Genomic DNA, 56778 nt, shown 5'->3' on the forward strand with positions numbered 1-56778 from the left:
ACTCGTCCGGGTACTTCTTCGGTGCTGCCACGAATGACTCCTTCCGGTCCTATCGGACCACAGTCAGAGCCCTCCGAGAAAGCGGGGGAACCTCACCACTGAGTCAGAACAACAAGAAGCTACGGCCAAGCAAGACCAACTGTTCGCCGCGCTTGAGAGCTACCTTGGGCGGCATCCGGCTCTCCGAGCCGGGCGCAAACTGACGGTTCTTCCCAATACTGCAACTATCTTCGCGTCGCCTCCGCCGGCGCCGCTCCGCGACACTGGCGCGGGTTGGAGGGTGTTCCCGGTCCGAGGGTCGGCTTTCAGGAGCGACATGTCGGCGCGGAATCCGGGGTGCTCTACCTTGATCTCCCAGATCGTCCCCCCGCTGTTCGGCCTGAGCGAACTGGCGTGCCTCTCGAGCCGCTCCAACGCGACCACGGATTCGAGGCGGGAAGGAGCTTGCGGGTACTCGTTGAGGCGGACCAGCTCGCTTCTTCTACCGCCTCTTGACCACCGATAGCAGACCCGTGTCCACCCAGCCTGGCGCACTGCACTTCTGACGTGTTCGATGGCCGATGATTCGGCCAGGGCGCAACTGGCACTACTCGTTGTGGCTACTGCCCGGGGGCTGTCGATCCGGCCATGGCCGGATCGACAGCATGGTGGTCCACCGGCCGACGACGCTGATCACACGGTAGGCGTCACGCAGATACGACGGTCTCGTACTTCGTACTTCGTCCGCGCGGCATTGCGCGAGCAGAGGCATCCTGTGCAATCGCTCCGCCAGGCGGCTACCTTTCTGGAAACGGGGCATCGTCATGAAGTGTTGTGCCGACGGTCGCCGAGGCAGCATGGTTGGCGCTGGTTGCGCGGAGGGGGTGCAACTGTCTGCCGTGGAGACCCCGGGCGGCCCGAGCGCGCCCGCGCTACGGCAGGACGGCAACTCCCGACCCTGCGGGATGCTCGATCTCATCCGGCGTCGAGGTTCGGATCAGATGGTCGAAAGCGCCGAGCGCGGCAGTCGCGCCCGCTCCTGCGGCGACGATGATCTGTTTGAACGGGGCGGTGGTGCAGTCACCCGCCGCGAACACGCCGGGAGCCGACGTGCGCCCGTGATCGTCGATGACGATCTCGCCTCGCGGGGTGAGATCGACGGTGCCGGAGAGCCATTCGGTGTTCGGCAGCAGACCGATCTGCACGAAGACGCCGTCCACCGCGACGGAGTGCCACGTCTCGGTCGTACGCTCGGCGTAGGTCAGGCCGGTGACTTTCGCGCCGTCACCGACGACCTCGGTCGTCTGTGCGTTGAGCAGGATCTCGACGTTGGGCAGGCTACGGAGCTTGCGCTGCAGGACCTCGTCGGCGCGCAACTCGGCGTCGAATTCGATCAGGGTCACGTGGGAGACGATCCCGGCGAGGTCGATGGCTGCCTCGACGCCGGAGTTTCCGCCGCCGACCACCGCGACGCGCTTGCCCTTGAACAGGGGGCCGTCGCAGTGCGGGCAGTAGGTCACGCCCTTGTTCCGGTACTCGGTCTCACCGGGAACGTTCATCGACCGCCACCGCGCGCCGGTGGACACGATCACGCTGCGCGAGAGCAGCCGCGCACCGCTCGCGAGCTCCACCTCCACCAGGCCCTGCTCGGTGGCGGCGGGGGTGAGCGTGGTGGCGTTCTGTGTGTTCATGATGTCGACGTCGTACTGGCGAACGTGGTTCTCCAGCTCGGCGGCGAACTTCGGGCCCTCGGTGTAGGGGACCGAGGCGAAGTTCTCGATGCCCATGGTGTCGAGTGTCTGGCCGCCGAAGCGCTCCGACACGACGCCGGTGCGAATTCCCTTCCTGGCCGCGTAGATCGCCGCGGTGGCACCGGCCGGTCCGCCGCCGACGACCAGGACGTCGAAGGGGTCCTTCTGCGAGATCGTGGCGGCGGTGCGCTCGGCCGCCCCGGTGTCGAGCCGGCCGACGATCTGCTCGAGGCTCATCCGTCCGGAGTCGAAGGGTTCGCCGTTGAGGAACACCGTCGGCACCGCCATGACCTGACGGCTCTCGACCTCGTCGGGGAACAGCGCGCCGTCGATCGCGATGTGCTCGATGTTGGGGTTCAGCACGCACATCAGGTTCAGCGCCTGCACGACGTCCGGGCAGTTCTGGCACGACAGCGAGAAGTAGGTTTCGAAGGAGTATCGACCCTCGAGATCGCGCACCTGCGCGAGCAACTCCGCGGCCTCCTTGGAGGGGTGGCCGCCGACCTGGAGCAGCGCGAGGACCAGCGAGGAGAATTCGTGTCCGAGCGGAATTCCGGCGAAGCGCACCTCGATGTCGGTACCAGTGCGACGGATCACGAACGAAGGTCGGCGAGGGTCGGCGCCGGTGCGGGCGTGGGTGACCAGGTCTGACAGGCCGGCGATCTCGTCGAGTAGTTCGGCGAGTTCGGTGGACTTGGGGCGGTCGTCGAGGGTGGATACCAGCTCGATCGGCTGAGTCAGCTTCTCGAGCAGAGTCTTCAATTGGCTAGCGAGCGCGGTCTCGAGCATGCGGGTCTACTCCGGGAGGTTGAGAGCTGGAGCGGGGCACGGGTATTCGCTCCCGTGTCCCGACTGCGGATGTGGGCGAGGAGTCAGATCTTGCCGACGAGCTCGAGCGACGGGGCGAGGGTGTCCTCGCCCTCCTCCCACTTCGCCGGGCAGACCTCACCCGGGTGCGACCGCACGTACTGCGCAGCCTTGACCTTGCGGACCAGCTCGGCGGCATTACGGCCGATGCCCTCGGCAGTGACCTCGGTGAACTGGACGACGCCGTCCGGGTCCACCAGGAAGGTGCCGCGGTCTGCGAGGCCCTCGTCCTCGCGGAGTACCTCGAAGGCGGTGCTGATCCGCAGGGTCGGGTCGCCGATCATCGCGTACTCGATCTTGCCGATGGTGTCAGAGGACGCGTGCCACGCTTTGTGGGTGAAGTGAGTGTCGGTGGAGACGGAGAAGACCTCGACGCCCAGGCGCTGCAGCTCCTGGTAGTGATCGGCAAGATCACCGAGCTCGGTGGGGCAGACGAAGGTGAAGTCGGCGGGGTAGAAGAAGAAGATCGCCCACTTGCCCTTGATGTCCTCGTCGGAAACGGTGACGAAGGCACCGTTCTTGAACGCCTCCGCGGTGAAGGGCTTGATCTTCTTGTTGATCAGCGACATGAACTGGCCTCATTCGGAACTCGTGGTGGGTTGTCGGTTCCCAAGCTAGCGACCACTCATTGGCATGACTAATCAAAACTGTCTCATTGATTGATAGTTCCAGCCAATAAGGGCTGCGTGCGTTTCTGGAATCGATCCAGATTTCGGCCGAATTGTGATGGACGACTCGGGTCGGCACGGCCGTTGGGCACCGGGACTGGACGGCGGCATCTATCCAGCTCGGGCACCTGCCCTCTACGGGGTGGGTCGTTCGATTGCCAAACCCCTGAGCAGGGCTCGTGCCAGCGCGGCGGCCTGGGTGCGTCCGGTCGTGGCGTCTTCGGCCTCGGCTATGGTCAGCGACATTTCGGTCAGTGCGCCGTAGAAGGCGCTGGCCAGGAGTTCGGGTGGATGTGGCTGTACTTGGCCGGATTCGAGCAGACTGCGTGCTGCCTCGACGACGAGGCTGCCGAGGTGGCGCCGGTCGACCTCGCGCCAACGGCGCCAGCCCAGGGCGATCGGGCCTTGCAGTAGCACGATGTGGCGGTATCCGGGCTCGGCGCAGACGTCCAGAAAGGCTTCGAGGCCGGCCTCGACACGGTCGAACGGGCCGGAGTGCGCGTCGATGGCTGACCGGATGCGGCGGGCTGCCCGTTCTTCGAGCTCGTCGAGGACTGCCTCGAACAGGCCCTTCTTGCCGTCGAAGTGGTGGTAGAGCGCGCCGCGGGTCAGTCCGGCGGTGCGTACCAGCTCCTCGGCGGACAGCTCGGTGTACTCCCGCTCGGCGAACAGTCGCGCGCCGGTATCGACGAGCGTTCGCCGGGTGTCCTCGATGTGCTTGTCACGTAGCGACTTCATGCGGTACGTTTACCACATACAGCGTGTATGTCAGATTCAAACCGCATGAACCTGGAGGATCGAGATGGGTAAATCAGTGGACGTCGTCATCGTCGGCGCAGGTATAGCCGGTCTCGTCGCCGCCCGTGACCTGGTGCGAACCGGTCATGATGTGCTGGTTCTGGAGGCACGTGACCGGGTCGGTGGGCGTTTGCTCAACGCAGAGCTCCCCGGCGGGGCGCCCATCGAGGTCGGTGGGCAGTGGGTCGGCCCGACTCAGCATCTGGCGATGGCGTTGATCCGTGACCTGGGCCTGAAAACTCATCCCACGCACCATGCCGGTCGTCATATCGCCGAACTCGGCGACAGTCGTTCGGAATTCACCGGCCGGATCCCCAAGCTGAGTCCGCTGGCTCTTCTCGATATCGCCCAGGCTCAGTTGAGGCTCGACCGGTTGGGGCGTCGGGTGACCCAGACCGATCCGTGGCGCGCGCAGGGGGCCGAGGCGCTGGACGCTCAGACCTTCGAGACCTGGGTGCGGCGAGCCACTCACACCGCGGACGGGCGAGCGTTCTTCAAACTCGTCACCGAGGCCGTGTTCTCCGCCGGGCCGGAGGACATGTCGGCGCTGTGGGCGAGCTTCTACCTGGGCGGGGGCGGGGGAGTCGACTCCATGATCGGAGTGGTCGGCGGAGCCCAGCAGGATCGGGTGGTCGGCGGCACACAGGCCATCGCGCTGGGGCTGGCCGAACAGCTCGGCGACCGGATCGTCCTGAGCAGTCCCGTGACAGAGATCGACTGGGACGACTCGGGCGTGCGCGTGCATGCCGGTGGGACTGTCGTCCGCGCTCGGCGAGCGGTGGTCGCGGTGCCGCCACCGCTGGTTGCGCGTATCCGGTTCAGCCCTGGCCTGCCCGGTGATCGCGACCAGCTGGTGCAGCGTATGCCGATGGGTCGTGCGATCAAGATCAATGTGGTCTACGACGAGCCGTTCTGGCGTTCCGAAGGCTGGAGCGGGCAGGCCGTCAGCGACCGCCGACCACTCGGCGTCGTTTTCGACAACACCCCGCCCGGCGGCTCGCCCGGCGTCCTGGTCGGTTTCCTGGAGGGTCGCCACGCCGACACCGGCTCGCGGCTGACGTTGGCCGACCGGCGCGCGCGGGTCCTCGACGACCTCGCCGGCTACTTCGGCCCCCGCGCCCGCACGCCGATCGACTACATCGAGAAGGACTGGGCCGAGGAGGAATACAGTCGCGGCTGCTACGGGGCCTTCGCCACACCGGGCACTCTCACCCGGTTCGGGCACACGCTGCGACCGGCCATCGGCCCGCTGCACTGGGCCGGAACCGAAACCGCCACGCGCTGGGCGGGTTACATCGATGGCGCCGCCGAATCGGGTCATCGCGTGGCGCAGGAGATCCGGTCGGCCTCCGCCGACGCCGAATCGACCAGCCGTTCGGCGTGACCGGCGTCATGGCAGGCCAGAGTTCCCCCGTTGCGCCCGTGGTCGCGCGAGCACGGTCGTTGTTCGATGCCGGAGCCACCCGCGCGCTGGCCGAACGTGAACGGCGACTGCGCGATCTGCGGGCGATGATCACCGACAACGAGCCCGCGCTCGAGGCCGCACTGTGGTCAGACCTGCACAAATCAGCCGCCGAGGCGCAATTCACCGAGATCGGTGTGGTCGTCGCCGAGATCAACCACGCACTGCGGCAACTGCGCGGCTGGGCCAAGCCCCGACGAGCCTCGATCCCTGTCGGCCTGTGGCCCGCGAGCGCGCGCCTGGTGCCCGAACCCCTGGGCGTGGTCCTGGTGATCGCTCCGTGGAACTATCCGCTGCAATTGCTGCTCGACCCGCTCGTCGGTGTCCTCGCCGCGGGCAACACCGCCGTGCTCAAACCCAGCGAGATGGCCCCGGCCACCTCGGCGTTGATCGCCCGCCTGGTCCCGCAGTACTTCCGCGACGGCGCCGTGGCAGTGGTCGAGGGCGGTGTCGCCGAGACCACTGAACTGCTCGAGCAGCGGTTCGACCACATCGTCTTCACCGGCAGCGGAACAGTCGGCCGGGTGGTCATGCGCGCCGCGGCCGAGCACCTCACCCCGGTGACTCTGGAACTCGGCGGCAAATCGCCGGTCTGGTTCGATGACGACGACAACATCGAAGAGGTCGCGCGCCGCCTGGCGTGGGCCAAGTACACCAACGCGGGCCAGACCTGCGTGGCCCCGGACTACGTGATGACCACACCCGACCGGATCCCGGCGCTCACCGCCGCCCTGCGGGCCGCGATCACCGACCTGTGGGGCGCGGACCCGTCGGCGGGCAAGGACTACGGCCGCATCGTCAGCGACCGCCACTTCGACCGGCTGACCGCCCTTCTCGCCGATGCCGACATCGTCGTCGGAGGACAGCACGACCGCACCGAGCGCTACCTCGCGCCGACCGTCGTCACCTTCGCCCAGACAAGCGAGCACCCGGTGGTCGGTCCCGATGCGCATCACCCGCTGCTGCGAGAGGAGATCTTCGGTCCCATCCTGCCCATCGTCGCGGTGGGCTCGCCCCAGGAAGCCGTCGCGGTGATCAACCGGTGGGAGAAACCGTTGGCGCTCTACGTGTTCAGCGATTCCCCGCAGACCCGACGCCTGTTCGAAGAGCAGACCTCCTCCGGCGCGGTGGTGCACAACGCGGCGATCATCCACGTCGCCGCGACCGAAATCCCGTTCGGCGGTATCGGCGCCAGCGGAATGGGCGCCTACCACGGCGAGTATTCCTGGCGCGCCTTCTCCCACGAGAAACCTGTCGTGACCAAGCCGCTCAGACCGGACACCTTGCGCTTGGTGCAGCCGCCAACGCACCCGTTGCAGCGCCTCGCACGTTGGATCATGCGCCGCTGAGGATCGGTGAAACCTCTGTGCCGACGCCACGACCAGGAATTTGCTGCGGTCGAGTACAGCAGTGACTCCGAATCGACCGGTTCCGGCTGCCCAGCGGCCACCGCCGGGCTGGGCCGTCTGGGGCCGTCTCGATGTGGCGCGGGCGCGGCATGCCAAACAAGTTCGTTCACGAAAGGACCCGCATGGGCCACTACAAGAGCAACATCCGTGACCTGGAATTCAACCTCTTCGAGGCACTACGTCTCGGCGACATCCTGGATTCGGGCGCCTACAGTGACCTCGACTCCGACGCGGTACGCATGATGTTGTCGGAGCTACGCCGGGTCGCGGAGGGCCCGTTCGCCGCCGCCTTCGCCGACATCGACCGCAACCCACCGACCTTCGACCCCGACACCCACAGCGTGCGGCTGCCGGAACCGTTGAAGAAGGCCTACCGCACCGTCGTCGCCGAACCGGGCTGGGACAAGATCGGCATCACCGAGGACCTCGGCGGCACCCCTGCCCCGCGTGCGGTGCTCTGGGCGCTGATGGAGTTGCTGCTGGGCGCCAACCCTGCCGTCTACCTCTACGCCAACGGGCCCTTCTTCGCCGAGATCTTCTATACCAACGCCACCGAGGAGCAAAAGCACTGGGCTCGCCTGTGGGCGCAGCGCGGCTGGGGCTCGACGATGGTGCTCACCGAACCCGACGCGGGCTCCGACGTCGGTGCCGGACGCACCAGGGCCATCCGGCAAGACGATGGCACCTGGCACATCGAGGGCGTCAAACGCTTCATCACCTCCGCCGACTCCGACGACCTGTTCGAAAACATCATGCACCTGGTCCTGGCCCGCCCCGAGGGCGCGGGACCGGGCACTAAAGGCTTGAGCCTGTTCTTGGTCCCGAAGTTCCATTTCGACCCCGAGACCGGCGAGATCGGTGACCGCAACGGCGCTTTCGTCACCGGCCTGGAACACAAAATGGGCTTGAAGGGGTCAGCGACCTGCGAACTCACCCTCGGCGGTCACGGCACACCGGCGGTCGGCTACCTCGTCGGGGACAAGCACGCCGGCATCGCGCAGATGTTCGATGTGATCGAGTTCGCACGAATGATGGTGGGCACCAAAGCCATCGCCACCTTGTCGACCGGTTACCTCAACGCCCTCGACTACGCCAGGACCCGCGTTCAGGGCGCCGACCTGACGCAGATGGCCGACAAGACCGCCCCCCGCGTGCCGATCATCCGCCACGCCGACGTGCGCCGATCACTGATGCTCCAGAAGGCCTACACCGAAGGCCTGCGCGCAGTGTACCTCTACACCGCCGCGCACCAGGATCCCGAGGTCGCGCAGCACGTTTCGGGCGCCGACCCCGAATCGGCCGCGCGAGTGAACGACCTGCTGCTGCCCATCGTCAAGGGAGTGGGCTCCGAACGCGCCTACCAGTACCTCACCGAATCCCTGCAGACCTTCGGCGGCTCCGGCTTCCTCCAGGACTACCCCATCGAGCAGTACATCCGCGACGCCAAGATCGACTCGCTCTACGAGGGCACCACCGCCATCCAGGCCCAGGACTTCTTCTTCCGCAAGATCGCCCGCGACCAAGGCGTCGCCCTGGCACACATCGCCGCACAGATCCAGCAGTTCGTCGACCGTGGCGATGATCGGCTCAAGGCCGAACGCGCCCTGCTCGCGACCGCGCTCGAGGACGTGCAGGCGATCACCGCCACCTTGATCGGGCACCTGCTCGCCGCCCAACAGGATCCCCACGAGCTCCACAAGATCGGTCTGGGATCTGTGCGCTACCTGCTCGCCGTCGGCGACCTGCTGATCGGGTGGCAGTTGCTCGCCCACGCCGAGATCGCTCTCGCCGCGCTCGATCGCTCACCGAATGCCGCTGGTGGCGACTTCTACCGGGGAAAACTCGCCGCTGCCGGATTCTTCGCCCGCAACGTCTTGCCGCAGCTCACAGCCACCCGCACGATCCTGTCCACCCTCGACCTAGACATCATGCGAGCCGACGAGTCGAGCTTCTGAACCAGGGACCGCAGCATCGGTACGCGCCCGCCTCCGTCGGCCTGGCCCCAACACGCTCACACTCCAGGAGAGCACCGCGGCATGCCATGCAAGTTCGTTCACGAAAGGACCCGCATGGCCCTGGAGAACGCGTTCCCAGATCTGGAACGGTTACATGGCAGGTGCGATCCGGTCCGGCGTCCGCGCGGTCGAGGAATTCCTCGCTGAAGTCGCCTGAGCCGCGTCCACCGAACGGCCCCGGCCGGTGCTCCCCACCGGCCGGGGCCGCTGCCTTACCTGTACTCGGTCAGCCCGCAAGCGCGGACCGCAGCAGATCGTGGTCCAGAGCGTGGGCGGTGATGCCGTCGCGCCCCACCACGGTCGTGGCCGCGACCATCGAATTGACGATGGCCTCCTCGGTCGCATCGATCGCGGCATCGAAGAGCAGATCGACCAACTCGTCGTTGGCGGTCCGCACGGCCAGCTCCCCGGCCGGGCGGGGATGCAGGGTCACGCTCGGTAGTGTCGTGTTTCCGGTGGAGAAGGCCAGGACCATGTCGCCGCTGAGGGTCTCACCGGCGCCACCGGTGCGGCCGATACCGAGAGCGGCCCGCTGGGCGATCCGCGTGCACTGGTGTGGCAGCAGCGGCGCGTCGGTAGCGACGATCACGATGATCGAGCCGCTGCCCGCGACGACGCGGGCGGCGTCTTCTTGCGGGCTCGACACGACATCGGTGCCGATGCGTTCGCCGACCGGAATGCCGTCGATCCGCAGTCGCGTCCTTCGCCCATGATTGGACTGCAGCAACACCCCGAGCGTGTAGGTCTGCTCGGGAGTGGCGACGGTCCGCGACGCGGTGCCGATTCCCCCCTTGAACTCGTGGCAGATCATACCGGTGCCGCCGCCGACCGTCCCCTCGGCGACCGGGCCGTCGTCCAAAGCCGCGAGTGCTCGCTCGACATGCTCGGCCCGCACGTGCTGACCATTGATGTCGCTGAGGAGGCCGTCGTAGGTCTCGCCGACAACCGGCAGGCAGAAATAGAATTCGTCGTCTCCGCGCTGCCGGTGGATCTCGGCCACCAGTGCGTCCCGCACGACGCCGACCGAATGGGTGTTGGTCAATCCGATCGGCGTGGTGAGCTGTCCGTTGTCGCGGATCCAATCCGTTCCGGTGATCTCGCCGTTGCCGTTGAGGGTGTGCATTCCGGCGTAGACGGGCGACTCCCAGACGCGGGGCCGTGGCTCGATGATCGTCACACCGGTCCGTACCGGGCCAACTCCCGGGCGCAGCGGTCCGTCACCGTCGACGAGGGTGCACTGACCCACGCGGACTCCGGGCACATCGGTGATCGAGTTCATGCCGCCGGTGGGGATCGGCCCGAAACCGATGCCGAGGTCACGTGCGCGTACGGGCTGTTTCACCTGGTCTCCTAGTTTTTTGTATGCTGTGAAAATAACTGTGCCACGGCTTGACGGATCACCGGGGCAGAATCGGTGAGTCATCGAATTTCCGTCATGTAAACCCTTAGGATGCGAAGATGGGGCGACCGGTCACCCGGGACACACGGCGAGCCGACATCCTCCGTGTGGCACGCGATCTCATGTCCGAGCAGGATGCGGGGGCTCCCCGAATCGCCGACGTTGCTCGAGCTATGGCCCTGACGCCCAATGCGATTCGGTACTACTTCCGCAACAACGCCGTGCTGCTCCACGCAGTGCACACCCACTGCGTGGAGCGATTCATCGTCGCCCGCGCGGCCGAACTGGCCACGATCGACGACCCGCGCCGCCGACTGGTGCGGGCCATGGAGCTGGGATTACCGACCTCACCACTTGACGCCGAGTGGTGGACCACACTCAGGCCCCTGCTCAACAGCGAGCCGACCCCCGAACTGGGCGCCATCGCCGGCGCCCTCTTCGAACAGCAACGCAAAATCTATGAAGAGGTCCTCGCTAGCGGGGTCGAACAAGGAGTGTTCCGACCGAGGCATTCCGTGGATGACATCGCCCGAATGCTGCTCATAATGGAGGACTATCTCGGCTTCCGCATCGTTTCATTGGACCCGAACTTCAACCGTTCCGAAGCACTGCGGCTGATGCGGGAGTATGCGGAAGCGTCCATCGGCACCGATCTCACATTCGCGCCTTGATACGCCAGCGAAGTGTTCCGCAACCGAGCCAGTCCGCCCACCGAGCGCTGGCCAAAAGCGACGCTGAGTGGTTACCGGTAAGGAAGATCCGTCTGTCCACACCCGTGCCCGATGGCATGCCGAACCTGCGCCCTTCTACGCAGATCGCCGCCCTGCGCCGAGACATCGTGGAAGCCGGAACCATCACCGGCGGGCCGATGATCATGCCGACCGCGAAGGCGGTGATCAGCAGCCCGGCTCGCCCGAGGTCGATGCCGAGGTCGCCGGCGACCTCGGGCAACAGGCCCGCGAGCATGAACACGGTGGTGCCCATGAGGAAGATGCCGGAAAGAAAGTCGCCTGACCTGCGTAGATGCTTTTGCCCTCGGCAGGACACGCAAAACATGGGCAACCGGAAAACGCCTGGTCATCGTGGATTCTTACACGATCTAGCGATCCAGGTTTACCGGTGTCGATCCTATCGTTCCCATCCCCGATGTGCACACGGCGGCGGGGCATCGGTGAAGGGAACGCGGGTGACCTGCGATTCTCGAGTGGTCGTTGACGATCTCGGTCGACGTTGGTGATTCCTTCCTGGCCGACAGCAGGCACCTCGAGGTACTACGTATCTGTGACCAGCGAGTCGCTCGAAACAGCCGGGGCTGTTCGCAGCTGCTCGTGATCGTCGTAGAGCTGTTCGATTTCATGGCGGTAGCGTGTCAGAACCACAGGACGTCGCACTGTCATTTTCGGGGTGAGTTCACCGCTGTCTGGTGACCACTGGCGGGTGAGGACGTGGTACTTCCTGATGCGTTCGGCGGGGGAGAACTCGGTGTTGGCGGCGGTCACCGTGGTCTCGATCTCGGCGAGTAGACGATGGTCTTCGATCAGTTGCGCCGGTGATCTGCCGTGGTCGAGGTTGTGGCGGGTCAGCCAGTCGGTGAGGCCGTCGGGATCGAGGGTGATCAGTGCCGCGATGTAGGGTTTGCCGTCGCCGACGAGCATGCAGTGGCCGATGAGGGGGTGTCGCTGAACCGCTTCTTCCAGCGGTGCGGGCGCGATGTTCTTCCCGCCCGCGGTGATGATGATTTCCTTCTTGTGGCCGGTGATGGTGATGTATCCGTCCTCGTCGATCGAGGCGAGATCGCCGGTGTGGAACCAGTCGGCGGTGAAGGCTTCCGCGGTCGCGGTGTCGTTGTTCCAGTATCCGGTGAAGACGACCGGTCCGCGGACCAATAGCTCATCGTCGTCGGCGAGGGCTGCGTCGTGGCCGGGTATCGGTCGCCCGACTGTGCCGATGCGCTGGGATCCTGGTTCGGTGCCGTTGAGGGTGATCGCTGCGGTGGTTTCGGTCAGTCCGTAGCCCTCGGCGATCGGGATTCCGGCACCGCGGAAGAAATGCGCGAGCCGGGGTGCCAACGGTGCGCCTCCACAGAGTGCGTGGCTGCAGCCGGCGCCGAACAGGCTGCGGACGTGCCGGTAGACGGCCTGGTCGAAGCCTTCGTGCTCCATACGTAGGAGGTGGTCGGGGCCGCTGGTGTCGAGGGCGCGGCTGTAGTCGACGGCGATGTCGGCTGCCCGGGCGAACAGTGCGCCGGTGCCGTTGTCGCGGGCCATCCGCTCGGCGGTGGCGTAGAGCTCCTCGAAGACGCGGGGGAGGGCTAACACGCTGCTGGGTCGGAGCTCGGTGAACAGCTCGGTCAGGCGGGTCCAGTCGCTGGTGAAGCTCAGTACCGCGCGCTGATGGACGGCGACCAGTGCGATCGCGTGCGCAAGGATGTGGGCTAGTGGCAGGAACAGCATGGTGCGGGTACCTGGCAGGCACATCGTCGGTAGTCGCTGCACGCTGGAGTCGACCATCGCGGCGAGATTGCCGTGTGTGAGCGGAACGCCCTTGGGTTTGCCGGTGGTACCGGAGGTGTAGACGAGGACCGCGTCGGCCCCGGCGCCCAGGAGGTGGCGGCGCGCCAGCAGCTCGGCCTCACCGATGTCGGCACCGCGAGCGATGAGCTGGTCGATCGCGCCGGCGTCGATCTGCAGGATCTCTTGGAGCTCGGGTGAGTCCCGGGCGGCGTCGGCCACCGTACGATCGCGATCGGTCTCCACGATGAGTGTGGTCGCGCCCGAATCCTGCAGAATCCAAGCGAGTTGCTCAGCGGCGGACCCGGCGTAGACGGTGACGGTGATCGCGGCGGTGAACCAGATCGCGTGGTCGAGCACGATCCACTCGTATCGGGTGCCGCACATGAGCGCTACCCGATCTCCGGGCCTGACGCCGCTGGCGATGAGACCTTTGGCCACCGCCCTGACCTGGGTGGCGAACTGCTCGGCGGACACCTCGCGCCAGCCGTCGTCGTGAGTCGGGGTGAGGAAGCAGACGGCGTCGGGGTAGACGATCGCGTTGCGGGTGACTGCGTCGGTCATGCAGGCGTCGGGGTCGGGATTCGATACCGCGGGGGTTCGTGATTCGCGCATGAAGCTCGTTTCCTCGAGAGGGATCGCTCGCGAGCTCGTCGCGGCGCCGAAGAGCACGCGGCGAGACCTCGGGGTACATGAGGTGATCGCTGAGCGGAAGGATTTCGGTGGTACGGCCGACGGAGTACTGCGCTCGGTGCGACCGGGCAGCGGCGGCTACTGGTGCAGCGGTGCGCGCACGATTTCGTAGTACCTGGTCAGGTCGGCGACGAGTTCATCGCGAATCGCACCGTCGATCCGATGGTCGGGTGCGCGGTCGGCGATGATTTCGAAGATGGCGCCCACGAGCCCTACCGCGAGTAGGTGCAGCGGACCCTGTAATCGGAGGTGGCTCCAGATGGATTCGATGAGTTCGCTGCTGCGGCGACGGTTGCGTCGGCGCGCGTCGTCGACGGCCAGCGAGATCGAGTTGGACAGGCCCAGCGTCAGCTGGGCGCGCGCCGGGCTCGCGGCGATCGCGTCGACGAGTGCGATGAACAGCTGCTGTGCGATTTCCCGGTCGTCCTCGCGTGGGCCCAGTTCGTCGAGCCGGGCGAGCACCGCGTTGTGGATCTCATCGGCGCTGCGAAGGTAGAGCGCCAAGAAGCATTCTTCCCGATTGGCATAGAGCTGGTAGAAGCTCTTGGTACTGACCGCACTGCTCTGGCAGATCTGTTCGACGCTGGTGGCGAGATAGCCACGGGAGGTGAACAACTCGAGGGCGGCGTCGAGCACCTGGGCTTCCCGCTGGGCGCGGCGTTCGCCGGGGTCGAGGCCGTTGATCCGGCGGGTCGTCCGCGCGCCTGCGGCCGAAGCTGTGGTGCTCATCAGCTCGATTGTATGACTGGCCGCTACATAGGGCCGCACGCGCAGGGCCCTCCTCGGCGCCGCGAACGCGCCGGGTCTCTGTGTTGTCACCGAACTGCGGTCGGCCACGCATTCCGGTGAGCGGGTGTGCGATGGGTGGCGCCGCCCTGGACGCAGTTCCTCGTCCTCTTGCGACTGCTGGCGATAGCTAAACGGTAGCTGCGCGTCGTCGGTTGTTCTACTCACGGTGCTGGTCCTCCGTTGTCGGATGCCTGAGCTGGGCGGTGTCGGGTGTCTGTCGCGGGCGTGGCGGTGATGGGTTGTGGTGTCGCGGCGGACGGCGTCTCCGCAAGTTATAGCCCAATCTCGCAAACAAGGACAAGGAAACGTTTCCATGTTTATAGTTGGTGCGGGGCCGCCCGCCCCGTTCGATCGACATCGCTTTCGCCGGGTGCCGATCGTGGGTTCGGCACCCGGTTGAGCCGGACCCCCATTTGGTCGAGATCTTCGGAGAGACATCATGAGAACCCGAGTGCTGTGGTGTGTGCTGTTCACCGCGTGCTGGCTCGCGCTGGTCATCAGCGCACCCACCCGCCAATTCGCCATCGTCAACCTGCTGGTACAGCTGGCAATCTTCGTTCCCTCGGCGAACGTGCCCGGCTGGCGTCGCAACCTGCTGTCGTATGTGGACTTCGCCTGGCCCGCGGGCCTGGCGGCCATCGGCGTGCAGTTGTTCTTCTTCGCCGAGACACCGAGTGTCCTCACTGTCACCGCCGCGGTCTTCTACACCATCGTCGGCCTGCGGATGGCGGTGTGGGGAGCGCGCATGTACAAGCCGGGCTGGCTGGGAGCCGAACTTCCGCGCTACCAGTATCAGCGCCGCCGGTGGGAACGAGCCGGATTCGCCAGCGAGCGGCTCTCGGTGCAGTACGAGATCGGGGTTCAGGCCATGGCCAACAGCTCATTCCTGGCCGTACCCGCCATGGTCATCGCGACCGACACCAGCTCATCGCTGCGGTGGTGGACCGTCGCCGCGATCACGGTGTGGATCGCTGCCTATCTGTTCGAGAGCGTCGCCGACCTGCAGAAGAAGCGATACCTGGGTGGCTACTCAGACACCGGCGCCGGGGTCTGCGAAGTCGGTTTGTGGCGCTACAGCCGTCACCCGAACTACTTCGGACAGTGGGTGCAATGGGTGGCCATGGTGGCCTTGGCGGTGCCCTCGATGCTGGCGCTCCACGGTCGGATCCCGATCGCGGTGTGGGCGATCGTGGCCGCCGCACTGCTGTGGGTGGTGCAGATGATGTACAGCACGATGGTCCACTACACCGGCGCGGTGCCCGCCGAGTACTACAGCAAACTCAAGCGGCCCGCCTACGCCGACTATCAGGCCCGGGTGAACCGATTCTTCCCCGGACCCCGGCATCGCCGCCCGGCACCGACGACGGTCGACGCATGATCGCCACCCGCCGCCGACCCGAATCACGGCGCACGCCAGGAGCTCTGCGCGCACCAGCGCGACGCGGCAACCGGCAGCAGGTGCCCGGCCCGCAAGGACCGAGATGAACTCGCCGCTGGTATCGCTGGCCCTGCCCGTCGCGCTGGCGATCATCATGTTCGGACTCGGGCTCACCTTGACCGTGCAGGACTTCACCCGGATTCTGCGCCATCCCGCACCGGTGGCCGTTGCACTGGCCTGCCAACTGTTGCTGCTGCCACTGCTGGCCTTCGCCGTTGTTCTCGCCTTCGATCTGCCACCGGTGCTGGCGGTCGGCATGATGCTGCTGGCCGCCTCGCCCGGTGGCACCACCGCCAACGTTTTCAGCCACCTCTTCCGCGGCGACATCGCGCTCAATATCTCACTGACAGCGTTGAATTCGGTGCTCGCCGTAGTCACCATCCCCGTCGTCACCAACCTCGCACTTGCCCACTTCCTGCCCGAGCACACCGGCGACACTGTCGGGCTCCAGTTCGGCAAGGTCGCCCAGGTCTTCGCCATCGTGCTGATCCCGATCGCGATGGGAATGCTCCAGCGGCATCTCTGGCCGGACTTCGCGGCCCGCCTCGACCGCCCGGTGCGGGTCGCCTCGGTGGTGATTCTCGGCGCGGTCGTTCTCGGCACGATCACCGCTGAGCGTGACCACCTCACCGCCTACCTCCTCGACGTGGGAGCGGCCGCCGCAGTGTTCTGTCTGGCGAGCCTGATCATCGGCTATGTCGTGCCCCGAGCGTTCGGTGTCGAGGACCGTCAGGCCATCGCGTGCTCGATGGAGATCGGCATCCACAACAGCACCGTCGCCATCACCATTGCCGCAGGCGTGCTCGGCAGCGTGGAACTCGCCGTGCCCGCCGCCGTGTACGGCGTCCTGATGTTCCCGCTGGCCGCCTGCACCGGCTGGCTGATCACCCGCCGGATAGGTCGTCGTGCGCGACCTTCTCCGGTCGACGCCGAGCAGGTGCGGCAATGACGTCGGGCAGGTCTGATCACCCGTCGCTGCCCAGATCGGTACGCGAAGCGCTCGCAGGTGGACATGCGAACCTGTTCGCGCCGCCGACCCGCCACCGTGGTCTCATCGCGAGCCTGCTGATCAGTGCCGAACACATCCTGCGCGGGTGTAGCCTGCCGCCGGCACTGCGTGATCTCGCGGTACTGCGCGTCGGCTACACCCATGGCGCGGCCTCGCGGATCCATCATCAATTCCTGGTAGCCACAGCAGGGCTGTCGCTGGCGGCGGTCGTCGCCGCGCAGACAGGGGACCTGGTCCTGCTGAGCGAGGACGAGGCCGATGTCGTGCGCTGGACCGATCTGCTGCTGCGCCAGCACACATTCACCGATCCCGACCGAAGTGAAGCGCTCGAGCTCTTCACCCTTTCCCAGCTCGCCGACTTCGAACTGCTGGTCGGCTTCTACCAGATCGTCTACAGCTTCCTCGCGGTCGCATCCGAGACCGATGACGACGACCAGCCCTAGGTCGGCCTTCACCGGGCACCCGCGAGCGCCACCACTGCGAGATGACCGCCAGGCGCGCTGCCCTCGCCGTCGTCGCCATCATCTGTGCCGACGCCATATCTCACACCGTCATTCCGGAAACCCTGATCCGATCGAAAGGTTCTCAACGATGAGAACATCCGTGCTCACAGCCGCGGCGAAAGTCGCGATTTGGACAACAGCCGTCACGATCCTTGCCGGTGCCCTCGTCGCCGGTCCGGCCTGGGCGCAACCCGCTCCGACCGTCAACGGCGACATCTTCGCCACCGCCGGTCCCCACCCGGTTGCCACGTCCGTGCGAACGAACCCGTGTTCGGCATCGATCTACGGCATGATCAAACACATCGGCGCGAAACTACTCGGCAACCACGACGACCCGACCTGCACCCAAGCCTTCCCCTACGGGCTGGCCTCACCAATCGGGATCAATACGTATCACCCCGCCGACGTCGCCGAGATGACCACAGCCCCGCTGGTTGTTCTCATTCCCGGATACGCCGCCGACCCCGGCATGTACGACGCGCTGGCCCGTCACTGGGCCAGCCACGGGTTCATCGTCACGATCCCCTACGACTACTTCAACTCCATGCCCCACGTCGCCGCCGCCGGCCTGGCCATGGCCATCGTCGCCGATCGTGACCCGAGTTCCCCGCTCTTCGGCAAGGTCGATCTCGACCACACCATCTTGGCCGGCCACTCCGCTGGCGGCCAGGCCGCTCTGCAGGGCGCCGCGCTGCTGCCGCCGATCGCCCGTGCCATCGACCCGACCCTCACAATTCGCGGGGTGCTGGCCATCGAACCAGGTCCCCTGGCGCTGGGCTCCTTGCTCACCGTGCCCTCCCTGTTTCTCACGGGCAGTAACGACTTCGTCGTCCCGGACTTCGCGTGGGTGCGCTGGTGGCAGTACAACCTGACCTCCCGCGCACCCGCCTGGATCGCCAACGCGCGGGCGACCTCGCACGCCAGCCCGATCGACGGCATCGAGCACTTCGCCGCCGCACCCACGGCCACGGCGTGGCTGGCCTACCTCGCATACGACGACGCCGCCGCCAGGCATCGATTCCTAGGCGCCGACTGGACGCTCCGACACGACCCTGCTTTCCTCACCGCCGAACGCAACGCCCTCGCCGACCAACTCAACTGACCCCGCACCTCGACGGAGTCGGCGGCCAGACAGAACCATCGGATCGCCGACGCCGTCGAGAACACACGATCGGAGGACCTCATGGTCGCTCGTCCAGTCACTGTGCTCACCGCTGCCACCGCGCTACTGCTCGGCGCGGCAGGATCACTCGCACCCGCTGCATCCGCCGCACCCACGAGTCCGGCAGCGTCGTGCGCGGAACCCGAACCGGGCCGCACTCCCGAGCTCCGCGCCGCCGAAACCGTGGGCATGGATCCAGCTGCGGTCTCCGCGGCGGTGTCCTTCGGCGCTCAGCACCTCGCGCACGCGGTACAGATCTACCGCCACGGCTGTCTGGTCGGCCAGCACCTGGCAACGTCGGAGATCGCCATGCCGTTGGCCAGTGGCAGCAAAGGAGTCGCCGCGGTCGCCATCGGGCGCGCGGTCACCCTCGGCTACCTCGGCATCGACGATCCCCTCGCGACCTACTTCCCGGAAGCCGACCCCGCCCATGGCCGAATCACTGTGCGCCAGATCCTGAACCAGACCAGCGGTATGGCGTTCACCTGGCCGACCGATATCGCTTCCACGGCCGCCGGAACCTCCGTCCACGACGCACTCACCGCCCCCATCGCCGCCGAGCCGGGCACCACTTTCCTCTACGCGCAGAACGTGCTGGTCCTGCTCGCCGAGATCATTTCCCGCACCACGGGCACCGACTTCCTGGACTTTCTCCAGCGGGAAGTGATGGGCCCCATCGGTATCGAGCGCAGCTCGTGGCGGTGGACCGAGGACCCCTCGGGCCATGCCATGGTCAGCGGCGGACTGTCGATGCGTCCCAGTGATCTCGCCCGGATCGGTCGGTTGCTGCTGCAGAACGGACGATGGGAGAACCGCAACCTCATCGATCCGGCATACATCGAAGCCGCCACGACACCAAGCAGTGCCAATGGCGGCTACGGATTCCTGTGGTGGCTCAACGCAGGCGAGAGCTACCGAAGCGTCGATGTCCCGGCCCGGTTGCGGACTCGGCGCGTCTTTCCCGGGCTGCCGGAGGACACCTACGCGTTTTCGGGCGCGCTGGGCCAGTTCGCGGTGATGATCCCCAGCCTCGACATGGTCATCGTCCGGCTCGGCGTCCCCGACACCTTCGACCCGGCGGATCCGTTCAGCTTCCTGACCGGCACGAGCAATCCGAACAACACCGAACTGTTCGGCAAGGCCGTGGCGGCTGTCACCGACCGATAGCGCACACGACGGTGCCCGCAACGTCGCGGTCGGTGCCCCACCGGCCAGCCCGGTTCGCTGGGGCTGTGGGTCTTGTTCGCCCGCGATCTGGTCCGGGCGGTGTTCATGCCGTTCTCTCGGTGAAGGTGTCCGCGTGGACGAGGTGGACGAGTTCAGCGCGGATGGCATCGTCGACGCGACAGGTGAGGCGGCCACGCACGGTGGAGTCGGTGAAGTCCATGAGCGTGCTGACCGTGGTCTGGAGGGGGTGTCTTCCTGCCGCGACATCCAGATCTGGCTTTCGCCCAGGGTTACGACATGGATGGGGTTGGTGCTCTTCTCGCTGACGAGGCTGCCACCGGGTCGCTGACGGTCTCGAAGCTCATGGCGTCGGCCGTGTCGTAGCGGACTTCGAAGACTGAGCCGGAATCGTGGGTGAAGCGGTTGATCTTCTGGCACCGGTAGTCGCACCCGCCGCCGAGTTCCACGAAGCCGACGACGCCCAACGGACATATAGTAGTCCTCGCCGACGGGCGAAACGCACCCCCAGACACGGACACGAATCGTCCTCGGTGAAGGACATCTGAGTTCCCGCCCGGTCTTGGGAGGTCGTGCACCTACTTGGCGGAGTTTGCCGCTGGCGAAGAAGGATGAGGAGGTGAACTGTTGAGCTGTAGGTACTTTCGGCGGTGAACCGCCTTGCTGCAACAGATGTTGCAGTCTGTTCGGCGGCATGAGCACTGCCGGTAGCGAGGGCATTTCCGCTATCAGCTACGGAGCGGCTCCTTCTGAGGGGGTGTCGTCGATAATCTTCTGACCAGGGAAAACGCCGGTCGCAGGTTTGTGACCCCAGGAATCGAACCTGCCCCCACTCCACCTGGGGTTTTGCAGATGTCGCCAGCCCGGCGTGTGGGCGCGTCGACCCAGAAAGCGCGCTGACCTGCGGAATCTGGTGTCGCAGGTTGGTGCCCTCGGCGGGGCACATCGAAAAAGGGAACGCGGGTGACCTGGTCAGCTGCTCTGGTCGGCTGGTGGTGGAAGCGGATTTCGCCCTGGCTTGAGAAATGACGCAGTCGGTTACAGATCATGCGGTTGACGATCGAGATGGTCGCGGCACCGACCACGATGTCGGCGCCAACACTGAGAGCTGGGTCGAGAGTGTTCGCCCCAACCTCACCAGCATCAATCCCATGAACAGCCCGAGCCCGACGGATCGCAGCGCTGAGGATCATTGTCTCGAGGTGGATCCGGCGCGGAATTCACGAGGTCCGACGCCTTTCCATCGGCGGAAGGCTTGGGAGAAGCTGGTGGCTTCGAGATAGCCGAGACGGTGCGCGATCTGTTCGACGGGGAGTCGTGCGGACACCAGTAGTTCCTCGGCCAAGTGCTCGCGGACTTCGTCGAGCAGTTGGCGGTAGGAGGTTCGTTCGGCGGCGAGGCGTTTGCGTAGCGTGCGGCCACTCATATGCAAGGTGTCGGCGACAGCATCGAGCGCGGGTGGGTTCGCTATTTCGGCGAGGAGCCTGTTTCGCACTTGACCGGCGACACCGGTGCGGGCGCGGCGGGATTCGAGCAGGCGGCGACACTGCTCGATCGCGTGTGCCGCGGTGTGTGGATTGGCGCCCGGCAGCGGTTGGTCGAGCTGGGCGCCGTCGATGACGAGCACAGATTCGGGTGCGTCGAAAGTCGGTGTGTCCCCGAAGGTTTCCGCATAGTGCGTGACGCCCTCGTCCGGCGGTGGGAACGCGAACTGGACTCGCTTGATCACGTCGAGTTTCGGGGACAATCCGCGCGCGATCGTGCGGATCGAAGCGGCGTCGCGTTCGATGTAGAACCGGCGCATCGACGGTGGAATATCGGAAGCCTCCAGCACGAGGAGCAGATCGCCGTTGTCGGAGGTCCTGGAGTGGACCGAGCCCATCGCGAAGGCCAGCTCGACAAAGGTCACACCAATGTCGATTGCTTGGCGCAGGGTGGAGCTGCTGAGCAAGGCGAATCCGTAGATGCCCTGTTCGCTGAGCTGGAATCGAGACCCCATCTCGAGGCCGGGTTGGCCGGTCGGCACGAGATCGAGCAGGTTGCGGGCTACCGCGAGGTCATGGCGAGGAGTCACCTCGACCGCCGGGTCGAGCAGCTGCTGCGGGGTCAGTCCGGTGCCGGCCAGACACTGTTCGGCACTTGCGCCGTGGTCGACAGCGATCTGCGTCATGAGCAGAAGGCTGACGGGCGGCCGGGGCTGATCCCAATCCATGGGCCTAATCTAGTAACTCTGGTTCCGTTGGGCATCTGTCTGCCACGTCGCTCGGTTCGTAGCGTTTCACCCATCGGCATGGTGCCGAGTCGAGCGCGTTGACCGCGCCGTCCTGATGGGAATTCGTCCGATGCCAGTGGACCTCGCTTCACCCTTGACGCTGCCCAGTGGGGTCAGTCTGCCCAACCGGATCGCCAAGTCCGCGCTCAGTGAGGGCCTCGGCGACCGCGCCAACGCCCCGATGAAAAATCTCGTCCGGCTCCATCGGCGCTGGGCGTACTCCGGTGCTGATCAGTCAGTTCCTTTCCCTACTCACCATCCGGCGCACGACGAGCGGAGTGGTGATCCGGTCAATCGCGCAATCTTCCTCAGTACCTCATCAATTCGGGAATGGTCGGCCGCCCGCGGAAACGCGGATTCGGCACCCGATCTCCTCGTGGATAGAAAGGCTGAAAACAATGACCATCTGCTTCACTCCGACCGCTGAACAGGTCGAGCTCAAGAATCAAGCCCGCGCGTTCGCGCAGACGTATCTGGCACCCCTGGTCGAGGAGGTGCGGCGCACCGCCGACCCGTATGAGGCGGCCCTGCTGGTGCGGTCCGCGCACGAGGCCGCCCTCAAAGAAGGCATCATCAAGGGAATGATCCCGGAGGTTTTCGGCGGGACCATGGGCAGTGGTCTCGACCTCGCCTTGGTCACCGAGGAGCTCGCCGCGGTGATGCCTGATTTCGTCGCCAGTCTCGGCGGAATCCTACTCGCGCTGACCCCGGTGTATCTCGGCGGCGACCTGGAACAGATCCAGCGATTCCTGACCCCGTTCCTGGCCGACCATGGGACAGCACAAGCGGTGATGGCACTGAGTGAGCCCGCCGGCACCGCGAACTTCGCGGCTCCCGAACCGGCCGAGGGTCTACAGACGGTTGCCGTGCTCGACGGTGACGACTGGGTGATCACAGGGGAGAAGCAGTGGTCGGCCAACTTGGCGGGCTGGGACGGCACCGGCCCGGATCTGATGATCGTGGCCTGCGGAACCCCCGGCGGCGTCTCGTTGATCGGCATCGAACGGCAGCACTTCACCTCCGACAACCTAACTCTGCTCGAAACGCTCGACATGCCCGGCCTCCGCGGACATCTGACCCAGCGGGTCCGGCTCAACGGAGTCCGCGTGCCGAAGGCCAATCTCGTCGGAGCCGAAGGCGCGGGACCGGAACTCATCTTTGCCGCATTCACCGGTAGCGCCGCAGCGGTGGGCCTGATGGCGGTAGGAACGATGCGCGCGGCGTTCGACATCGCCTACCGCTTCGCCACCGAACAGACACGCGGAGGTGGGGTGCCGATCATCGAACACCGGCCGGTCGCCGATGTGCTCACCGACGCCAAAGGACGAATCGAAGCCGTCCGGCTGCTGTCGTGGAAGGCGCTCGACGCGGTCACCAGTGGCGATCCAGCGGGTCTCGAACTGGCGTTGCATGCCAAGGTATTTGGCTCCGAAACCGCGGTCGATGTCGTTCACAAGCTTTTCCAGGTCGTCGGAGTGCAGGCGTACAACCGCGGTTTTCCGATTGTCCATCACCTGCTCGACGCGCTTGCCTACCCCGTTTTCGAAGGCGGCAATATCGGTGTTCGTCGCAGGCAGTTGCAGGACATATTCACGACAGCGGGATGGGACCCGCTGGCGGCCTCGGGATTGTCCTGAACTGCTGAAAATGTCGCGGACGGTATGAAAGGCTGGCGCAATGGCACATCTGGCCACAGCGCGATTCGATCGGCTCACGACGGAAATCGTCGGTGCGGTCGCGATCGTACGGATGAACGGCGGACCGCTGGCGATGCTGGACCGGGCGCTGGTCGGTGACCTAGCGGCCCTGGTCGATATCGCCGATCACGACCCGACCATTCGCGCAGTCGTGCTCACCGGCGACCACCCCGATCGATTCGCCGGTCACGCCGACATTCGATGGCTGCAGGAAGGAGCGGACAACAGTCCGTCCCTCAACCGCACAAGTGCATCGCTGGTGATGCGATTCGTTGGCGCCGTCGCCGGATTCGCCACCTTCCGCAAAGCCTCGGCGCGGACACCGCTGGAAGGCGTCGTCGAACTGGACCGGTTCCACGACACCTTCACGCGCATGAACACCAGCGGCGTCGTCTACGTCGCGGCGATCAACGGCTCCGCGCTCGGTGGTGGTGCCGAGCTCGCGTGGGCCTGTGATGTCCGAGTTATGGCCGATGATGAGAGCATCTTTCTCGGCCAGATGGAGATACTGCTCGGATTCAATCCGGGCGGCGGCGCAACTCAGCGACTCACCCACCTCGTCGGAGCGCACCGCGCGCTGACCGCGATCCTGGAAGGCCGCCCGTTCGGCCCGCAGGAAGCGCTGCGGATCGGGGCGGTCGACGCGGTGGTATCCCGCGATGCCCTGGTGGAGGAGGCGGTTCGTTGCGGCCGACAGCTCGGCGCACGCTCGTCCGCGGCGATCGCAGCCGTCAAAAGGGCGGTTTATTTCGGTGCGTCCCAGCCGCTGCACCGAGGACTGCTGCACGAGCGCGCGGAATTCCTGCAGACCCTCAGCACCCCCGAAGCACAAACCATCATGCGTGACTACGTCCGCGACTACGAAGGGGCCGGACGCCTGCTGCTCTACGACGCCGACGAGTATTCCCGAGCACGTCTCGAAGGGCGCTGGACCGGACCAGCCGAGAGCTCGCCTCGATCAGACCGATGACCCGTCCGCTGGTGCTCCCGATCGCAGTTGACCTTCCGGGCGCTCGGTGAAGGGCAGCGAATCGAGCAGCTCGGTGAGCTGGGTGCGGGCATTGCCGAGAATCGCCGGGTCCAGTCGACCCTCGGCGTCACGGATTGTCCGTCCGGCGAGGCCTTCGACCAGGATCAGGGTGCCCTGCACAACGGTGGACAGGAGTTCGGTGGTGTCCAGGCGCAGCCTGTCTGGCCGCACGGCCAGGCCGAAGACGCCGTTCATCGCACCCCACAGGTAGCGAGCGGTGGCTACCGGGTCGACCTCGCGGACGCTGCCATCGGCGACTCCTTCGGCGATGACCTCGGCGAGCTGATCGATCAGTTCCTCGACCTGATCGGCCAGCAGCAACGCCACTGGGCTCTCGGGGGCGCCGATGCCGAGTCCGGCTTGGCGCATGTTGATCATCCGGAAAAGCCGCGGTGAGTGCAGGTGGAAGCGCAGATATGCCGTGGCCGTGCCGATCAGCCGATCCATCGGCGGACCCTCGGCGCGGTAGGCGGCCAGCAGATGGTGCTGGGCGGCGGCGACCGCGCGTTCAACCACGGCCAGGTGGACATCGTCGCGACCGGCGAAGTGTTGATACACCGTCGCCACCGAAACATCGGCCGCCTCGGCGATCTGGCCGACGGTCACTGCCTCGGAATCGACAGCGAAGAGCTCTTCGGCGGCGTCGACGATGCGCTTGCGCGTGGCCGCCTTGCGCCTGGCTTGGCGTGGTGACGACGTCGGACTCTCGGGTTGCGGTGCGGCCATGACCACACAATATCACCCTTGATTCTAAAAGTAGAAGACCTCTATAGTTTTAGAACAACCATCTAGAAAGGTGTTCTTCATGGCCATCGACCTCACCACCTCCCTGACATTGCCCAGCAGCGTGAGCCTGCCGAACCGGCTCGCGAAGTCCGCGCTGAGCGAAGGCCTCGGCGACCGGGACCAGGCACCGACCCCGAACCTGATCCGCCTCTACGAACGGTGGTCGCAATCCGGCGCAGGCCTGCTGATCACCGGCAACGTCATGGTCGATCGCCGCGCCCTCGGCGAAGTCGGCAACGTCGCGGTAGAGGACGACCGCCACCTCGAGGCACTGTCGAAGTGGGCCGCTGCCGCGACCGCAGGTAACGCGCAGGCGTGGGTCCAGCTCAATCACCCCGGCCGCCAGGCCCCGCGCGCACTCAATCGGGAAGCCGTAGCGCCCTCCAAGGTCGCCGTCACCGGCGCGCCAGGAGTGTTCGGCACCCCGCGCGAACTCACCTCGCCCGAAATCGAAGAAGTAGTCGCCCGATTCGCTGCCTCCGCCAGGCTGGTGGTCGACGCCGGTTTCACCGGCGTGCAGATCCACGCCGCACACGGGTACCTGCTGAGCCAGTTCCTGTCACCGTTGACCAACAAGCGCACCGACGCCTGGGGCGGAACCCCGCAGAAGCGGCGGCGGCTATTGCTCGAGATCGTGCGCGCGACGCGAGCCGAACTCGGCGTCCACACCCCGATCTCGGTCAAACTCAACTCTGCGGACTTCCAACGCGGCGGAATGACCGAGGACGAGTCGGTCGAGGTGGTTCTCGACCTCGCCGCGGCCGGGGTCGACCTGCTCGAGATCTCCGGCGGCAACTACGAATCCACCGCTTTCATGGGCGCCGCCGACCAGGTCCGTGAATCCACCCGCGCCCGCGAGGCCTACTTCCTCGACTACGCCGAGCGAGTGGGCGCCGCGATCACCGCCGCGCACGCGAACCTGCCACTGATGGTCACAGGTGGGTTCCGCTCGACAGCGGGAATGTCCGAAGCGCTACACGGTGGCGCGGTCGATGTCATCGGTCTGGGCCGTCCGCTGATCATGGAGCCGGACCTTCCGCATCGCCTGCTCACCGGCACGGCCGATCGAGCACTGGCGGTGGCACCGCGGCCGCTGCGGATCAAGCACCTCGAGGGCATGGGGGAGCTGCTCTGGTACGGGGTGCAGCTGCGACGGCTCGGCGAGGGCAAGAACCCCGACCCCAAGCGGCATCCACTCCGGAATCTGCCGCACTACCTGAAGAACGCGGGCATGCTCGGCCGCTCCCAACAGCGCGGATTCGCGGCCTGACCGGCCGCTGGATCGACCCGAGGTTCCGGAGGCCGTCATGCCCATCACCACCGCACCGATTCCCGAGACCGTCGCCGTCGCACGCGCCCGCTTCGACACCGGATGGACCCGCCCGCTGCGTGCCCGCGCCCATCACCTGCGAGCTTTGCGGCGCCTGCTGGTCGACAACGACGAGGCACTCACCGCAGCCCTCCACGACGACCTGCACAAGAACCCGACCGAAGCGCATCTGACCGAGATCGACGTCGTCGTCGCCGACATCGACCACACCCTGCGGCACCTGCGCCGCTGGGCACGCCCGCGCCGCCTCCCGGTACCGCTGGCCTTCGCCCCCGCCAGGGCCCGGATCCTGCCCGAACCCCTCGGTGTCGTGCTGATCATCTCCGCCTGGAACTACCCGGTCCAACTGCTGCTCGCGCCACTGGTCGGGGTGCTTGCGGCAGGGAACACCGCGGTCCTCAAACCCAGCGACCTGGCCCCGGCCACCTCCGCGCTGATCGCACGGCTGGTCCCGCGCTACTTCCCCGAACACACCGTGTCCGTCGTCGAAGGCAACTCCCGCCAGACCACCGAGCTGCTGACCCAACACTTCGATCACATCGTGTTCACCGGCGGCGGCACCGTGGGCCGGGTGGTCATGCGCGCGGCCGCCGAGCACCTCACCCCGGTCACACTCGAGCTCGGCGGCAAATCCCCGGCCTGGGTCGACGACATCGCCCACCTGCCGACAGTGGCACGCCGACTCGTCTGGGCGAAGTTCACCAACGCCGGACAATCCTGTGTCGCACCGGATTACGTCCTGACCACCCCGGACCGGATCCCGGTGATCATCGATGCCCTACGCACCGCGATCGCCGAGATCTTCGGACCCGACCCGCGCCACAGCAACGACTACGGGCGCATCGTCAACGACCGCCACTTCGACCGGCTCACCGGCTACCTCGACGGCACCGAGATAGCCATCGGCGGCGACCACGATCGCGCCGACCGCTACCTCGCGCCGACCGTGGTCACCTTCGCTCCCGACATCCCCACCGAGATCGGGCCCCAGGCGCGACATCCGCTGCTGGCCGAGGAGATCTTCGGCCCGATCCTGCCCATCATCGCCGTCGCCTCGCCCGAAGAAGCCATCCGCGTCATCAACGGCTGGGACAAACCCTTGGCGCTGTACGTGTTCAGCGACGTGCCGCGAGTGCGACGCCTGTTCGAGCAGCGCACGTCCTCGGGCTCGATCGTGCACAACGCGGCCCTGCTCCAAGTCGCCGGCCACACGCTGCCCTTCGGTGGAATCGGCGCCAGCGGCATGGGCGCCTACCACGGTCACTACTCGTGGCAGACCTTCACCCACGACAAACCGGTCCTTGCCAAACCTCGAACACCCGACACCCTGCGCTGGATCACCCCGCCCTACCACCCCCGCCGTGTGTGGTTGACCCGCCGACTCACGCGGCGCAGGTGAGCCACCAGCGGCTCTGGCTGCCGCGGCCACCGCCACGACACCGACCCGAACCACATGGAAGCCATCGCATACAGAAAGGAATCGACAATGACTCACACCATCACCCCACAAACCGCCCCGCCCCGCCGCAGATGGGACAGCCCGGTTCGTGCTCAGCGCGCGATTCAAGCCATCGGAGCGGCCGAACTGACCTATGGTCTGTCATTCTTCGCCCTACTGCTCACGGGATTCGTCGACGCGACCACAGGTGCCGTCGTTGCGCTCGGTGTCGTGGTCGGCTCGCTGGTCGGTATCGGCGGCGCAGCCATCGCGCGTGCGCGTCGGGTGGCCCAGTCGGTAGTCGCCGGGACCACCGCAGTTACCGCCAACGCGATATTGACAGTCACGGGAGTGGCGCTGCCTGTCGGCGGATGCCAATCGTTTTCGGCGGCCACAGGCATGCTCGTCCTCGGCGTAGTAGCCGCCGGTGCCCTGTCAGCGGTGACGATCGCGGTGGCCCGAGAGATTGTGTAGGCCGTGCTCCGGACGAATCGCAGCTTCCGTCTGACTGTCGCGCGAGGAACTCGGTTACGCATATGCCCCCGTACACTTCAGCACGGATCTGCACCTCCGCGGTGGTGGTGTTCCCATGTTCGCGGTGCCCTACCAGTCCTCCGGGGTGAACGCGACTGGCCTGGGCTTTCGTGATGAAACGTCCCCGGAATCATGAGGCAAATGGCGTTGAACTGCGGAAATAGCGTCGCAGGTTCGTGCCCTCGGCAGGGCACACAAAACATGGGCAACCGGAAAAAGCCTGGCCGTCGTGGATTCCTACACGGTCTAGCGACTTCGGTTCGCCGGTACCGATCCTATCGTGTTCCCATCTTGGACGTGCCCACGGCGGGGCGCATCCAAGGTGGGAACACGGGTGGCCTGGGAAGTCGAGTGGCCGACTGGTGATTAGGGCCGGTCCTGTAAGTCGTCGAGCCAGACAATAATCGCGGCGATGGTGAGTTCTGCCTGGTAGTAGACAGCACGTTTGGCGTAGCGAGTGGCCAGGTCACGGAACTGCTTGAGCCGGTTGAAGCATCGTTCGAACACTTTGCACGCAGGGTGTCGTGATGCGCAATGATGCTCGTGTGACGCACCGGCTGCCGCAGACTTTGCGCCGCCTCTTAACATAAGGTGAACGGAACCTGAACGGCAAGCGATGTCGATCTTGGTCGCGTCTTCCGGTAGTTGCGGAATCGTTATGTATTCATTTCGAGACTCGCGCTGACCGAGCGCGCCGAGCTGGTCCCGTGCATACAGCGATGCCGCCGGCGCGGGAGACACGTCGGCGGCATCTATCGTTCACGGCGCCCTTTCCGCGCGCCGGAGCGCCGGGAACGAAACCTCAGCTGTGCTGCGCGCGGATGGCTTGCAGCATGTCCTCGACCTCCGGGCTGGTCGCCGCGGCGGTCACTACGGCGTCGAGCTGATCGGCGTCCTTGGCGATGGTCGCGGCGACGCGCGACCGCGTGGTCGCGGGAGTGCCCGACAGTGCGGTCAGCAGTTCGCCGAGTGCGTGCTGCTCCGCGGCGACGCCGGTCAGCCGACGCAGTGCCGCGTCGTCGAGCGAATCGATCAACGCGGCCGTCGCGCGAGCCCGGTTCTCCGCACCCAACCGGGCCAGCACCGACAGCACGGCCAGGACCGCCGCGTCGGTATCGGTGGCGGCGGCGCGAAAGAGGGCGTCCCGGCGAGCGGGCGACAGTCGGCTCACCACCTGGTCGAGCTTGTCTGCGTCAGGAACCACAGCTACGGCGCACAGCAGCCCGACGTCGTCGGAGAGCCCCTGCGCGAAATCGTCGATCAGGGCGTCGGTCGCGTGCTCGACGAACTTGCCCGCGGTGGTGTAGTCGCGGCGAGCGAGCAATTCGGTGGCTGTGGGGATGAGCATTCCGCCGGAGAGCAGGGGGGCCAGCGCGGCGACCGTTCGCGGATCCAGATGCGGCGCGGCGTCGGCCAGATAGGTCGGAGGAAGCGTGGACAGGACGTGGGCCACTCGCTCGGGATGGGCCAGTCCGAGCGATCCGCCCGCGCGGCCACCCACCTCCGGCGGTACCGCGGCCACGGTGATCTTCGTCAGCAGCGTGTCGGGGACCAACGGTGAGAGTTTGGACAGTCGCGCGAACACTGGCTCATCGGCGTCGAAGAGCAGGCCGGAGAGGCGTTCACGCAGGACTCGCAGGTTCTGCGCGCCGAGCCGGGCCATGCTCTCGAGGTTGGCGGGGTCGGTCCGCAGGGTCCGTGCGAGCATGAGCAGCTGGTGGCGGGTGAGCAGGTCGGTCATGGCGCTACTTTCCGAACATGATCTTGCGAGCGGGAATTCGGACCAGCCGCGGCAGGAAGCCGAGGGTGTCGTCGATGGCGGTCTCCAGCTCCGCGCGACGCGACTGCCGCACCTTCAGATAGAGGGTCAGCACCGTGACCGCTTCTTCTGGGGTGAGCGCAGCGATGACATCGGCCGGTTCGCCGCCGAGTTCGGTGAGCAGGACCGTGGTGGCGTCGGACAAGTGGGGATCTCCTTCGGGTGGTGCGGATCAGGCGGTGCGGTCGATCGCCTTCGCGCCGACGGTGCGGTCGAGGAACCGGCCGATCTCGGCGACGGCGGATGCCGCTTCGGGTGTCACCGAGGCGGCGGCTTGGAAAACGTGGACCTCGTCGGCCCACAGCTGCAGCTCGCAGCTGACTCCGTGGTCGGCGAGGCGCTCGGCCATCAATTCGGCGTCTGGACAGACGGTTTCGGTCGTGCTTGCCTGGATCAGCACGGGTGGGAGGCCGGTGAGATCGCAGCGCGCGGGTGATTCCGGCACGGTGCCCTGCCCGGCATTCACCGCGAAGTCGCGGAACGCGCTTCGCATCTCACGGGGGAACACCGCGCAGGCCGAGGTGGGGCGGGGTGGCAGATCCCAGTCGGTGAGCGGCGACATCGCGACGACGGCGGCGGGCTGGGGCAGTCCCTGGCGGCGTAGCTCGATCGCCGTCATCAGGGCCAGGTAGCCGCCCGCCGAATCGCCCATGATCGTGATGTTCTCGGGGCGTGCGCCCTGGTCGAGCGCGTACCGATACCCCTCGATGCTGTCGGCGATCGAGACAGCGACGCTGTGCGCGGGCATTTTGCGGTAGGTCACGGCGAGAACCTCGGCGCCGAAGTCAGCGGCGATTCGGGCGGTCAGCTGCCGGTGCAGGTGGTTACCGCCGACCAGGAACGCGCCCCCGTGAAGGTAGACGATGTACCGCTCGTCCCTGATCTCGACGGGCTTGGTGAGGATCGCGGCGCAGTTCGGCAGGGCGACCGCCGCCCGGGTGACGCCGCGCGCCGAGGTCAATGGCCTGCCGAGCCAATCGACGAGGTGAAAGGGCCAGCGCCGGTCCGGCATGCGCATGACGAGCGCGATGATCGGTTTCACCGTGCACCGCAGTGTTCGCGACACGGCACGCGAGCGCAGACTGCCGCCAGGGAAGTCGGTGCGCAGGAGAAAGGGACGGTCGACGGGGTCGCGGTCGGACGACGAGATCATGTCAGCGCCTTTGCTGTTCGGGCACCGTCACCGTCGCTGGATGGGTCGGCCGCAATGCCCCTTGCTCGATGGGTCGAATGACAAGTATCGAGTCGGAAAATCCGTCTTGTCACTGCACGATGAGAAGAAAGGCGACACCACGATTTTGTGCCTGGAAACGAAAAACTCAGGTGGTCATTCGTTTTCCGCGCCACGCTGCGGTGGAAATAATTCGTACACCGTCAGGGCAGCCGCGAGCATCCGCGAATCATTGGGCTCGGACGGGTCGAAACCGGTCAGCTCGGCGACCCGGCGGAGCCGGTAGCTGAAGCTGTTCGGATGCAGGTGTACCGCGGCGGCTGCGCGCTTGCGGTCCCAGCCGAAGCGGATGTGCGCCTGCAGCGCCTCGAACAGATGCGGGTGTTCGAGCAGCGGCACGATGCGGGTTGCCAGCCGGTCGCGGGCCGGTCCCGGCCGGGTGAGCTGATATTCGAGCATCAAGTCGTCGAGGGTGTAGGTGCCTGCGGGCTTGCCGAGACTCATGGCCAGCTCGGACAGTTCGGCGATCTCGCGCACGGCCTCGGGTAATCGGGTCCTGGTCACGGCGTGGAACTCGATCACCACGACCGGCGCGTCCAGTTGCTGGGAGAGCTCGGTCGCCACATTGCCGTAGCGCACCGCGTCGGAACCGTCCGCCGGTGGGGGGAGCAGGACGTAGCCCGTGGTGCCGTCGAAGGTGTGCAGCGGGCTCAACCCGGACAGGTCGTTGAGCATTTCGCGCGCGAGCCGGACGCGGCGGCGCGCGAGCGCGTCCTCGGCGAGCAGGACGCGCCGGTCGCCGGCCGGAACCCGCACCGCGAGCAGGTCGTACTCGTCGGCGAGGGCGATATCGGCGCGAACGGCCAGTTCCTCGGCCGATCCGCCGTGCAGCAGCGCCGAGGACAATTCGCGCCGGGCTTCCCGTTCGGTGCCGAAGATGGACTGGACGACGTCGGAATGCGTTTCGGCCATGATGATGTTGAGGTGCTCCAGCAGGTCGAGCAGCAGGCTGGACAGGCTGATCAGATCGGGGAGATCCGCCGGCTGAGCCTGCGCCGCGATCTCCTGCCAGAAGCGGTGCACGCCGCCGAAGAACGCCTTGATCGCGATGCGCAGGGGAATGCGTTCCTCGGCCTGCCGCTCGACCACGGGGACCACCAGTGCCGCGATTTCGTCGGCGTCGATCTCGCGTTGCTCGTCGATCGCCCGCAGGACCGTGGCCACGACCGCAACGATCGACGGAACGACGTCCTCGGTGAAGTGTCCGGGCGGCAGCTGCTCGGTGCCCGGGATTTGCGCCAGGCCCGCGTCGAGCAGCTCGGTCGCCAGCTCGGTCAGCCGTGGCACGGCGCGGCTGATGAGTGGCGAGTCGAGATCGAGTGGACGAGCGGGCGACATGGGCAAATTGTGACGGTAAACGAGGACGACGCAAAATTCCCGTGAACTGGTCGGTTGACCGTTTGGCTTGTTGATACCACGAACGAGCTTGTGACCGGCCGATTAGTTTCGAGAGACTAATCGGGTACCGCCACGTTCTCGGCATCGTGCAGTGACAACACGTCGGAAACTTCCTTAGATTCGAACACCGTTCACGGTTATGGCCCGGGTCACCATTCGGGTGAGTTCGACGGAAGGCGCCGAAGCATTGGAGGAAGACCTCCGCAGCCGTATACCAGCGGTGGGGCCGACCCGGATGCCGACCTCGGCCCCCGGTCTGCCCGGACTGATCGGCAAGAACGTCACCGACACCATCGGCTCGTCGATCCGTACCCTCGGCCGCGCCATTGTGCTGGCCGTCTCGTCGGTGGCCGGCGCGGGCACCGATGTCCTCGGCCGTACCCTGCAGTGGCGCGAGATCCTCACGCAGGCATGGCGACTGGTGACGGTGACAGCGATCCCCGCGATCCTGATGGCGGTGCCCTTCGGCGTGATCGTCTCGGTGCAGGTGGGCAATCTGATCCACACTCTCGGCGCCGACTCGCTGCTCGGCGCCACCGGCGGCCTCGGCGTGATCAAACAGGGCGCGCCCATGGCGACCGGATTCCTGCTCGGCGGGGCAGGCGCCTCGGCCATCGCGGCCGACCTGGGCGCCCGCACGATCCGCGAGGAGATCGACGCGCTGCACACCATGGGCATCAGCCCCGTGCACCGCCTGGTCATCCCGCGCATGATCGCCATGGTTCTGGTGGCACCCCTGCTCAACATCCTGATCATCTTCGTCGGCGTGCTCGCCGGGTATCTGGTGGCGATCGGCGGGCAGAACGTGACGCCCGGCAGCTACTGGGCCACCTTCGGCTCCTTCACCACGGTCGCCGACGTTGCTGTTTCACTGGTGAAGGCGGTGATCTTCGGCTTCCTCGTCGTGGTGATCGCCTGTCAACGCGGGCTCGAGGCCAAGGGTGGACCGCGCGGCGTCGCCGACGCGGTGAACGCCTCGGTGGTGCTCTCGGTCGTCGCCATCGTCGTGGTCAACCTCGCGATCACGCAGGTGACCGCCATGTTCCTGCCGACGAGGCTGGCATGAGTTCCACCTACGCCCCGTGGGGGCTCGGCCGATTCGAGCGGTGGCGGCGCAACGGCGGGATGACCCGGCCGCTCGAAAACCTGGGCTTCGCACTGAGTTTCGTGTGGCAAGCGCTCTCGGCCGTCCCACTGACGCTGCGCCGCTACCGCGCCGAGACCATGCGCTCGATCTCCGGGATGACCTGGGGCAGTGGATCGGTGATCGTCGGCGGCGGCACCGTGCCGATGATGATCGTGCTCGGCCTGGCCATGGGCGGATCGGTCGCGGTCGAATCGTTCGCGACCCTGAACATGCTCGGCATGGGACCGGTGACCGGCCTCATCTCGGCCTACGCCACCACCCGTGAGCTCGCCCCGATCGCCGCCGCGATCGGGTTCGCCGCCCAGGCCGGCTGCCGGATGACCGCCGAGATCGGCTCGATGCGCATCTCCGAGGAGATCGACGCGATCGAGGCGCTCGGCCTGCGTTCGATCCCGTTCGTGGTGACCACCCGGGTGATCGCCGGCGCGATCGCGATCATCCCGACCTTCCTGATCGGCCTGATCCTGTCGTACCTGTCGTGCCGGGCGGTGATCACGATGGTGCACGGGCAGTCGGCCGGGGTCTACGACCATTATTTCTTCCAGTTCGTCACCGGATTCGACGTGGTCGCGGCGGTGGTGAAGGTCGCGATCTTCGCGACCGTGGTGATCCTGATCCAGTGCTATTACGGCTTCTTCGCGGCCGGTGGCCCACAGGGGGTCGGCATCGCCTCCGGCCGCGCGGTGCGCGCCAGCTTCGTCGCGATCATCGCCATCGACATGTTGTTGTCCATCGCGTTGTGGGGATTCAACGCCGCCATCGATTTCACGGGGTAGGGATGCCGAATTATGGATTGCCCGGGGTTTCCATCGGGCAGCGGGGGGCACTCGTGGTGAGCGCGGTGGCCGTGGTGGCCGCCGCGGCCGGCCTGCTCGGCTGGCAGGTCGCGACGCACGGGGAAGACGTGCAGGGCACCGAGATCGTGCTGCGCACACAGCGACTCGGCGACGGGATCGTCGTCGGAACCCGGGTGCGGGCCGACGGCGTCGTCGTGGGAAAGGTGACCGACATCGCGCCGCTGAGCCTGGGCACCCAGGCGATCACGCTGGACGTGGACCGATCGCAGCTCGACGGCATCGACGACAGCATGAAAGTCGACTACGGAACCTCGAACCTGTTCGGGATCAGCGAGATCCAGCTGCGTCCCGGCCGCGGCGGAGCGCCGCTGCGCACCGGGTCGGTGGTCGATCTGACCGGCCCGCGCGCCGCCGACGCCGTCGACGCGACGATGGGCAACCTGCTGCGCGGCCTGGCCACCGTCGGCGACCAGGCACTGGCCGCCCGGCTCGCTGTCGTGCTGGACCAACTCGCCACCGACACCAGGGCTTTCACCCCGCTGCTGCAAGCCATGGTGGTGACCGCGCGCACCGTCGCCGACAACCAGACGCTGCCACCGTCGTTCCAGCTCGAGCAGCTGGGCACGACCCTCGTGGGTGCGGGGCAGTTCGCGGGCGCGACCATCGACGTGATCGACCGGGTGACCCGAATCGAAGTTCTGCGAACCGGGCGGGCCCGCTTCGACGCCACGATCGACATGGTTACGCAGCAGTTGTTCCCCGGGCTGCAGACCATGCTGTATCACGCGAAGGAGCAGTTCCCAGCGTATGCCGCCATGGCGGTCCCGGTGCTGGACGCGGTGGGACGTGCCGTCCCCGACCCGCAGCGCAGCAGCGCGGAGCTGACCGCGCTGCTGGCGAATCTGCGCTCGGCGTTCACCGATACCGAGTCCGGCCCGGCGCTGAACGTCGATGTCGACCTGCGGATCGCGCCGGTGCCGATGATCCCGCTACTCGGCGGGCAGGTGGTTCCGCAATGACCTCGGTCAGCGGATCCGCCTGGCGGCTGGCACTTTTCGGCGCGGCGATGATCGCCGTGCTCGCCCTGGTCGTGACGGCCATCCAGCGGCCGGTCGCGGGCGACACCGTGGACTATCGGGCCGTGTTCACCGATGTCAACGGGTTGAAGACCGGTGACGACATCCGGCTCTACGGCGTGCAGGTCGGCAAGGTGAACGACATCTCACTGCGCGGCAGGGAGGCGGTCGTCGGCTTCTCGGTGCGCACCGGCACCTCCGTCCACGACAACTCGCGCCTGGCGATCCGATACCAGAACCTCACCGGCCAGCGCTATGTCGACCTGCAACAACCGGCGGCCCCGGCGGGACGGACCCCGGCCGGTGCCCTCATCGGCGTCGACCGCACCGTGCCCTCGTTCGACGTGACGACGCTGTTCAACGGACTGAAGCCGGTACTCGCGACGCTCTCGCCGGAAGCGCTGAACCAGTTCACCAGCAGCCTGCTCGCCGTGATCGAAGGCGACGGCAACGGCATCGGTCCCGCGCTCGCGGCCATCGGCACCCTCAGCGGCTACGTCGCCGACCGGCAGCAGCTGATCACCACGCTGATCAGCAACCTCGCCGGAATCTCCGACGCCCTCGGCGGTCGGTCACAGCACCTGGTGACGCTGCTGTCGAAGCTGGCCGACGTGTTCACCTCCCTTCAGATCAAGGTCAACGGATTGATCGACTTCGCGATGACCGCGCCGCCCGTGCTCGGCCCGGTGGACTCCCTACTGGCCACATTCGGCCTGACCGAGGACGAGAACCCCGACCTTGCGAATGCCCTGCGACAAGCCGTGCCCGATCCGGCTGCGGTGGCCGAGATCATCGGCAAACTGCCGTCGTTGCTGACCGGGCTGCGGATGGCGCTGCCCGCTACCGGCAGCGGTGTCGACAAGACCTGTACGAAGGGGGCGGCCGAGGTACCCGCGCCTGTCGCGATCCTGTTCGCCGGACAGCAGGTGTCGGTATGTCGCGGCTGAGCCGGACGATCGCCGGGATGCGGTCCGTCGTGACGAGCCGCGACGAGGCCGCCGTGCGGCGCACCGAACTGTGGGCAGGCCTGGCAGGCATCGTCGTGCTGATCGGCGCGCTGCTCGCGGTGGCCGCTCTGTACGCGGTGCCATTCGGCAAGCGGACCTATACCGCGCTGCTCCCCGAGGCACAGGCTGTCCGCGTCGGCGACGACGTGCGGCTGGCCGGCGTTCCGGTCGGCGCGGTGACCGGACTCGAACTCACCGACACGTCCGTGGAGATGACTTTCACCGTCGACGGTGACGTCTTCGTGGGCGCCCAGACCAGCCTGGACATCCGGATGCTCACCATCGTCGGCGGTCATTACGTCGCCCTCGTTCCCGCTGGCACCGATCCGCTGGGACAGACGCCGATTCCCACGGACCGGGTACGCCTGCCCTACAACCTGTCCCAGACCTTCCAGGACGCCGTCGAGCCGCTGCGGGCGATCGACGGCGATCAGCTGCGGGCGAATCTCGAGGCGCTGAGCGGTTCGATCACCGCGAGCCCGGAGGGGATCCGCGAAACCGTCGCCGGGATCGGGCAATTCGTCGCCGCGCTGGACAGTCAGCGCGTGGAGGTGAGCAAGGCGATCGCCATCGCCGACGAGCAGCTCGGCGCGGTCGAGCAGGCCAGGGGCGAGCTGGGCCGGCTGGTCGAGAAGATCTCGCTGCTCGAAACCATGTTGGCCGACAAGCAGAGTGAGGTCAGGGTCGCGGTGGAGCAGCTCGATCGGGTGGTCAGCAGGCTGGCCGGGGTCCAGCCCAGCTGGGAGTCGACGCTGCGGCCGATGGCCGTCAAGCTCGCCGACGCCGTGCCCGAGCTCATCGCGCTCGGCGACCGGCTGCAGCCGGTCATCGACGGGGTGCACGAGCTGGCTCAGCGGTTGAGCGCGCTGGTCCCGCCTTCGGGCGGGGTGAGCGTCGACCAGTCGGGGACCACGCTCGGCCCGGACAGCGCGGTGTGCGTTCCGGTGGCGGGACGGGTGTGCTGATGCTGCGCCGCATGCTCATCTCCCGCGGGTTCGTCTCCGTGCTGGCCGCGGTGGTGGTGGCGGTGGTGGCCGTCGCCGCCTACCTGCTGGTGCTGCGGCCACCAGTGGCGACCAAGTCGTACTGCGCCATGTTCCCCGACACGATCGGGCTCTACGTGGGCAACCACGTCACATTGCGCGGTATGGCGGTCGGCGAGATCACCGCGATCGACCCGCGCGGCGAGACGGTCCGGGTCGACTTCACCGTCGACGAACGTCACCCGGTCCCCGAGGACGCGGCGGCGGTCACCGTGTCCGACACGATCGTCGCGGATCGGCAACTGGCGGTCCTGCCCGGCCGTGATCCCGGGCGTACCCGTGACGAGAACGGCTGCATCACCAGAACTCTCACGCCCAAGAGCATGACCCAGACCCTCGATGCCGTGGCCGGGCTTGCCGCGCAGACCCTCGGTCCCGAATCCGGCACCAGGGACGCGCTGCGGCGCGGGCTGGCCGCCCTGGACAGCGCCACGGCGGGCACCGGGCCCGAGATCAATGCCGGGATCACCGATCTCGCCGCCCTGCTGGACAGTCCCGACGCCGCGATCGGCCGCCTGGGCGGCCTCATCGACTCGCTCGCCGCGATCTCGGGCAGCGTGGCGCAACGGTGGGGTGACATCCGGCTGATGCTGACCCGGCTGGCCACCGTGCTCGACCAGGTGAACAACCAATTGTTCAGCCGCACGGTGGAAATCATCGACGGGTTCCAGCGGGTGCTGCCGATGCTGAACGAGATCACCTCGATGTTCGGCGATCCGATCTTCCGGGTGCTCGACGCGTCGATCCCACTCGTGCGGCTGATCCGGGTGAACGTGGACACGCTGCGTGACATCGTCGTCCGGGTGCCCGTGCTGGCCGCCGCCGCCCAGTCGGTCGCCGATCCGGCACGCGGGCTGGACTACGCGCCGCCTGCGGTCGCGGTGCCGCCGGAGGTCGCGGCCCAACTGTGCGCCCTCGGTGGGGCGCCGGACTGCGCGTCGGATCCCGGACGTATTCCGTTGTCTCGATTGGTATTCGGATTGGTGGGAGCACGATGAGGGACACGATCGGGACCCGGCGGCGACGCGCGCTCGCGGCGGTGGCCGCGGCGGTCGCGCTCGTGGCGACGGGGTGTGCGTTCGACCCCGCGACCGTGCCGGTGCCGGGCACCGGCGTCGACGGCGCCACCTATCCGGTGCGCATCGAGTTCGCCAACGCGCTCAATCTGCCTGCCCGTGCCAAGGTGATGGCCGACGGCGTGCGCGTGGGCACGGTAGCCGACGTCGCCGTGGTCGACGGTGCGAGCGGCGGCTATGTCGTCGTCACGACCGAGATCACCGAATCCGTGGAGCTGCGTACCGACACCGTCGCGCAGCTGCGCCAGAACACCGTGCTCGGCGACATCCACATCGAGCTGACATCCACTCCGGGCGGGCAGGCGCCCCGGGTGCAGCCCGGCGGCGTGATTCCCCGGGCGCAGACCAGACCGGCCAGCCAGATCGAGGACACCCTCGCGGGGATGTCGACGCTGGTCCAGGGTGGCGCGATCACCCGCTTCCAGGACATCGTCGATCAGCTCAACACCGTCTTCCCCGAAGACCCCGCCGAGACCCGCCGCATCGCCCAGGTGATCGGGGCCGACTTCCAGGACCTGGCGGCCAACCTGCACGCGGCCGACACGTTGCTCGACGGCATGAGCCAGACGGTCGGCGCGGTCGACGCCAGGAAGGACCGGCTCGCCGAGTTGCTCACCGAACCCGGGGTGGCGCAGGCCTCGGCGTCGGTCGCCTCGATCGTGAACGTCGTCGGGGTACTCGGCGCGCTCGGCGGGGTAGCGCACTCGCTGGCCTGGCTGGCCCCCCTGGCCGCGTCGGGCGACGCCGCCGCCAAGGCGTTCGTGCCGCTGGCACTCACCGGGCGCCCCCTCGATCTGTCGGCGCCGTCGAACCTCAACGCGCTGGTCGCGCTGATCCGGGATCGGATCATTCCCTTCTTCGAGCGCGGACCGAAGCTGAACGTCACCGGCGCGCGGGTCACCAGCGGCCAGGACGGACCGGTGAGCACCGACGATCAGGTGGCCTCGATCGTGGCGGCGCTGCGGATGATCGGCGCGGTGCGATGAAGGCGGGACCGCTGCTGTCGCTGCTCGGCATCGCGGTGATCACCGTGGTCGGCGTCGGCTACCTGACCTTCGGCGTGGTGCGGTTCGAACCGACGCGGGAGGCGATCGGCGCCACCATCGAGCTGCCGGACGCGGCGGGGCTGCAACCGGGTTCGCCGATCCTGCTGCGTGGCGTCGAGGTCGGTTCGGTCGATGCCGTGCGGCGGGTGCGGGGGCTGGTCGAGGTCGGTTTCCGCGTCGACACGCGCTACCGGATCCCGCTCGACAGCACGGTGTTCATCGAATCGCTGTCCGGCCTCGGCGAGCCCTACGTCGTCTTCGCACCCGAGTCCGCCGATGGCCCGTTCCTGCGGGACGGCCAGCGGCTGGCAGGGGAGAAGATCCGCGCGCCACTGTCCATCGCGGCGGTGGCCCGGCTGATCACCGAGGCGATGGAACAGCTCGACCCGGCCGTCCTGGATCGGCTGGTCGCCACCGCGGAGGCGGCGCTGCGCGACACCGGGCAGCTGGTGCCGGGGATGGCGCGGTCGAGCGATCTCATCGCGGCCATGCTGATGAGCCGTTCGGCCACCTACGGCCGCCTGCTCACCGATCTCCAGCAGGTCGTCCCCGATATGGCGTGGACCGGCCCCGCGTTCTCGGCCGCCGCGCCGAAGTTCGTCGAGTTCGGGCAGCGGGTCGACGAGATCGCCCAGGCCGTTCAGCGCCTGGTCCGCACGGGAGAGACGCCGGAGATGTATGTCGAGGGCAACGGCTTGGTGCCGTTCCTCGACAAGCTGACCGACTGGATCGATCGGGCCGGCCCGGAGATCGCACCGCTCGCCCCCGCCCTGCAACCACTGGCCGACGCCGCGACCGCCTCGCTGGGCGGACTGGATCTGAGCGCGCTGATCGGATCGGCGGCCGCGGCGAGTGAACCCGCGGGTGCGCTGCACCTGCGCATCAATGTCAAATAGCCGCAAACGATTGAGGATCGAGATGACCGCGCAGACCCTGCCCGCACCCAGCCCGACCGACGAGGAGCCCGCCGAGCGTCGCCCTGCCAGAAGGCAGCTGACCCTTCCGGTGTCGACGCTGCTGACCGGGGCGCTGGCGGTGTTCGGCATCCTGGCCGGCGTGTGTTTCGCGGTGCTGTGGGTCAACGCGCGCGCCGACCTGAATTCGCTCCAGCGGGACGCGGCGGACGACCTGCGGGCCGAGCGGGTGGCCACCGACTACGCCGTCGGTGCGTCCCAGGTCGACTATCGCGACGTCGACTCGTGGGTGGGCAGGCTCAAAGCGGGTACGTCCACCACGCTCGCCGCCAAGTTCGACGCCACCGCACCGAAACTGAAGGACATCCTGGTCCCGATGCAGTGGACCTCCACTGGATCCGCGTCCAGCGCGAAGGTGGCCTCGAGATCGGCGGAGGTGTTCCTGGTCGACGTCTACGTCGAGGTGGACTCGACGAGCGCGCAGACCACCGAAAAGACCCGCACCACCGTCCACTACGCGGTCACCGTCGACGCGGGTAGCGGCTGGCAGGTCGTCGACGTGGGTGGCGCCGGCGGCGCGCTTCCGCTGAAGTAGCCGTGCGCGTCCATCATCTCGACTGCGGCCCGATGATCGGCGGCCTGGTCGATCACTGTCTGCTGATCGAGACCGCGCGCGGGTTGGTCTTGGTCGACACCGGCTTCGGCAGCGCGGATGTCGCCGATCCCGCCCGGCTCGGGTGGTCCCGGCGCCTGTTCCGTCCCCGTCTCGATCCCCGTGTCACCGCCCGCAGCCAGATCGAGAGCTTCGGCTATCGGGACACTGATGTGACCGACATCGTGCTGACCCATCTCGACTACGACCACGCGGGCGGACTCGCCGACTTCCCTGCGGCGCGAATCCATGTGCACGGGCCGGAATTGCGGGCCGCGCAGTCGCCGCGCTGGGCGGAGCGACCGCGCTATCGTCCGGCGCAGTGGGAGCACGGTCCCCGCTGGGTCGTGAACGAAGCGGAGGGATCGGACACGTGGTTCGGGCTCGACGCGGTTCGCGCGCTGCCGGGCCTCGGCACCGACATCCTCGTCGTGCCGCTCTACGGGCACACCCGCGGCCATGTCGGCGTCGCGGTGAACACGCCGGCTGGTTGGTTGCTGCACGCGGGCGACGCCTTGCTCACCACGCGTGATCTCGATGATCCGGTGCGCCGGATGATGGTGGCCTGCTACGGCGGTCCCGGCCTCCGGGCGGCCGCCGCGCGCTGGAACAACACCCGCGCGCTTGCGGACCTCACGCGGCGGGAACCCGCGGTGACGGTGTTCACCGCACACGATCGACAGATGTTCACCACGTTGCGGACGAGGGCGACCGGTGCCGGAGATCGCGCATCGTGAGAACTCAGGGGTGCGGGATTCTCCTCATCGTGCAGTGACAGGAACCGTTGCGTTCCAGAACAATTGCATCGAGGCCGGGACCAATGGGGGTTGCGGTCGGGAAGGATCCGAGATGACCGTCGACGTCGATATCCACGAGGAATTCGTCCCCGTCGAACCGCTGCGCTTTCCGCATCCAGGGCGGACGCTGCGCCCCGAGGACGATCCGTTCCACACTCCGCCGCGGGGGTGGGAGATGACGGCGCCCGGCTCGGTCCTGCACAGCAGGCCCGTCACGATCTCCGCGTTCGGGTTGATCCGCCAGTCCATCACGGCCTGGCAGCTGCTCTACCGCACCGCGGATCTCGACGGCAGGCCCGATACCGCGGTGGTGACCGTGCTGGTGCCGGCGCACGAGACGGGCAGGTCGCCGCGGGTGCTGAGCTTCCAATGCGCGATCGACGCCGTGTCGTCACGGTGTTTTCCGTCCTACGCGCTGCGGCACGGGAGTCGCGCGCTAGGTGCGGTGCCGCAGTTCGAGCTGTTCCTCATCGGTGGCGCGCTCGCGCGCGGCTGGGTCGTCGCGGTACCCGACCACGAAGGCATGCTCGGCGTGTTCGGCGCGCCCCGGGAGCCGGGATATCGATCCCTCGACGGCGTCCGCGCCACCCTGGATTTCGCCGAACTCGGTCTGAGCCCGGAGACGCCCGTCGGGTTGTTCGGGTACTCCGGCGGCGGCATGGCCACGTCCTGGGCGGCCGAGATGGCCGACTCCTACGCACCCGAACTGGCCATCGTCGGCGCGGCCGCCGGATCACCGGTCGGTGATCCCGCCTCGACCTTCCTGCGGTTGAACGGCTCGGTGTTCTCGGGCCTGCCCGGCTTGGTGGTGCACGGATTGCGCCGCGTCTCACCGGCTCTCGACGCCGTCCTCGACCGCTCCGCCTCCACCGCCGCGCAACGTCGGCTGGCCGGATTGGCCGACCGGACCACCATCGGCGCGGTGTTCAGCGCTCCGCTGACGGACTGGGACGACCTGACCACCGAGCCGCTGGCCGATGTGCTGGCGCAGCCGGAGATCGTGGCACTGATGCAGAGCCTGCAACTGGGTACCCACAAGCCTTCGATGCCGATGTTCGTCGTGCAGAGCGTGCGCGATCCGCTCATCTCGGTGGACGACGTCGACGGCCAGGTTCAGCGCTATCGCGCCGCCGACGTCCACGTCACCTACCTGCGCGACCGCCTCAGCGAGCACCTGTCACTCGCCGTGTTCGCCACGCCGTTGATGTTCGACTGGCTCGATGACCGCTTCGCCGGGCGTCCGCTCCCGGAACCGAGCACCGAGACGGTCACCACCGTGCTCGCACGGCCCGGCGTTCTGACCGGTCTGTGGCGTCTGCTCTGCCAGAGCCTGCGGATCCTCGGCGGCCGCCGTCCTCGTTGACACAGGACGCTCAGTCGCTGTGCCGTGCGCTGCCCAGGGCCCGTGCTCTCCCGGCAGCCACGGGCGGCGGCGCGGTCCGGTGCCGATCGCCACCGGTCACGCTGCGGAGCTGAAGCGCAGCTACGCACCGGAGCTCGATATCGTCGGTGCGTCTGTTCTCCCGGACCTGGGTGGCCACCTCGTACCTGTGCGCGAGGGGATCGAGCGCGCGGAGTCGGTGAGAGCTCCGAGATAGTGATCGCGTTCCTCGCGGGTCACCGCGGAACGCAGTGGGCCGATCAGCAGTTCGGCGGTGGGTTCGCCGTGTTCGTGCAGCACGGCGGCGGAGATATAGCTGATCGGTAGGGCAGTGTCGTCGTCGAGGTCTGCGGGCCGATAGGGGTGGCCGCTGATGCCGCCGAGCAGGGCCAGAACTCGTTCGCGCAGGATGTGGCTGTTCGGAGTGTGATCGAGGTGTTCGACCACGTCGGCCAGTACGTCGAGGGTGGTCAGGCTGTGTGCGTCCACACCCCACACCGCCGCGCCCATCACCCGGATGTCGGCCAGCAAGGTCTCGTACTCGGTCCGGTGCTCGAGATCTGCCGCGGCGAGCCATCTTTCGCGGGAACTCTGATCGGAGTGGGCGATGATGGTCGCGGCCGCCGGTGGGATCAGGGGCAGGTGGGTGCCGATCGATATGCCCGCGGGAATTCGGCCGCGGTTCTCCACGACGATGGCGAATCGGACCTCGGCGCCGTGGACCTCGAGCAGCGCCGCGCCGCAGTCGACTTCGCGAGCGAGTCGGCGCAGTGCGGAATGGCGTGGGTCGGGGTCGTCGCGGTGGTGTGTGCCGCGATCGGCGGTGCGCCACAAGGCCGGCCCCAGCTCGTAGGACAGGTCCGCCCGCCGGGTAACCCACTCGTGGCCTTGGAGTTCGGTGAGCACATTGCCGACGGTGGAACGTGAGAGCCCGAGGCGGTCCGCGATCTGCGCGGAGGTGCGCGGTGTTTCCTCGGCCAGGAGTTCGAGCACCGCGATGACTCGCCGGGTCGGCGGCGAGGTCTCCGCTGCCGGTGTCTTGTCAGATGGCACAACGCCCCCTACAGTGTCCGAGCCCAATATTTGGGTCACATGATACGAGTATCTGTATTGGAGGCTCAATGACTGCGCCGAACCTGCTCGATGTCACTGATATCGACGGCATCGATTTCGCTTTCGGGGAAATCCCGGACCTGCACACCACGCTCGCCGACCTGCGCTCGCGTCGCCCCTACGCGATCGTGCCTTTCGCGGGAGTGCGGGCGGTGCTCCTGCTGACCAACGAACTGGTCAGCGCCGCGTTCAAGGACGAGCCGACCTTCCCCGCGGCGGCGATCTACCGCATGACCACGGGGCCGGTTCTCGGTCGCACCCTGCAATGCATGGAGGGCACCGAACATCGCATCGCCCGCGGAGTGGCGACTCCGCCGTTCCGGCGCAACAAGGTCTCGGCGTTCATCGAGCCGATCCTGGAACCGCTCGCGCACGAGCTGATCGACCGCTTCGCTGGACGTGGTCACGCGGAGCTGGTCGCCGAATTCACCACCAAATACCCGGTGCTGGTGATCAGCCGTCTGCTCGGGTTGCCGGTGCAGGACGAAGCGACCGTGCACCGGTGGGCCCACGATCTGTTCTATTTCCCGATGGACCCGGAGGCGGCGATGCGCGCTTCGCGGGAATTCACCGATTATGTGACCCCGATCCTGGCCGAGCGCCGCCGCGAACCCGGAGACGACCTGATCTCGATGCTGGTCACCGAGTCCGCGGAAGGGGAGTACCTCGACGACGAGCAGGTGTTGTCGTTCCTGCGGCTGCTGTTCCCCGCCGGCGCGGACACCACGATGCTGGCCTTGGGCAACACCCTCTCGGCGCTGCTGACCCACCCGGATCAAATGGCGCTGCTCGAATCCGATATCGACGAGCACACCGCCTGGGCGATCTGGGAGGGCTTGCGCTGGGAGCCGCCGGTCGGTTTGCTGCCGCGGGCCTGCCCGGAGGCGGTGGACTGGCACGGAATCCCGATTCCGCCGCTGACCCCGATGATCTTCTCGATCAACGCCGCGCTGCGCGACCCCGCGGTGTTCGAGCGTCCCGACGAATTCGACATCACCCGGCGCCAGATGACGATGCTGGCCTTCGGTCAGGGACCGCACAGCTGTGCGGGCAACTGGCTGGCCATCGCGGAGTTGACCGTCGCGCTGCAGGTACTGCTGCGGCGCCTGCCCGGACTCCGGCTCGACGAAGGCGCGAGCGAGGACGCGCGGGTGGTCAGCCAGGTCGGTACCGCACTGCGCGGTCCCAACGCCTTGCGTGTGTCGTGGAACCGGTGCGTGTGAGAGTCTCGGGCGCCCGATGATCGCCGATCTGGCCGCGAACTTCACCGAGAACTGGTTGCTGTACGCCTCGATCCCGTTGGTGGCGGCCTTCATCGGGTGGGTCACCAAACTGGCGGCCGTCGAGATGTTGTTGCGGCCGCTGGAGTTTCGCGGTATCCCGCCGTGGCTCGGCTGGCAAGGCGTCGTCCCGCGCGCCGCGCCGCGTATGGCATCGATCGCCATCGATCTGATGTTCTCGCGGCTGATCGACCCGCAGGAGATCCTGCGGCGCATCGACGTCGAAGAAATGACCACGAATCTGCGGGAACCCCTGGACGCCATGGTCGACCATCTGGTCGAAGAAGTGATGCGCAGCCAACAGCCGCAGATGTGGGCCGCCGCCCCCGACTTCGCCAAACAGGCTCTCGTGCATCGCATCAAACGAGACCTGCCTGCCATGATCGAGGGCCTCGTCGATGATCTGCGCACCTATCTGGACGACATCGTGGATTTGCGCGCCATGGCCACCGACGCGCTCACCCGGGACAAGGCGCTGCTGGTGCGCATGGTGCGCCGCGTAGGCGATCATGAACTGCGGTTCATCGTCCGTTCCGGGTTGTTGTTCGGCTTCGTGCTCGGTCTGGTGCAGATGATCACGTGGGCGTTCACCGAGTCCACCTGGCTCATGCCCGCCTTCGGCGCGCTCACCGGGCTGACCACCGACTGGCTGGCCTTGCAGATGATCTTCCGGCCGATACGGCCCCTGCGTGTGGGCCCACTCACGATCTGGCAGGGCATGTTCCATCGCCGCAGAGCGCAGGTGAGCGAGGACTACATCACCCTGGTGACCACCGAGATTCTCTCACCCGCAGTCATTCTCGACGGGGTATTGACCGGCCCGCGCAGTGACCGCGTGACCGAACTGCTGGCCCGCCACATCGGCGCCTTCATGGACTCCCAAGCCAGGCCAGTGCGGCGATGGACGACCGCGGTCTGCCTCGATGATGGCTACGCTGCCCTCAAAACCGAACTCAACGACCGCATCCTGACAATCCTGCGGCAATCCACCCACGCGTTGGACCCGCATGCCCTCGACGCCCTGGGGCTACGAGAAACGCTCGACGGCAAGCTCGCCCAGCTCACAGACCAGGAATACGAAGGGCTGCTGCGCCCCGCGTTCAAACAGGACGAATGGAAGCTGGTCGCCATCGGTGCGGTCCTTGGCTTCCTCGTCGGCGAACTCCAGGTCCAGTTGCTGCTCACCTGATCTGCCCGAACAATCGAAAGAGACTCTGCCGTGACCCTCGAGAACAACCCCGATCCCGGAAGCCTCGTCGCCGCGTTCTGCGCCCTGTGGGCGCATGGCAGTGCCGATGAGCTCGCCGAGTACTTCACCGACGACGCGATCTACCACAACATCCCCATGTCCGCTGTCACCGGAAGAAGCGCGATCCGCGACTTCCTGGCCGGGTTCATCGGAGCCTTCGGCGGCATCGAATTTCACATCCGACACCAGGTCGCCGAAGGCAACCTGGTCTTCAATGAACGTGTCGACACCTTCCGGCTCGCTGAGCAGACCATCGAACTGCCGGTGACGGGCGTCTTCGAGATCGCCGACGGGCGAATCCGTGCCTGGCGCGACTACTTCGACATGGCACCACTGACCGCGGCCATGAGTAGCTGACCGCACCGCGTTCTACCGCGGGACTGTTCGAACTGGCGACGAAAGGCCCATCAATTGCACGTTCCTTCCACCATCCGCGTACGGCCGTGTGGGTGATGGTGTTGAATCGATCTGCCACTACGCCGAAGCGGGCGTGGTACGCGAGTGCCTTTCTCTGCCGGTCTCGAGCCGATATAGCGGACAGTATTCCGCGCTGTCTCCAGGAGAATTCATGCACAATCCGCAGTATTTGACTGATGTCCACGACAACGGAGTGATCACCGGTTTGCGCAATCCTCACCTACGAGCGCTGTGTGTCCACGCGAACGGCCTGTCGCAGGCCTCGCTCCTGAGACTCACGGCAGAAGCCGAAATTCTGCGCCGAGCAGAAGGGTTCGAAACCGGCGACCGTATCCCCGAGCTGTGACAGTGCACAATCGGTGCGAGGTGGCGGCAATGCCTCGAGCCGTCGACACTGCGGCCCTACAGATTCCGCTTCCGCGGTGAGGCCGCAGCAAGCCATCGGCGGGCACAGGCGATGGTCCATGCCATCGCCGCCCGGCGGGTCGAGGCACGCCGACACGATCTCGGTGGCGGGGGGCTCAATGGCCCGGCCGCTGGAACACGAAGTGCGCGACGGATCGCAGATCATGCTGTCGGTGTAGCGGGACCGCGCCGGGTGTCAGATCAGCACAGTGATCCGGAGTTGACCGTGGAGCAGTTCGTTGTTGATCATCGCGGCCCTGCGATCGCTGCGGCCACGCCACCGACGAAGTCTTCGCCGAGCGCGGTCAGCGCCTCCGGCGTGGCGATGGTGGGGCCGGTCTGGGTGTCGCAGCCGGCCGGGCGGTCTTGTCGCGCAACTCGTTCTGTGAGCCAGGCGAAGGCCGCTGGGGCACCGGTGCCCCACCCGAAGGTGTGGGCGGAAACCGTCGACGGCGTCGTATCGCGCCGATAGGTGACAGCGGTGCCGGATCGGCAGTACCGGTCGACGAGGGCATCCAGGGAGCCGATCGTGCTCAGCTCGTCGTCGACACTGTTGTAGATGTAGAGCGGCGCTGTCGGTGCCGCCGTGCCCAGAGCACGTTCTGCCAGCAGTGCAGCGACCAAGGGGTCGGCGAGCAGATCGTCGACCGAGCGTCCGAGGTCGCCACCGAAATCGCGGAAGCCGAAGCTCAGCAGATTCTGTGGGGTGCAGTTGAGCGCGGCCTGGGTCATCATCGCCCGTCCGCTGTCGGTGAGCCAGCCATCCAGCTTGGCCGCGAGTTCGGGTGAATCCTGGCGCAGTCCGGCCAATCCCACCGCGACGAGACCACTCACCGGTGAGTTGTTGCCATTACGAAGTGCTGCGGCGAAGTCCGCCACCGGTGCGCCGATCGCCATTCCGGCGATCGGGATTTCCGGGGCGTACCACGGCTGCACCTCGGCGGCCCATGCGGTGGCGATGCCGCCGCCGGAGTATCCCCACAGCGTGGCGGGCACGTTCGCGTCGATAGGACCGAGTTCGGTGAAGTTGCGGACCGCGCGAATACCATCCAGCGCCGCGAATCCGGGCTCGCGTGGGCTGAGGAAGTTGTTGCGCAGACCGCCCAGGTCGGGTACTGACACCGCCCAGCCCTGCCGGAGCCCCGCCGCGATCATCGCAGATTCGGATGCCGTCGTGGACAACGCGACAGGGCCTCCCTGGCCGTCGAAGCTCAACCATGGCGCGCCACCGCGCAGCACCGTCGAGGGCATGCATTCCGGAGCGATCGCGTCGATCATGCTGTCGTAGGACAGAACGGCCCGCGGCGGCGCCTCACCAGCCGCGAGGACGGTCGTGACCGCCGCGTACGGTGAGCCGTCGGCGGCAGTCGTGCGATACAGCAGCTGCCAGGCATGCACTCGCATGGGGACCAGCTGCAGCGCGACAGCCTCGATCGGCCGCCACCGCAGGATCGCCCCGGGCTCGACGGATTCCAGATCCCACGGCACATCGAAGAACGCGTCGGTGGTGTTCGGTGTCGCCGAGGCGGGCATCGGTGCCGAGGTCGACCAGGCGACCCCGACGCCGACCACTGTCGCCATCGTCGCGACGCAGCCGACCACTCGGCACCCCACTGAACGGGCCCGGTCCCACGAAATGTTCCCCATGCCCGACAGGCTAGAACGCGTTCCTGTTCTGTGAAGCGGATTCGCAAACGCGAATATCGGTCGCCGCATTTCTTATCCGCAGGAACAAATTCCGCTGCCGCAAATCTTCGAATCGAAGATCGTCGGCGCCCTTGGTGCGATCTATGTCGCACCAAGGGCAGTGCGCGAGCTGCGCCGGTGCCGAGGAGTTCCGATCTCGCGTGTCGTCCGATCTCGCCGGTGACGGCGATCGGTCTCGGTCAGTCGGCTTGTCGCGGGGCGGTGGTGTTCATCAGCACGGCGATACCCGCCGGCGCCGACCCGCGAAGTTGCACGCGGACAAGGCATACGACATCGCCGAGCTGCGCCGCTGGGGCGCTGACCGAGGTATCGGAGTCCGTATCGCCCGCAGGAGTATCGAACGCAGCGACCGTCTCGGTCGGCATCGGTGGGTAGTGGAACGCAGCTTCTCGTGGCTGACCGGCTACCACCGGCTCAACCTGCGCTACGACCGCAAGGCCGAACACTCCCTCGGGTTCTTGACTCTCGCTCCCACGCTCGCCTGCTTCAAGATGCTCGCCAAGGCACGAACCGCGACATGAGACACAGTCTCAGCCACGACGGCAGCGCCAACCCAGCGGCAAATCAGCACCACGCTGGATCGGCGAGCTCGTCTATTCGTTGGACACAACCCTCAGTCGATCGACCTCCGGCCCCCGAGGTCACGTGCCCTATTCGACGTCGCGACCGGCGACGCGATCGCCGTCGATTCCCCAGGAAATGATGCGCCGCGGGCGAATGTGGATGATGTCGCCGCTGAGTCCGCCTTCGGTCGTTCCGGCGCCGGGAAACGCGCGCGCGGTGCCCCGGATCTCGAGACCGCGCGCTCGCGGAGGTTCGAGGGAAGTCACGGTGTCGACGATGAAGGCGACCTCGGGATTGCCGAGGACATTGCGCCACTTCTGCGTGCCGGCCAGCGCGTGCCCGACGATCTCGATGCCATCGCCGTCCGCGGCGAGATGCACACCGACCGGGCGGATCTGCGGCCGACCGGCCGCAGATATCGTGCACAGCCGCCCGATCTGCGCCTCATGGAGGAATTCGAGCTCCGCGGGTGTGAAGGGCATCGCCATCTCCTCGGTAGTCAGGACGTTCGACATTACGCTACGATACAGTATCGTTTCGTATTGAAACCGGGGGCGACCACCCCCTCCTCGACGCCCACCGGGAGGATGCAGGCGTGACCCAGAGTTCGCCCCCGGCAACCGGGCGCCCCCGCAGCACGGATCGCGACCACGACTTGCTGGTCGCCACGCAGGATCTCCTGGCCGAGGTCGGCTACGACCGGTTGACCATAGATGCCGTCGCTGCCCGCTGCGGGGCGGCCAAGACGACGGTGTATCGACGCTGGGCAGGCAAACCCGAACTGGTCACCGCCGCGATCGGGCACCTACAGAATCCCGGACGGATACCGGACACCGGTTCCCTACGCGGCGATCTCATCGAGATGGCCGCCACGTGGCACGACGGCGACGCGCGACGCGACACGATCATCGCCGGGCTGCTGACCGCGATGACCGGTGACAGCCGGCTACGCGATACGGTCACCACCACGATCACCGCACCCCGGCGCGGTGTGTTCGCTGCGATCGTGGACCGCGCGCGGCGCCGCGGCGAGATCACCGGTTCCCCCGACATCGAACTCCTCGGTGCAGTCATCCCGGCGTTGACTTTCCACCACGTCACCGTTCTCGCCGCACCGATCGATCGCGCGTTCATCGAGCGCGTCGTCGATCAGATCGTGATGCCCGCCTTCACGGCGGGTTGAACAGCCGAATCCATCTGCCAGGTGTGTCGGCGGGGTTCAGCGCCGGGTCGGCGTTCCGGTCTCGAGTTCGTCGAGCGACCGATCCAGATCAGTGAGTAGCCGTTGCAGATGTGGCACGGTGCGACGGCAGCCGACGATACCGAAGTGCATCGACCCGCCCGAGCTGATCGTGGTGATGTTGACCGCCTGCCCGTCGAGGGGAATTGATGCCGGATACATCGCCTCGAGCCGCAGTCCGTTCCAGTACCGCGGTTCCGCGGCCCCGGGAACATTCGAGATGACAATGTTGAACGGCGGCGCCGAGCTCGGCAACGGGACAGGCAGAGCCGGTAGAGCCAGCCCGGCGACATTGACCGCCGAGACTCCGAGCATCTGCAGGGGTGTCAGCTTCGCCATCGCCGACTTGGCATGGTTCATCGAATTGTGGATTCGGGCCAACCTGCGGCGAGGATCGGCGGAATCGGTGGCCAGATCACACAGCGCGGCACCCACCGCGTTTCCTTCCGAGCCGCGGTCCCCGTCGTCCTCGCGGCCGCGCAACGAGATCGGCACCATCGCGATCAACGGCTGGGCAGGGAGTGCGTCTTCGGCACGCAGATAGCCACGTAACGCTCCCGCGCACATCGCCAGCACCACGTCGTTGAGCGTGACCTGTTCGCGAACCGCTATGCCCCGCAGCCGGTCCAGCGGCCACGACTGTGCGGCGAATCGACGCGCACCGGTGATCGGTACGTTGAACATCGTCGCCGGTGCCTGGAAAGGACGCGGATGTGGGTAGTCGCGCGCCAGCCCATAGGCACCCGAGACCGTGGCCGGGATCGCCGCACCGAGGCGCCCCAATGCGCGCACCGCACCAGTCGAGCGCGATACAGGACCGGACCCGACATCGGCGACAGGCCGCGGTCTGGCACGCCACGGCGGCAGGCACTCGCGCGACGCGGGGTCCGGCGACAGCGCTCGGTGCCAGGTCCGCACAGCGCTCACTCCGTCCATCAGCGCGTGATGAGTCTTGGCGTACAACGCGATCCGGCCATCGGCCAGTCCATCGATCACGTAGACCTCCCACAGTGGCCGATGTCGATCGAGCAGCGAACCGTGCAGCATCGAGACCAATTCGAGCAGCTCGCGAACCCGACCTGGCGCGGGCAAAGATAGCAACTGCACGTGGTATTCGATCTCGACCTCGTCATCGATCGCCCACTGCAAAACTGAGAACCCCTGCAGCAACCGCCCCGGACGCCGCCGAAACATCGCACCGACCTGACTGTCGGCAGTCAGGTCGTCATACAGCGACCGTGCCGTGTGCCCGCCGCCCCGGCGCGGCGCGAACAACGACAATCCGCCGACATGCATCGGATGCTCGCGCGATTCCATCAGCAGAAACATCGAATCCAGTGGTGACATCACCACCATGGGTCGCCTCCTCGCCTGCAATTCACCCCGCTGTACCGCACAGCCTGGGGCACACAGTCTGGACCGAGCTGTCACCGCGATTGCTATGACACGGCCGACCCGCCGAAAGCATGCGCCGCGCAAATCACGCCACGGTGCCATTTCCGCGAGATCCGTACAACATTTCCCCGCGGCACGAATTCCCGGCCCGGAATTCTCCTCACTGAAGAAGATTCCGCAGCCGCCGAGCGCTCCGGAATCGCCAGGTGTATTCGAGGAGCTCGGCGAGCATCAACCTGGGAGCCTGTGGCCGGGTGCCGAATTCGATGTGGTGGTCCCGATGGGTTCGGTGACCGGTAGCGGTGAGCCAGAGCAGGTGGCGGTCGCCGCTCACCGGACCCTGCCACGGGTCGACGCCGCGGCGGGCGATCGTCGCGGTCGCGTGCCGGTGTGTAGCGGCGGGAAGCTGCGCGCGGGCCACCAGTGGCTGCTGCACCAGGCGGCCCGGGACAAGGCGGGGATTCAGCCGGGCAAGCCGGTGCGGTTGCGCAGGACGCTGACCGCGTGATGACCGTTGAGACTGCCGGAGTTGGCCGTGACCAGGTCGGGGCGGTCGTCGTTGTCGAGATCGCCCACGGCCACCGCGTTGGTGCCGGTTCCCGCGGGGAGCAGCAGCGGTGGGGCGAATCGGGCGTCGGGCGCGTGGGGCGCGGTGAGATTGCGGGCCACCGCCAGGCCACCGGGCAGGCCCTCGATCGACACCGCCGCCGCCGTCACCACATCGATCCGCCCGTCGTCGTCGAAGTCGGCGGTGGCCAGCGATTCCGGGACGAATCCCGTTCCGGCGCTGCCTGTTCCGGGTCCGATCGGACGGAACTCGGGTGGACCCGTTGTGGCGTCGTCGATCGAGACCAGCACGCCGGCCAGTGGCGTGCCCGGCGCGACGGAGGTGAGCAGATCGAGTCGGCCGTCGTTGTTCACATCGACCGGGCCGACACCGTTGGGCAGGATCGACAGCATCCGGACCGTCTCGAACAGCGGGGTCGCGCCGGGGCCCGGCGTCCGGTTCATCAGGACCGACACTGTGCTGGAACCGGTTTCACCGACGACGATATCGGTGCGGCCGTCCTGGTCGAGGTCGGCCACTGCCAGCCCCTCGGCGACGAAACCGGCGGCGAAGGGGTGCGGCGGACCGAAGGTGATGCGATCCGAACCGGGCTCGGTGGTGTTGATCAGCACGTCCACCGCGCCGAGCACCACGTTGAGCAGGTTGCCGACCACGAGGTCGGGCTTGGCATCGCCGTCGACGTCGGCGATCGCCAGCTGGCCAGGGCTCAGCCCGGCCGCGAACTTCTGCGGCTGCCCGAACTCGACGTGGCCGGACCTGTCGGCGGTGTGGTTCACCACGACCGATACGCCACCCTCGGCGAGGTCGCCCGAATTGGCCGCGACGATATCGGGCCTGCTATCGGCATTCAGATCGGCGACGGCGGCCGCTGTGGTGAATGGTCCGGTGGCAGCCTGCACCGGCCGGTCGAACGCCGCCGCGCCGCCCTGGTTACGCAGCACAGACACCCCGCCCCACCCGGCCTGCAGGGCGTCGGCGGTGACGATGTCGGCATGGCCGTCCTGGTCGATGTCGGCCACCGTCACGTTCCACGGCACCCCGGCGACGGTATCGAGCTGCATCGGCGCGGTGAAGGCGAGCGCCGCTGGTTCGGGCATCGCGCCGACCGGTGACGACGTCGTCACTGCGACGATCGCCAGCCCGATCATGCTTGTCGCGACGGTACGAATGCGCGGCATGGAACTCCCCACCACCCGAAGCTGCGACTCGGATTACACAGCCGACTACGCCGAGTATCCCCGCACGTCGCCGCACAGTCTTTACACGAGAGCGAGAAGCGAGCGACGGATGTTCTCCGATTCGTGCATTGTGGGCGATCGCCTTCCTGGCCGACGATGCGGGAACTCGCCTCGTCGATTCAGGGAGATCCATGCTCACTCCATCCTCAGCCGGTCGCCCGCGCAGGTTGTCGCGGCCCCAAACGATGAACCGGTGGGCCGGACCTTGGTCGGGTACGGCGAACCCGGTCGTGCTCGTGCACGGGTTCGGCGCGAGCGCGAACCTCAACTGGCGATTGCTCGCCGGACACCTGGCCCGGCACGGCTTCGACACCTTCGCGCTGGACTACGGCGATGCGGGCCGCGGCAGGCTCACCGCGCTGGGGCCGGCGCGGCGCTCGTTCGGGTACGGCGACGCGGCGAGCTGCGGGCACGAGCTCGCCGCGTTCGTCGACCGGGTGCGCGCCGCCACCGGCGCCACGAAGGTGGACCTCGTCGGACACTCCTACGGTGCGTTGATCTGCCAGTACTACCTCAAACGCCTCGACGGCAACGAGCGGGTCGAGCGGATGGTCGGGATCGCGCCGACGTTTCACGGAACCACGTTCAACGGGCTGCTCGCGTACCCACGGATCGTGTCGCTGGCCTCGGCCGCCCTCGGTGCGTCCTTGATCGATCAGGCGGTCGGCTCGGCGTTCCTGGCCGAACTGTACGCCGACGGCGATCTCGCGCCCGGGGTCGACTACACCACGATCAGTCCCCGCTGGGATCACATCTCGACCCCGATCACCGCCCAGCGCCTCGACGGACCGGGGGTGCGCAATATCCGGCTACGTCGCGGTGTATCCGATCACATCTCCATCGCCGCGAGCCGTCATGCGCGCGCGGAGGTCATCGCCGCGCTGGGGCGGCCCCACAGTTTCAGTACAGCGCACTGATCCACGCTGCGGGAGATCCAGGAGTAGAACATGCACAGTGTCGGGAATGCGGGCGGTCAGCGCACCGCCGTGGTGACCGGAGCCTCATCCGGGATCGGGCGCGAGGTCGCGCGGGCACTGGTCGCTCGCGGCTATCGGGTCGTCGGCACCAGCCGTTCGCCGGAGTCGGTCCCCGACAGCGCCCGGATCGACGGCGTCGAACTGCGGGCGCTGGATCTGACCGATCCCAGGTCGATCGCCCGGTTCGCGGAGAGCCTCGACGTGGTCGATGTCGTCGTCAACAACGCGGGTGAGAGCCAGTCGGGTCCGTTCGAGGAGCTGCCTGCCGATGCCGTGCGGCGGCTGTTCGAGCTCAATGTGTTCGGGCCGGTCGCGCTCACGCAGGCGCTGCTGCCGGGGATGCGGTCGCGTGGCTATGGCCGGGTGGTGATGATCGGATCGATGCTGGCAAGTTTTCCGCTGCCGTTCCGGTCGTCCTACGTGGCGAGCAAAACGGCGATCAAGGCGTTCGCCGACGCCGCCCGGTTCGAACTGTCCCCGCACGGGGTGTGGCTGAGCACTGTCGAACCCGGTTCGA

55 protein-coding genes (1 of these 55 only partly in view) are annotated in these 56778 nt (G+C 67.0%); 35 read left to right on the plus strand and 20 right to left on the minus strand.

Features of this window, described 5'->3' with window-relative positions; translation table 11 throughout:
• Positions 1-911 precede the first annotated feature (911 nt).
• The 3 genes from ahpF to DFR69_RS25195 form a co-directional block, all read right to left on the minus strand.
• Positions 912-2519 carry an alkyl hydroperoxide reductase subunit F gene (gene ahpF / locus DFR69_RS25185; protein WP_110040121.1) on the minus strand — a complete coding sequence of 536 codons (1608 nt, stop codon included), beginning with the start codon at positions 2517-2519 and terminating at the stop codon, positions 912-914.
• Between the two features lie 83 nt (positions 2520-2602).
• On the minus strand, positions 2603-3166 hold the full coding sequence (gene ahpC / locus DFR69_RS25190) for an alkyl hydroperoxide reductase subunit C (protein WP_110040122.1): 564 nt from the start codon (positions 3164-3166) through the stop codon (positions 2603-2605).
• 234 nt (positions 3167-3400) lie between these two features.
• Positions 3401-4003: a TetR/AcrR family transcriptional regulator gene (locus DFR69_RS25195; protein WP_110040123.1), complete on the minus strand. Its 603-nt coding sequence runs from the start codon at positions 4001-4003 to the stop codon at positions 3401-3403.
• Positions 4004-4067: 64 nt separating this feature from the next.
• Between DFR69_RS25195 and DFR69_RS25200 the strand changes: the two genes are divergently transcribed.
• From DFR69_RS25200 to DFR69_RS25210, 3 genes are all read left to right on the plus strand, one after another.
• Complete coding sequence (locus DFR69_RS25200; protein ID WP_110040124.1) at positions 4068-5447, plus strand: flavin monoamine oxidase family protein; 1380 nt, start codon at positions 4068-4070, stop codon at positions 5445-5447.
• 8 nt (positions 5448-5455) lie between these two features.
• Positions 5456-6874, plus strand: a complete 1419-nt coding sequence (locus DFR69_RS25205; RefSeq protein ID WP_110040310.1) for an aldehyde dehydrogenase family protein — start codon at positions 5456-5458, stop codon at positions 6872-6874.
• 182 nt (positions 6875-7056) lie between these two features.
• Positions 7057-8889 (plus strand): acyl-CoA dehydrogenase, encoded by a 1833-nt coding sequence (locus tag DFR69_RS25210; RefSeq protein ID WP_110040125.1) that lies wholly within the window; start codon positions 7057-7059, stop codon positions 8887-8889.
• Between the two features lie 286 nt (positions 8890-9175).
• Here DFR69_RS25210 and DFR69_RS25215 read toward each other — a convergent pair whose 3' ends face one another.
• Positions 9176-10228, minus strand: a complete 1053-nt coding sequence (locus DFR69_RS25215) for a DmpA family aminopeptidase (RefSeq protein ID WP_373867007.1) — start codon at positions 10226-10228, stop codon at positions 9176-9178.
• A 242-nt stretch (positions 10229-10470) separates the two neighbouring features.
• Here DFR69_RS25215 and DFR69_RS25220 point away from each other — a divergent pair, with 242 nt between their 5' ends.
• The gene (locus DFR69_RS25220) at positions 10471-11019 is read left to right on the plus strand and encodes a TetR/AcrR family transcriptional regulator (protein WP_167456409.1); all 549 of its coding nucleotides are present in this window, start codon (positions 10471-10473) and stop codon (positions 11017-11019) included.
• Here the strand turns inward: DFR69_RS25220 and DFR69_RS35805 are convergent.
• The 3 genes from DFR69_RS35805 to DFR69_RS34605 all read right to left on the minus strand — a co-directional run bounded on the left by DFR69_RS35805 (position 11003) and on the right by DFR69_RS34605 (position 14280).
• The gene (locus DFR69_RS35805; RefSeq protein WP_373867005.1) at positions 11003-11332 is read right to left on the minus strand and encodes a hypothetical protein; all 330 of its coding nucleotides are present in this window, start codon (positions 11330-11332) and stop codon (positions 11003-11005) included. The two genes, DFR69_RS25220 and DFR69_RS35805, sit on opposite strands and share 17 nt — an antisense overlap.
• A 287-nt stretch (positions 11333-11619) precedes the next feature.
• Positions 11620-13473, minus strand: coding sequence for an AMP-dependent synthetase/ligase (locus tag DFR69_RS25230; RefSeq protein WP_110040311.1), 1854 nt, complete (start codon positions 13471-13473; stop codon positions 11620-11622).
• A gap of 156 nt (positions 13474-13629) precedes the next feature.
• Positions 13630-14280, minus strand: coding sequence for a TetR/AcrR family transcriptional regulator (locus DFR69_RS34605; RefSeq protein ID WP_167456397.1), 651 nt, complete (start codon positions 14278-14280; stop codon positions 13630-13632).
• 499 nt (positions 14281-14779) lie between these two features.
• Between DFR69_RS34605 and DFR69_RS25240 the strand changes: the two genes are divergently transcribed.
• The 6 genes from DFR69_RS25240 (at position 14780) to DFR69_RS34180 (ending at position 19968) form a co-directional block, all read left to right on the plus strand.
• Positions 14780-15718, plus strand: coding sequence for a DUF1295 domain-containing protein (locus DFR69_RS25240; protein ID WP_110040128.1), 939 nt, complete (start codon positions 14780-14782; stop codon positions 15716-15718).
• A 103-nt stretch (positions 15719-15821) separates the two neighbouring features.
• Positions 15822-16727, plus strand: coding sequence for a bile acid:sodium symporter family protein (locus DFR69_RS25245; protein ID WP_110040129.1), 906 nt, complete (start codon positions 15822-15824; stop codon positions 16725-16727).
• Positions 16724-17230: a carboxymuconolactone decarboxylase family protein gene (locus tag DFR69_RS34610; RefSeq protein ID WP_167456398.1), complete on the plus strand. Its 507-nt coding sequence runs from the start codon at positions 16724-16726 to the stop codon at positions 17228-17230. Before DFR69_RS25245 ends, DFR69_RS34610 begins: the two co-directional genes overlap by 4 nt.
• Before the next feature lie 148 nt (positions 17231-17378).
• Positions 17379-18392 carry a poly(ethylene terephthalate) hydrolase family protein gene (locus tag DFR69_RS25250; RefSeq protein WP_167456399.1) on the plus strand — a complete coding sequence of 338 codons (1014 nt, stop codon included), beginning with the start codon at positions 17379-17381 and terminating at the stop codon, positions 18390-18392.
• A gap of 81 nt (positions 18393-18473) precedes the next feature.
• On the plus strand, positions 18474-19619 hold the full coding sequence (locus DFR69_RS25255; RefSeq protein WP_110040131.1) for a serine hydrolase domain-containing protein: 1146 nt from the start codon (positions 18474-18476) through the stop codon (positions 19617-19619).
• A gap of 133 nt (positions 19620-19752) precedes the next feature.
• Positions 19753-19968: a hypothetical protein gene (locus tag DFR69_RS34180; RefSeq protein ID WP_146229418.1), complete on the plus strand. Its 216-nt coding sequence runs from the start codon at positions 19753-19755 to the stop codon at positions 19966-19968.
• Between the two features lie 858 nt (positions 19969-20826).
• On the opposite strand, the gene DFR69_RS25265 is transcribed toward DFR69_RS34180, so the two are convergent.
• A complete protein-coding gene (locus tag DFR69_RS25265; RefSeq protein WP_110040133.1) occupies positions 20827-21849 on the minus strand; it encodes an AraC family transcriptional regulator in 1023 nt (340 codons plus the stop codon).
• A gap of 284 nt (positions 21850-22133) precedes the next feature.
• Between DFR69_RS25265 and DFR69_RS25275 the strand changes: the two genes are divergently transcribed.
• Together DFR69_RS25275 and DFR69_RS25280 are read left to right on the plus strand one after the other, a co-directional pair.
• Positions 22134-23546, plus strand: coding sequence for an acyl-CoA dehydrogenase family protein (locus DFR69_RS25275; protein ID WP_244198452.1), 1413 nt, complete (start codon positions 22134-22136; stop codon positions 23544-23546).
• Between the two features lie 40 nt (positions 23547-23586).
• Complete coding sequence (locus DFR69_RS25280) at positions 23587-24576, plus strand: enoyl-CoA hydratase/isomerase family protein (protein WP_110040136.1); 990 nt, start codon at positions 23587-23589, stop codon at positions 24574-24576.
• Here DFR69_RS25280 and DFR69_RS25285 read toward each other — a convergent pair.
• The gene (locus tag DFR69_RS25285; RefSeq protein WP_110040137.1) at positions 24565-25362 is read right to left on the minus strand and encodes a TetR/AcrR family transcriptional regulator; all 798 of its coding nucleotides are present in this window, start codon (positions 25360-25362) and stop codon (positions 24565-24567) included. The genes DFR69_RS25280 and DFR69_RS25285 overlap by 12 nt on opposite strands.
• Positions 25363-25441: 79 nt before the next feature.
• Between DFR69_RS25285 and DFR69_RS25290 the strand changes: the two genes are divergently transcribed.
• From DFR69_RS25290 to DFR69_RS25300, 3 genes are all read left to right on the plus strand, one after another.
• Complete coding sequence (locus DFR69_RS25290) at positions 25442-26692, plus strand: NADH:flavin oxidoreductase/NADH oxidase family protein (RefSeq protein ID WP_110040313.1); 1251 nt, start codon at positions 25442-25444, stop codon at positions 26690-26692.
• 37 nt (positions 26693-26729) lie between these two features.
• A complete protein-coding gene (locus DFR69_RS25295; protein ID WP_110040138.1) occupies positions 26730-28151 on the plus strand; it encodes an aldehyde dehydrogenase family protein in 1422 nt (473 codons plus the stop codon).
• Positions 28152-28238: 87 nt separating this feature from the next.
• Entirely contained in the window at positions 28239-28664 is a 426-nt protein-coding gene (locus DFR69_RS25300) for a hypothetical protein (RefSeq protein ID WP_110040139.1), read from the plus strand.
• Positions 28665-29090: 426 nt separating this feature from the next.
• Here the strand turns inward: DFR69_RS25300 and DFR69_RS25305 are convergent, their stop codons facing one another.
• The 5 genes from DFR69_RS25305 to DFR69_RS25325 all read right to left on the minus strand — a co-directional run bounded on the left by DFR69_RS25305 (position 29091) and on the right by DFR69_RS25325 (position 33112).
• On the minus strand, positions 29091-29231 hold the full coding sequence (locus DFR69_RS25305; RefSeq protein ID WP_186817336.1) for a transposase: 141 nt from the start codon (positions 29229-29231) through the stop codon (positions 29091-29093).
• A 295-nt stretch (positions 29232-29526) separates the two neighbouring features.
• Complete coding sequence (locus DFR69_RS25310) at positions 29527-30465, minus strand: hypothetical protein (protein WP_110040140.1); 939 nt, start codon at positions 30463-30465, stop codon at positions 29527-29529.
• Between the two features lie 4 nt (positions 30466-30469).
• Complete coding sequence (locus DFR69_RS25315) at positions 30470-30688, minus strand: hypothetical protein (protein WP_110040141.1); 219 nt, start codon at positions 30686-30688, stop codon at positions 30470-30472.
• Between the two features lie 27 nt (positions 30689-30715).
• Positions 30716-31696 carry an alpha/beta hydrolase gene (locus DFR69_RS25320; RefSeq protein ID WP_110040142.1) on the minus strand — a complete coding sequence of 327 codons (981 nt, stop codon included), beginning with the start codon at positions 31694-31696 and terminating at the stop codon, positions 30716-30718.
• Positions 31697-31870: 174 nt separating this feature from the next.
• A complete protein-coding gene (locus DFR69_RS25325) occupies positions 31871-33112 on the minus strand; it encodes a PucR family transcriptional regulator (RefSeq protein WP_110040143.1) in 1242 nt (413 codons plus the stop codon).
• A 295-nt stretch (positions 33113-33407) separates the two neighbouring features.
• Between DFR69_RS25325 and DFR69_RS25330 the strand changes: the two genes are divergently transcribed.
• The 11 genes from DFR69_RS25330 (at position 33408) to DFR69_RS25380 (ending at position 44090) form a co-directional block, all read left to right on the plus strand.
• Positions 33408-34238 (plus strand): MlaE family ABC transporter permease, encoded by an 831-nt coding sequence (locus DFR69_RS25330; protein ID WP_110040144.1) that lies wholly within the window; start codon positions 33408-33410, stop codon positions 34236-34238.
• Entirely contained in the window at positions 34235-35095 is an 861-nt protein-coding gene (locus tag DFR69_RS25335) for an ABC transporter permease (protein ID WP_110040145.1), read from the plus strand. The genes DFR69_RS25330 and DFR69_RS25335 overlap by 4 nt, the downstream gene beginning before the upstream one ends.
• 56 nt (positions 35096-35151) lie before the next feature.
• Positions 35152-36135, plus strand: coding sequence for an MlaD family protein (locus tag DFR69_RS25340; RefSeq protein WP_244198453.1), 984 nt, complete (start codon positions 35152-35154; stop codon positions 36133-36135).
• On the plus strand, positions 36132-37139 hold the full coding sequence (locus DFR69_RS25345) for an MCE family protein (RefSeq protein ID WP_110040147.1): 1008 nt from the start codon (positions 36132-36134) through the stop codon (positions 37137-37139). The genes DFR69_RS25340 and DFR69_RS25345 overlap by 4 nt, the downstream gene beginning before the upstream one ends.
• Positions 37127-38164 carry an MlaD family protein gene (locus DFR69_RS25350; protein WP_110040148.1) on the plus strand — a complete coding sequence of 346 codons (1038 nt, stop codon included), beginning with the start codon at positions 37127-37129 and terminating at the stop codon, positions 38162-38164. The genes DFR69_RS25345 and DFR69_RS25350 overlap by 13 nt, the downstream gene beginning before the upstream one ends.
• An 11-nt stretch (positions 38165-38175) precedes the next feature.
• On the plus strand, positions 38176-39240 hold the full coding sequence (locus DFR69_RS25355) for an MlaD family protein (RefSeq protein WP_167456400.1): 1065 nt from the start codon (positions 38176-38178) through the stop codon (positions 39238-39240).
• Entirely contained in the window at positions 39237-40304 is a 1068-nt protein-coding gene (locus DFR69_RS25360; RefSeq protein ID WP_110040150.1) for an MlaD family protein, read from the plus strand. Before DFR69_RS25355 ends, DFR69_RS25360 begins: the two co-directional genes overlap by 4 nt.
• The gene (locus tag DFR69_RS25365) at positions 40301-41260 is read left to right on the plus strand and encodes an MlaD family protein (RefSeq protein WP_110040151.1); all 960 of its coding nucleotides are present in this window, start codon (positions 40301-40303) and stop codon (positions 41258-41260) included. The genes DFR69_RS25360 and DFR69_RS25365 overlap by 4 nt, the downstream gene beginning before the upstream one ends.
• A 22-nt stretch (positions 41261-41282) precedes the next feature.
• Positions 41283-41873, plus strand: a complete 591-nt coding sequence (locus tag DFR69_RS25370; protein WP_244198454.1) for a hypothetical protein — start codon at positions 41283-41285, stop codon at positions 41871-41873.
• A 2-nt stretch (positions 41874-41875) separates the two neighbouring features.
• On the plus strand, positions 41876-42667 hold the full coding sequence (locus DFR69_RS25375) for an MBL fold metallo-hydrolase (RefSeq protein WP_110040152.1): 792 nt from the start codon (positions 41876-41878) through the stop codon (positions 42665-42667).
• Positions 42668-42779: 112 nt separating this feature from the next.
• Positions 42780-44090, plus strand: a complete 1311-nt coding sequence (locus DFR69_RS25380) for a lipase family protein (protein ID WP_110040153.1) — start codon at positions 42780-42782, stop codon at positions 44088-44090.
• Positions 44091-44210: 120 nt separating this feature from the next.
• Here DFR69_RS25380 and DFR69_RS25385 read toward each other — a convergent pair whose 3' ends face one another.
• Positions 44211-45161, minus strand: coding sequence for a helix-turn-helix domain-containing protein (locus DFR69_RS25385; RefSeq protein WP_167456401.1), 951 nt, complete (start codon positions 45159-45161; stop codon positions 44211-44213).
• 68 nt (positions 45162-45229) lie between these two features.
• Between DFR69_RS25385 and DFR69_RS25390 the strand changes: the two genes are divergently transcribed.
• From DFR69_RS25390 to DFR69_RS34185, 4 genes are all read left to right on the plus strand, one after another.
• Positions 45230-46444 carry a cytochrome P450 gene (locus DFR69_RS25390; RefSeq protein ID WP_110040155.1) on the plus strand — a complete coding sequence of 405 codons (1215 nt, stop codon included), beginning with the start codon at positions 45230-45232 and terminating at the stop codon, positions 46442-46444.
• Between the two features lie 16 nt (positions 46445-46460).
• A complete protein-coding gene (locus DFR69_RS25395) occupies positions 46461-47690 on the plus strand; it encodes a DUF445 domain-containing protein (protein WP_110040156.1) in 1230 nt (409 codons plus the stop codon).
• Positions 47691-47720: 30 nt separating this feature from the next.
• Positions 47721-48107 (plus strand): limonene-1,2-epoxide hydrolase family protein, encoded by a 387-nt coding sequence (locus DFR69_RS25400; RefSeq protein ID WP_110040157.1) that lies wholly within the window; start codon positions 47721-47723, stop codon positions 48105-48107.
• A 211-nt stretch (positions 48108-48318) separates the two neighbouring features.
• Positions 48319-48513 (plus strand): hypothetical protein, encoded by a 195-nt coding sequence (locus tag DFR69_RS34185; protein WP_146229420.1) that lies wholly within the window; start codon positions 48319-48321, stop codon positions 48511-48513.
• Positions 48514-48818: 305 nt separating this feature from the next.
• Here DFR69_RS34185 and DFR69_RS25405 read toward each other — a convergent pair whose 3' ends face one another.
• On the minus strand, positions 48819-50219 hold the full coding sequence (locus DFR69_RS25405; protein WP_208644050.1) for a lipase family protein: 1401 nt from the start codon (positions 50217-50219) through the stop codon (positions 48819-48821).
• A 239-nt stretch (positions 50220-50458) separates the two neighbouring features.
• Positions 50459-50644 (minus strand): hypothetical protein, encoded by a 186-nt coding sequence (locus DFR69_RS35810; protein WP_373867008.1) that lies wholly within the window; start codon positions 50642-50644, stop codon positions 50459-50461.
• On the opposite strand from DFR69_RS35810, the gene DFR69_RS34615 reads away from it, so the two are divergent.
• Positions 50561-50800: a transposase gene (locus DFR69_RS34615; RefSeq protein ID WP_373867006.1), complete on the plus strand. Its 240-nt coding sequence runs from the start codon at positions 50561-50563 to the stop codon at positions 50798-50800. The genes DFR69_RS35810 and DFR69_RS34615 overlap by 84 nt on opposite strands.
• A 129-nt stretch (positions 50801-50929) precedes the next feature.
• On the opposite strand, the gene DFR69_RS25415 is transcribed toward DFR69_RS34615, so the two are convergent.
• The gene (locus tag DFR69_RS25415) at positions 50930-51358 is read right to left on the minus strand and encodes a PPOX class F420-dependent oxidoreductase (protein ID WP_244198455.1); all 429 of its coding nucleotides are present in this window, start codon (positions 51356-51358) and stop codon (positions 50930-50932) included.
• Positions 51359-51438: 80 nt separating this feature from the next.
• Here DFR69_RS25415 and DFR69_RS25420 point away from each other — a divergent pair, with 80 nt between their 5' ends.
• Positions 51439-52026, plus strand: coding sequence for a TetR/AcrR family transcriptional regulator (locus DFR69_RS25420; RefSeq protein ID WP_110040159.1), 588 nt, complete (start codon positions 51439-51441; stop codon positions 52024-52026).
• 36 nt (positions 52027-52062) lie between these two features.
• Here the strand turns inward: DFR69_RS25420 and DFR69_RS25425 are convergent, their stop codons facing one another.
• Positions 52063-53439 (minus strand): WS/DGAT/MGAT family O-acyltransferase, encoded by a 1377-nt coding sequence (locus tag DFR69_RS25425; protein WP_110040160.1) that lies wholly within the window; start codon positions 53437-53439, stop codon positions 52063-52065.
• Positions 53440-53758: 319 nt separating this feature from the next.
• On the opposite strand from DFR69_RS25425, the gene DFR69_RS25430 reads away from it, so the two are divergent.
• On the plus strand, positions 53759-53986 hold the full coding sequence (locus tag DFR69_RS25430) for a hypothetical protein (protein WP_110040161.1): 228 nt from the start codon (positions 53759-53761) through the stop codon (positions 53984-53986).
• On the opposite strand, the gene DFR69_RS25435 is transcribed toward DFR69_RS25430, so the two are convergent.
• On the minus strand, positions 53941-55224 hold the full coding sequence (locus tag DFR69_RS25435) for an FG-GAP repeat domain-containing protein (protein WP_110040162.1): 1284 nt from the start codon (positions 55222-55224) through the stop codon (positions 53941-53943). The two genes, DFR69_RS25430 and DFR69_RS25435, sit on opposite strands and share 46 nt — an antisense overlap.
• Before the next feature lie 290 nt (positions 55225-55514).
• Here DFR69_RS25435 and DFR69_RS25440 point away from each other — a divergent pair, with 290 nt between their 5' ends.
• Both DFR69_RS25440 and DFR69_RS25445 read left to right on the plus strand, forming a co-directional pair.
• The gene (locus tag DFR69_RS25440; RefSeq protein WP_167456403.1) at positions 55515-56201 is read left to right on the plus strand and encodes an esterase/lipase family protein; all 687 of its coding nucleotides are present in this window, start codon (positions 55515-55517) and stop codon (positions 56199-56201) included.
• Positions 56202-56231: 30 nt separating this feature from the next.
• Positions 56232-56778, plus strand: partial view of an SDR family oxidoreductase gene (locus DFR69_RS25445; RefSeq protein WP_110040164.1) — the 5' portion only. Its footprint extends 281 nt past the window's final position; only the first 547 of its 828 coding nucleotides appear in the window; its start codon is at positions 56232-56234; the stop codon falls past the right edge of the window.

Origin of the sequence: Nocardia neocaledoniensis, assembly GCF_003182135.1 — a bacterium.
Classification (GTDB): Bacteria; Actinomycetota; Actinomycetes; order Mycobacteriales; family Mycobacteriaceae; genus Nocardia; species Nocardia neocaledoniensis.

Bases quoted from the DNA above. Each gene is read 5' to 3' on its own strand.
- DFR69_RS25345 (WP_110040147.1), top strand. From the start codon at position 36,132: ATGACCTCGGTCAGCGGATCCGCCTGGCGGCTGGCACTTTTCGGCGCG.
- ahpC (WP_110040122.1), bottom strand. From the start codon at position 3,166: ATGTCGCTGATCAACAAGAAGATCAAGCCCTTCACCGCGGAGGCGTTC.
- DFR69_RS25295 (WP_110040138.1), top strand. From the start codon at position 26,730: ATGCCCATCACCACCGCACCGATTCCCGAGACCGTCGCCGTCGCACGC.
- DFR69_RS25390 (WP_110040155.1), top strand. From the start codon at position 45,230: ATGACTGCGCCGAACCTGCTCGATGTCACTGATATCGACGGCATCGAT.
- DFR69_RS25245 (WP_110040129.1), top strand. From the start codon at position 15,822: ATGAACTCGCCGCTGGTATCGCTGGCCCTGCCCGTCGCGCTGGCGATC.
- DFR69_RS25405 (WP_208644050.1), bottom strand. From the start codon at position 50,219: ATGGGGAACATTTCGTGGGACCGGGCCCGTTCAGTGGGGTGCCGAGTG.
- DFR69_RS25220 (WP_167456409.1), top strand. From the start codon at position 10,471: ATGTCCGAGCAGGATGCGGGGGCTCCCCGAATCGCCGACGTTGCTCGA.
- DFR69_RS25415 (WP_244198455.1), bottom strand. From the start codon at position 51,358: ATGTCGAACGTCCTGACTACCGAGGAGATGGCGATGCCCTTCACACCC.
- DFR69_RS25195 (WP_110040123.1), bottom strand. From the start codon at position 4,003: ATGAAGTCGCTACGTGACAAGCACATCGAGGACACCCGGCGAACGCTC.
- DFR69_RS25425 (WP_110040160.1), bottom strand. From the start codon at position 53,439: ATGGTGGTGATGTCACCACTGGATTCGATGTTTCTGCTGATGGAATCG.
- DFR69_RS25265 (WP_110040133.1), bottom strand. From the start codon at position 21,849: ATGGATTGGGATCAGCCCCGGCCGCCCGTCAGCCTTCTGCTCATGACG.
- DFR69_RS25430 (WP_110040161.1), top strand. From the start codon at position 53,759: ATGGGTTCGGTGACCGGTAGCGGTGAGCCAGAGCAGGTGGCGGTCGCC.
- DFR69_RS25285 (WP_110040137.1), bottom strand. From the start codon at position 25,362: ATGGCCGCACCGCAACCCGAGAGTCCGACGTCGTCACCACGCCAAGCC.
- DFR69_RS25355 (WP_167456400.1), top strand. From the start codon at position 38,176: ATGCTCATCTCCCGCGGGTTCGTCTCCGTGCTGGCCGCGGTGGTGGTG.
- ahpF (WP_110040121.1), bottom strand. From the start codon at position 2,519: ATGCTCGAGACCGCGCTCGCTAGCCAATTGAAGACTCTGCTCGAGAAG.
- DFR69_RS25310 (WP_110040140.1), bottom strand. From the start codon at position 30,465: ATGACCGACCTGCTCACCCGCCACCAGCTGCTCATGCTCGCACGGACC.
- DFR69_RS25360 (WP_110040150.1), top strand. From the start codon at position 39,237: ATGAGGGACACGATCGGGACCCGGCGGCGACGCGCGCTCGCGGCGGTG.
- DFR69_RS25320 (WP_110040142.1), bottom strand. From the start codon at position 31,696: ATGATCTCGTCGTCCGACCGCGACCCCGTCGACCGTCCCTTTCTCCTG.
- DFR69_RS34605 (WP_167456397.1), bottom strand. From the start codon at position 14,280: ATGAGCACCACAGCTTCGGCCGCAGGCGCGCGGACGACCCGCCGGATC.
- DFR69_RS25325 (WP_110040143.1), bottom strand. From the start codon at position 33,112: ATGTCGCCCGCTCGTCCACTCGATCTCGACTCGCCACTCATCAGCCGC.
- DFR69_RS25330 (WP_110040144.1), top strand. From the start codon at position 33,408: ATGCCGACCTCGGCCCCCGGTCTGCCCGGACTGATCGGCAAGAACGTC.
- DFR69_RS25380 (WP_110040153.1), top strand. From the start codon at position 42,780: ATGACCGTCGACGTCGATATCCACGAGGAATTCGTCCCCGTCGAACCG.
- DFR69_RS25335 (WP_110040145.1), top strand. From the start codon at position 34,235: ATGAGTTCCACCTACGCCCCGTGGGGGCTCGGCCGATTCGAGCGGTGG.
- DFR69_RS34185 (WP_146229420.1), top strand. From the start codon at position 48,319: ATGCACAATCCGCAGTATTTGACTGATGTCCACGACAACGGAGTGATC.
- DFR69_RS25435 (WP_110040162.1), bottom strand. From the start codon at position 55,224: ATGCCGCGCATTCGTACCGTCGCGACAAGCATGATCGGGCTGGCGATC.
- DFR69_RS25300 (WP_110040139.1), top strand. From the start codon at position 28,239: ATGACTCACACCATCACCCCACAAACCGCCCCGCCCCGCCGCAGATGG.
- DFR69_RS34610 (WP_167456398.1), top strand. From the start codon at position 16,724: ATGACGTCGGGCAGGTCTGATCACCCGTCGCTGCCCAGATCGGTACGC.
- DFR69_RS25250 (WP_167456399.1), top strand. From the start codon at position 17,379: ATGAGAACATCCGTGCTCACAGCCGCGGCGAAAGTCGCGATTTGGACA.
- DFR69_RS25255 (WP_110040131.1), top strand. From the start codon at position 18,474: ATGGTCGCTCGTCCAGTCACTGTGCTCACCGCTGCCACCGCGCTACTG.
- DFR69_RS25210 (WP_110040125.1), top strand. From the start codon at position 7,057: ATGGGCCACTACAAGAGCAACATCCGTGACCTGGAATTCAACCTCTTC.
- DFR69_RS25350 (WP_110040148.1), top strand. From the start codon at position 37,127: ATGTCGCGGCTGAGCCGGACGATCGCCGGGATGCGGTCCGTCGTGACG.
- DFR69_RS35810 (WP_373867008.1), bottom strand. From the start codon at position 50,644: ATGCCGACCGAGACGGTCGCTGCGTTCGATACTCCTGCGGGCGATACG.
- DFR69_RS25215 (WP_373867007.1), bottom strand. From the start codon at position 10,228: ATGAACTCGATCACCGATGTGCCCGGAGTCCGCGTGGGTCAGTGCACC.
- DFR69_RS25280 (WP_110040136.1), top strand. From the start codon at position 23,587: ATGGCACATCTGGCCACAGCGCGATTCGATCGGCTCACGACGGAAATC.
- DFR69_RS25240 (WP_110040128.1), top strand. From the start codon at position 14,780: ATGAGAACCCGAGTGCTGTGGTGTGTGCTGTTCACCGCGTGCTGGCTC.
- DFR69_RS25205 (WP_110040310.1), top strand. From the start codon at position 5,456: ATGGCAGGCCAGAGTTCCCCCGTTGCGCCCGTGGTCGCGCGAGCACGG.
- DFR69_RS25230 (WP_110040311.1), bottom strand. From the start codon at position 13,473: ATGCGCGAATCACGAACCCCCGCGGTATCGAATCCCGACCCCGACGCC.
- DFR69_RS25290 (WP_110040313.1), top strand. From the start codon at position 25,442: ATGGCCATCGACCTCACCACCTCCCTGACATTGCCCAGCAGCGTGAGC.
- DFR69_RS25200 (WP_110040124.1), top strand. From the start codon at position 4,068: ATGGGTAAATCAGTGGACGTCGTCATCGTCGGCGCAGGTATAGCCGGT.
- DFR69_RS25395 (WP_110040156.1), top strand. From the start codon at position 46,461: ATGATCGCCGATCTGGCCGCGAACTTCACCGAGAACTGGTTGCTGTAC.
- DFR69_RS25370 (WP_244198454.1), top strand. From the start codon at position 41,283: ATGACCGCGCAGACCCTGCCCGCACCCAGCCCGACCGACGAGGAGCCC.
- DFR69_RS25365 (WP_110040151.1), top strand. From the start codon at position 40,301: ATGAAGGCGGGACCGCTGCTGTCGCTGCTCGGCATCGCGGTGATCACC.
- DFR69_RS35805 (WP_373867005.1), bottom strand. From the start codon at position 11,332: ATGGGCACCACCGTGTTCATGCTCGCGGGCCTGTTGCCCGAGGTCGCC.